We start from the raw sequence: 57,486 nt of genomic DNA, 5'->3' as shown, positions 1-57,486 counted from the left end.
AGTAAAGTTCGATGTAGGTGTGGATGGCGCCAATTTCCAGCTGACCATCTTCCAGTAGCTGCGAAATACGCAGGCTTTGGGTACCGGAGAAAGAGAAGTCCAGCTTGCGAGCGATACCTTTTTCGAAGATATCCAGATGCTCGCTGCGTCCGACGCTGGGCATAATCATGTGCAGGTCGTGCACTTTTTGCGGGTTAACTTCAGCCAGCATGCGAGATAAGAAATCTGCCTGCTTTTGGTTATTCCCTTCTAATACCACGCGGTCACCCGGCGCGATAAGTAATTCCAGCATCGCGGTCAGGTCTGCGGTCGGCAGAACCTTGCCCTGCACCGGAACGGAAGCCAGACGCCGCTGTTTTTCTGTGCGGCGGGTGTTCCAGACTCGAGCTGGCGTTTGCCCAGATAACATTATTAACCTCCTGATTCAGCGAATCATTTTTGATTGCTTAACACTGGAAAGAGTGTGCGCTCTGGTGAGAAAGTCATCAATTAAGCGTAGGCGTGAATCATTAGCTTGAGAGTAATAATTGAAGTAACGATTTGTGATGAGGATCAATTTAAGCGGGGTAAGTAAAGCGGGTATCGCTACCCGCTTGCAGGAAATTATTTTTGCGCCGCCAGGCGCTGGCGGATATCGTCGAAATGTTGACGGTGATAAAGCTTACCGTCGAGGAAGCGGGTTTTCAGCTCGCCTTCCTGCTCCTGTTGCCAACGTTGTTCATCATGCAGTCGTAACTCGCCCTGCTCATCACGTGCAACGCGCAGCAGCCCGCGGGCAGAGCGTTTCAGACCATTGTCGGTTTTCGGCTCCTTAAAGATGGTCCGGCCTTTACCGTTCACTTCTCCCCAGGTCGCTTTCATCGCAAAGCCAAAGGTATCTCGCGTGTTGTACTGATAGGTAAACGATCCCACCCCGAACACCACGTTTGAGCTGGCAAAGCCTTTAGCCTCGAGGCGACGCAAGATTTCATTCGCCCGCTCCAGCGTAATGGAGTCGCCATAACTCAGCCCTACATGCGGGTCGAGCACCTTATACCCTTTGGCGTTTACCGTACCGCCAAAAATCTCCCACAGCACCTCCACGGAACCTTTTTCCTCTGGCGTACGTTCGGCACGGTTATCGTCATCTAACCCAGTGCCACACAGAATATCGACCGGGTTACCGCTGTCCGGGCGGAACACCACCCGCCCCTCACGCGCCAGAATGATGTGCTTCAGTTCCCGGGTATACTCCGTCAGCACCTGCCAGTAGTCCCAGGTATCGGAAACTATCGACACAAATCCCTGCGGGTACAGATCGGCAATCAGACGACGGAAGGTTTCGATCTCGTGTTCACGCTCGCCCATGCACATCACGCTGTGCTCGGTGGCTGGAATGCTGGCGCCGATGAAATACGCCTCGCCGTCGGTGTAGTAATCACGGGCGTACAGCAGCGACGGAATACTGTCGGTGCCTTTAAAGCTCAGCAGATGCCCGCCGCCCGCCTGCATGGTGTCCTGCAATCCTGACATACCGCGAAACGAAAAGTCATGGCACTGGAAGTCAAGGTGCGTCATATCGCTACAGGTTTTTTCTGCCCAATGCGCACAGATTTTGCGGTAGTGGTGTGCGATGGTGGCATTGGTTGACGCTTTCCACAGCTCCGCCGACAGTACCGTCTCGAGGTAATTCACCAGCCAGAAAAACTCAGGTTGAGTATTGATGATGGTTAATACCGGCACAGCCATCGGGACTTTGCTGCCTTCATCCAGTGCTTTAATGTGCAACGGCAGATAGCCCAGCTGATGCAGCGCACGAATGTGATCAACCGCCACGGCATCTTTTCCCAGATACCCGTCCATCACCTGCTTGTATTCACTGACCACCTCTTCCTGCGGTCGGGCAAAGAACGCCTCGTTAAACAAATCAACCAAAAACCACTGCAAAAAACCCTGCAGACCGAAGAACACCAGCTTGCCATCCGGCAACGGCGACGAGAAAAAGCGATCGCTGCGCGGGGTAAAGTTGGAATAGACCCGGCTGGTGCCCTGCGGATACTGCACGCGGTGAGACACTTTGTAGCCATCAATAGCCAAGATTGGATTCATTTTCATAACAGGTGTCTCCCTCAGGCGCGGTAAATCGCGTCAATGTCGATAAGTTCAAGCTGCGGATGGGCCAGCGTAGAGGACGCTAACGATGTGGTGGTGTAAACGGCGTCAATGCCGTTGGCAAACAGGTGCTCAACGCCCTTAGAAAAGATCCCGTGGGTGACGTACAGGCTGACGCTGCGCGCGCCGGCATCACGTAAAACCTGGGCAGAGCCAATGAAGGTGCCGCCAGCGTCGCACAGGTCGTCGACAATCAGCACATCCCGGCCTTTAACATCCCCGGCAACCAACGCGAAACCCGTCAGGTTGCCGCTGGCGACATCGCGTTTTTTGCTCAAAATGGCGTACTCAGCAGTCCCTGCGGCTCTGGCGACAGCATCAATTTTCTTTAATGCTCCGGCATCAGGAGCCACCAGCATCAGCGCATTTTGCTGGAACTGGCGCTGCAAGGTCGCGCTTTGCAGCAGACAGACCTCCTGGGGAAGAGTGATGAAATTATCGATAGCCGCTGCCGCCGCGTCGCTGTGTGGATCAAGTACCTTCACCTTGTCGAACTGCAACGTATTGAGCTGACGGGCAAAAACCTTCAGCGCAAAGCTGTCGCCCGCAACCATATGTCGGTCCTGGCGCGCCCACGGCAGCCAGGGAAGTTCAAGATGGCTGACCCGTACATCGGTCTGATGGCGCACCGCGTCGACCAACTGCGCCAATAGCATAAAGTCGTTCATATCGCGCATCGCCGTGGCACGAATGCGCATCTGGTGAGCGAAGGATGGCAACGCGTCGGTGACTTTCAACCAGACGGCCCCATCAGGAAAAATACCGCTGGCAATAGCGTAAGCCTGGTCATCCAGCGTTAAGGTTAATTTTACTCTCATCTCGCTTCCCCTTTAAATTGTGTCCCTTCGACACAATTAATAATGTCCCTAAGACAATTATTAAGCAAGCATAAAATAAAGTATTTTTGAACGTGCGCTAATCAACTGATAATCAATGGAAAAAAAACGTACCTTGCCCACCGATACCGGGCTGGTACACTTGGCAGCGTTGCACATCATCGTGAGTACCTTATGACCACCGAAGCCGACTACCTGAATCAGTACGATGCCCGCCGCTTTCCCTCCCCGCTGGTAACGGTGGATAGCGTGTTGTTTACCGTGCATCAACAGGCGCTGTGCGTGCTGCTGGTCGAACGGGCAAACCAGCCGCAGAAAGGACGTTGGGGATTACCCGGCGGCTTTATTGATATGGCACACGATGATTCCACTCGCGCCACAGCGCTGCGTAAACTCACTGAAAAAACAGGCGTTTCGCCTTCGTGGCTGGAACAGCTGGACACATTTTCCGGGCCAGATCGTGACCCGCGTGGCTGGAGCCTGACGGTCACCTGGTTTGCGCTGATCGCCTGGGTGGACTGCGAACCGCATATTGCCAGCGTCAGCGATGCCCGCTGGGTCCCGGTTGATAAGCTTGCCGACTATCCGCTGGCCTTCGACCACCAGGCGATCATTGATGCCGCCCTGAACCGGCTGCGGCAAAAAACGAAGTATTCTTTACTGCCCGTTTATTGTTTGCCGGATACCTTTACCCATGGTCAGCTACAGGAAGCCACAGAGGTTATCCTCGGCCAGCCGATTCAGCGCAAAAGCCTGATCCGCCGCTTTGAGGCCTCAGATATGTTTGAAGATACCGGTGAAAGCATGGCCACCGGCACGCGGAAAGCCCGCCTGTGGCGACGTAAACCGGGTGTGGATTTTCATCTTTTCTCACGTAACCTGCTGGCTGAATAAGTACAAAATCACATATTGGCTAATCCGCAGGCTCTGTGCGCGGTATAGTTGCTGTTTTCGATGATTAATTGCTCTGGTGTTATGGTTGAAATCACTCCAACAGAAATGAATCTCCCTGCCGATGATTCGCGAGAATTCCGCCCGATGCGCGGGATCAGTAATCGCCATCTGCAAACCATGTTGCCGCGTTTAATTCGCCGTAAGGTGAAGTTCGACGCCCACTGGCAGCGTCTGGAATTACCCGACGGCGACTTTGTCGATCTGGCATGGAGTGAAGATCCGCATCAGGCGAAGCACAAACCGCGTCTGGTGGTTTTTCACGGTCTGGAAGGTAGCCTGAACAGTCCGTACGCCCACGGTCTGATTGAGGCGGCGCAAAAGCGCGGCTGGTTAGGCGTGGTGATGCATTTTCGCGGCTGCAGCGGCGAGCCGAATCGCCTGAACCGCATTTATCACTCCGGCGAGACCGAGGACGGTACCTGGTTTTTACGCTGGCTGGAGCGCGAGTTCGGCCGCGTGCCAACCGCAGCGGTCGGCTACTCGCTCGGTGGCAACATGCTGGCCTGCCTGTTGGCCAAAGAAGGGAACGCTATCCCGATTGATGCCGCGGTTATTGTCTCCGCCCCCTTTGTGCTGGAGGCCTGTAGCTATCATATGGAAAAAGGGTTCTCCCGCGTTTACCAGCGCTATCTGCTTAATCTGTTAAAAGCCAATGCCTCGCGTAAGCTCGAAGCTTATCCTGGCTCGCTGCCGGTAAGCCTGGCACAGCTGAAGTCCCTGCGCCGCATTCGTGACTTTGACGATCTGATCACCGCCAAAATCCACGGTTTTGCCGATGCGATAGACTATTATCGTCAGTGTAGCGCCATGCCACTACTCAACCTGATCGCCAAACCGACGCTGATTATTCACGCCAAGGACGATCCTTTTATGGATCACCACGTGATCCCCAAACCGGAAAATCTGCCCTCACAGGTGGAATATCAGTTAACCGAGCACGGTGGACACGTCGGGTTTATTAGCGGCACGCTGCGCCATCCTGAGATGTGGCTGGAATCCCGTATCCCCGACTGGCTGACAACGTATCTGGAGGCATGATCATGCAGATCCCCTGGCAGGACTTATCCCCTGAAGCGCTGGACAATCTGATTGAAAGCTTTGTCTTGCGCGAAGGCACCGATTATGGTGAACATGAACGTTCGCTCGAACAAAAAGTCGCCGACGTCCGACGCCAGTTACAATCTGGCGAAGCTGTACTGGTATGGTCAGAACTGCATGAAACGGTCAACATTATGCCGCGAAAACAGTTTCGCGAATAACCCGCAGCCGGCGGCTGACTATAATAAAAACTAACCTATCCATGGAGTTATTATGTCTGCCAAACATCCGGTGATTGCGGTAACAGGATCCAGCGGCGCGGGGACCACCACCACCAGCCTCGCGTTTCGTAAAATTTTCGCCCAGTTAAATCTGCGCGCCGCCGAGGTGGAAGGCGACAGTTTTCACCGCTATACCCGTCCGGAGATGGACATGGCGATCCGCAAAGCGCGCGACGCCGGGCGACACATCAGTTACTTCGGCCCCGAAGCCAACGACTTCGGCCTGCTGGAACAAACCTTCAGCGAGTACGGCCAGACCGGCAAAGGCCAGTCACGAAAATATCTGCACACCTACGATGAGGCCGTACCGTGGAATCAGGTTCCGGGAACGTTTACCCCGTGGCAGCCGCTGCCTGAACCCACAGACGTCTTATTCTATGAAGGCCTGCACGGTGGCGTGGTGACGCCGCAGCAAAACGTGGCGCGGCATGTTGATCTGCTGGTCGGCGTGGTACCGATCGTCAATCTGGAGTGGATCCAGAAGCTGACCCGCGACACCAGCGAGCGCGGTCACTCCCGCGAGGCGGTAATGGATTCGGTGGTACGTTCAATGGACGACTACATTAATTACATCACCCCGCAGTTTTCCCGTACGCATATTAACTTCCAGCGTGTACCGACCGTCGACACCTCCAATCCTTTTGCCGCCAAAAGCATTCCGTCACTGGATGAAAGCTTTGTAGTGATTCATTTTCGTAATCTGGAAGGCATCGACTTCCCGTGGCTGCTGGCGATGCTGCAGGGCTCATTCATTTCCCATATCAATACATTAGTGGTGCCGGGCGGCAAGATGGGGCTGGCGATGGAATTGATTATGCTGCCGCTGGTCCAGCGACTGATGGAAGGCAAAAAAATCGAGTGAAGCGTGGGAAGTGCCCGATGGCGTTACGCTTATCGGGCCTACAAATCAACATCATCCATCCGGCATCAGGGATTACGCGGCAATCACTTCATAGGAATGGGTAATATTCACCGCTTTTTCCAGCATCAGCGCCACGGAGCAGTATTTTTCCGCGGAGAGATCGACGGCGCGAGACACCGAAGCGTCTTTCAGATCGTTGCCGGTAACGATGAAATGCAGATTAATATGGGTAAACAGACGCGGCGCTTCTTCACGACGCTCGGAAGTGAGCTTCACTTCGCAGTTGGTCACATCCTGACGACCCTTTTGCAGGATCGACACCACATCAATGGCGCTACAGCCACCCGCAGCCATGAGTACCATTTCCATCGGGCTCGGCGCTTTATCACCGGAGTTACCGTCCATCAAGATTTGGTGGCCTGAGGCGGACTCACCGAGGAAGGTTAACCCCTCAACCCACTTTACACGCGCTTGCATATTTCGTAACTCCAATGTTTCAATTTTCCTGACAGATTACGCGTACATAACAATTCTCGCAACGGAAGGCGACCTGAGTCATGCTGAAGCGAGACACCAGGAGACACACGGCGAAAGCTATGCTAAAACAGTCAGGATGCTACAGTAATACATTGACGTACTGCATGTATGCAGAGGACATCACATTACAGGCTGCAGTTCACTTTTTAGCAGCCCCTTTCCCAGGTAGCGGGAAGCATATTTTTGCAACCCCAGAGGCAGCGTCGTGTTCTGACTCTGGAGACAGCTTATAACAGAGGATAACCGCGCATGGTGCTTGGCAAACCGCAAACAGACCCGACTCTCGAATGGTTCTTGTCTCATTGCCATATTCATAAGTACCCATCGAAGAGCACGCTGATTCACCAGGGTGAAAAAGCGGAAACGTTGTATTACATCGTTAAAGGCTCAGTGGCAGTGCTGATCAAAGATGAAGAAGGGAAAGAAATGATCCTCTCTTATCTGAATCAGGGCGATTTCATTGGTGAATTAGGCCTGTTTGAAGAAGGCCAGGAACGTAGCGCCTGGGTACGTGCCAAAACCGCATGTGAAGTTGCTGAAATTTCATACAAAAAATTTCGTCAATTAATCCAGGTTAACCCGGATATTCTGATGCGCCTGTCTTCTCAGATGGCTCGTCGCCTGCAGGTAACGTCCGAAAAAGTGGGCAACCTGGCCTTCCTGGATGTCACCGGTCGTATCGCCCAGACCCTGTTGAACCTGGCGAAACAACCTGACGCGATGACCCACCCGGACGGCATGCAGATCAAAATCACCCGTCAGGAAATTGGCCAGATCGTTGGCTGCTCCCGTGAAACCGTTGGTCGTATCCTGAAAATGCTGGAAGATCAGAACCTGATCTCCGCGCACGGTAAGACCATCGTCGTCTACGGCACGCGTTAACCTCGTCGAAATGGCGCGTTACCTGGTAATGCGCCATTTTTGTTTGCACCGATGTGGCGAAGACTGATTTATCACCCCGAGATCAACTACGCACTACGACAAACGCTGGTGCTGTGTTTACCCGTGGCTGTCGGTCTTATCATCGGTCAGCTTCATCTGGGGCTGCTGTTCTCCCTCGTCCCCGCCTGCTGCAATATTGCCGGTCTTGATACCCCGCATAAGCGATTTTTTAAACGCTTAGTTATTGGCGCGTCACTGTTTGCCGGATGCAGCCTGATCATGCAGCTATTGCTGGCAGAAAGCATTGCGCTCCCGCTGATCCTTACCGGCCTGACGCTGATTCTCGGCGTGACCGCCGAGTTAAGCCCGCTGCATGCACGACTGCTGCCCGCCTCACTGATTGCGGCAATTTTCACGCTAAGCCTGGCTGGCAACATGCCGGTCTGGGAACCGCTGCTGATCTATGCGCTGGGAACTTTGTGGTACGGCGCGTTCAACTGGTTCTGGTTCTGGCTGTGGCGTGAGCAGCCGCTGCGCGAATCGCTCAGCCTGTTATATCGCGAACTGGCCGATTACTGTGAAGCGAAATACAGCCTGCTAACCCAGCACGTCGATCCCGAAAAAGCGCTGCCCCCGCTGCTGGTTCGCCAGCAAAAAGCGGTGGATCTGATCACCCAGTGCTATCAGCAAATGCATATGCTGTCGGCGCATCACAACAACGAGTACAAACGCCTGCTACGGGCCTTTCAGGAGGCGCTGGATTTGCAGGAGCATATTTCCGTCAGCCTGCATCAACCAGAAGAGGTGCAGAAGCTGGTCGAACGCAGTCATGCAGAACAGGTGATTCGCTGGAATGCGCGCACCGTCGCCGACCGGTTACGCGTACTGGCAGATGACATTCTGTATCACCGCTTACCAACACGCTTTTCGATGGAAAAACAGATTGGCACGCTGGAGAAAATTGCCAACCAGCACCCGGAAAACCCGGTCGGGCAGTTTTGCTACTGGCACTTTAGCCGCATTGCCCGCGTGCTGCGCACCCAGCGTCCGCTGTATGCCCGAGATTTAATGGCCGACAAACAGCGCCGCCTGCCGTTACTCCCGGCCCTGAAAAACTATCTGTCGCTGAAATCTCCCGCGTTGCGTAATGCCGGGCGTATCAGCGTCATGCTGAGCATCGCCAGCCTGATGGGCAGCGCCTTACACCTGCCCAAACCTTATTGGATCCTGATGACGGTCCTGTTCGTCACGCAAAATGGCTACGGCGCCACGCGGGTACGCATTCTGCATCGTTCGCTGGGTACGCTTGTCGGGCTGGTGATTGCCGGCGTCACGCTGCACTTTCATATTCCGGAAGGGTTTACGCTGGCTGCCATGCTGGTCATCACCCTCGTCAGCTATCTGATCATGCGCAAAAACTACGGCTGGGCCACCGTCGGGTTTACGGTTACGGCGGTGTATACCCTGCAGTTGCTGACGCTGAACGGAGAACAGTTTATTGTGCCGCGTTTTGTCGATACGGTGCTGGGCTGTTTGATTGCCTTTGGCGGCACGCTCTGGCTGTGGCCACAGTGGCAAAGCGGCCTGCTGCGCAAAAACGCCCACGATGCGCTGGAAGCCGACCAGGAAGCTATTCGCCTGATCCTCAGCAACGATCCACAGGCCACACCGCTGGCGTATCAGCGTATGCGGGTCAACCAGGCGCATAACACGCTGTTTAACTCACTGAACCAGGCAATGCAGGAGCCGGGATTCAACTCGCACTATCTGGCCGATATGAAACTGTGGGTCACACACAGCCAGTTCATCGTCGAACACATTAACGCGATGACCACGCTGGCCCGGGAACACACTATGTTGACGCCGGATTTGGCGCAGCGGTATCTGCAGTCCTGTGAAATTGCGATTCAGCGTTGTCAGCAGCGGCTGGAATATGACGGGCCGGGGAGCTCCGGTGATGTGAACATTCTCGAGTCGTCGGAGATGCTGTCCCACGGTCCATTAAGTACCCTGGAGCAACATCTGCAACGTATACTGGGGCATCTGAATACCATGCACACCATTTCGTCGGTGGCATGGCGTCAACGCCCGCACCACGGTATCTGGCTGAGCCGCCGGTTGCGGGATATGAAAGGTTAAGATCGACTGCCGGATGCGCTACGCTTATCCGGCCTACGAATCACACCTTACCCTGTAGGCCGGATAAGGCGTTTACGCCGCCATCCGGCAATCAACCAATCAGCCCACCACCTTCGCCACCGCTTGCGCAAAGCGCTGCATCCCTTCATCGATATCCGCCTCTTCCACCACCAGCGATGGCGCAAAACGCATGACGTCCGGCCCCGCGTTCAGCACCATAACGCCTTCATGAGCAGCGGCGTAGAGGAAATCACGCGCCCGACCTTTGAACTGCGGCTTCAGCTCCGCGCCAATCAGCAGCCCCATACCGCGAATATCGCTAAAAATGTCATACTGAGCATCTATTTTCTGTAAATGCGCAACAAATGCCTGACGTTTGACCTGAACACCGTCCAGCACGTCCGGCGTGTTGATAATATCGAACGCCGTCTCTGCAACCGCACAGGCCAGCGGGTTACCGCCGTAGGTTGAACCGTGCGAACCGACATGGAACGCAGAAGCGATTTCCTGAGTGGTCAACATCGCGCTCACCGGGAAACCGCCGCCGAGGGCTTTGGCGCTGGTCAGGATATCCGGCGTCACGCCGTAGTGCATATAGGCAAACAGGTCGCCGGTACGCCCCATACCACACTGCACTTCATCAAACACCAGCAATGCCTGATGCTGATCGCACAGTTCGCGCAGGCCCTGCAGGAATTCCGGCGTGGCGGCCATAACACCCCCTTCGCCCTGAATTGGCTCGACCACCACCGCGCAGGTGTGATCGTCCATCACCGCGTTTACCGCATGCAGGTCGTTAAACGGTACATGGATAATGTCCGCCGGTTTTGGCCCAAAGCCGTCAGAATATTTTGGCTGCCCACCGACGGAAACGGTAAACAGCGAGCGGCCATGAAACGCATTATGGAAGGCGATAATTTTGGTTTTGAACGGACTATGGCGGACGCAGGCATAGTGGCGTGCCAGCTTAAAGGCGGTTTCGTTGGCTTCAGTGCCAGAGTTCATGAACAGCACGCGTTCGGCAAAGGTCGCATCAATGATTTTGCGGCCTAAGCGCAGTGCAGGCTCATTGGTGAAAACGTTACTGGTGTGCCACAGGGTTTCGCCCTGCGTTTTTAACGTTTCGACCAGGGCCGGATGGCAATGCCCTAACGCGGTAACTGCAATACCACCCGCGAAATCAACATACTCTTTACCCTGTTGATCCCAGACTCGACTTCCTTTCCCTTTGACCGGAATAAACTCTGCCGGTGCATAAATCGGCAGAATCACTTCATCGAATGTCGCGCGCGTAATTGCAGTTTGTTCAGTTGCCATGTCATTACCACCCAGTTAAGCAGAAATGCTAGTGAAATTATAATCACAAAATATGAATAAAAAGTCACTGAATAGCAACTACAAATCACCGATTGAGGAAATTAGCCAACAGTTGATGCCCCTGCTCACTGAGGATACTCTCCGGGTGAAACTGCACGCCTTCCAAATCCCACTCGCGGTGGCGAATGCCCATAATCTCCTGCGTTTCACTCCAGGCCGTTACCTCAAAGCAGGCCGGCAGCGTCTCAGGTGCAACCACCAGAGAGTGGTAGCGCGTCACCGTTAGCGGGTTCGCCAGCCCCTGAAAAACGCCCTGCCCGGTATGCGTAATCGGGGAGGTCTTACCGTGCATGACTTTCGCCGCCCGCACGACGCTGGCACCAAACGCCTGCGCCATCGCCTGGTGGCCCAGACAGACGCCCAGCATCGGGGTTATTCCCGCATAGTGACGGATGACATCCAGCGAAATCCCGGCATCATCCGGCGTGCAGGGACCGGGGGAAATAACGATTTTTTGCGGACTTAACGCATCAATTTGCGCCAGCGTCAGCTCGTCGTTGCGCCTGACAAGGACCTCTGCGCCCAGTTCGCAGAAATATTGATACAGGTTCCAGGTAAAAGAATCGTAGTTATCGATAAGCAGGATCATGGCGGCTCCGGTACAGAAAAACCGCGCTATTCTACCCAGTTTCTCGGGCTTCGCTTACCACTTTACGAAATATCGCCCGCAGCGCCGACAGGTCGCCCATCGCACCACTCTGGTTGGCCTGATTCCACTCTTCGACCGGGATACCCTCCCAACTGAGCATATACCCGGCATGAACCGCTAACTGTTCGAAGAAAATACGCTGGGCCAGACCACTGCCAATACGAAATGGGTGTAGCACATTAATTTCGCAATAATAATGCGCAAGTCGGTCGATAAACTTATCCGCCGACAGCCCTACCAGCCAGGACTCGTCTTCCAGGTCCTGCATCAGCGCGTTGCCCTCTTTCTCGATATAAGCAAAGTGGCAGAAGCGGGTATCGCCCTGGTAAATATCGACCTCGCGTAGATGGCCCGCCCAGTCAAAAATATCCTGATAGAGCTGGCGATGAATAGCGCACAGATGCGGCAGACCGCGTTTTAGCGGGCCCAGCCCAATCGTCGCCGCCCGCAGCGCCGTCAATTCGTAGGCCGCCTGCGCCAGACGCTGGGCCTGATGGACCCCGAGACGATTACGCATCACGTTCAGGCCCGGATACAAATAGGGATCTCGCCCATCACCGAATTTATCGCTCATAGTGCCTCCTCAATTCTTCAAGGCGCGCCAGGGCATCTTCAGCGCTCAGCGTAACCCGTGGAATCTCCACGCCTTCCAGACGTCGGCTAGCCTGGAAATTGCCGTTTCGCAGTTGCTCCCAAAGACAGGACTTTTGTTTATCGGTGAGTTTTTTCACGTGACCTCCCTGAATGAGCCAGCACTTGCCACAAGTATAAGCAGCAATTTCGGGTTACGCAGAGAAGGGAGAGAACGCGGGCAGGAACCGCCCGCGCAAAAATACGATTACGGCAGGACTTTCGCAGACAGGATAACAATCGGTTTGGACGGAACGTTCTGGTAAGGGCCGACGTCGTGGGTCGGTACCTGAGCTATCTTATCCGCGACATCCATCCCCTTCACCACTTTACCAAAAACGGCATAGCCGAAGTCACGCTGGCCGTGATCGAGGAAAGCGTTGTCCGCAATGTTGATAAAGAACTGGCTGGTCGCGCTGTCTTTGTCTGCGGTCCGCGCCATGGCAATGGTGCCACGGGTATTGCGCAGCCCGTTATCGGCTTCATTTTTGATAGGCGGGTTAGGTTTCTTCTGCTGCATCTGCTCGGTAAAACCGCCGCCCTGTACCATAAACCCAGGGATCACACGGTGAAACGTGGTGTTGTTATAGAAACCACTATTTACATAATCGACAAAGTTTTGCACTGAAACCGGGGCCTTTTGGCTGTTCAGCTCCAGCTCAATGTTACCAGCAGAGGTCGTCAGCAGTACACGTGGGTCACCTTTCGCTGCCAGTGCTGCGGGAGAGAGGGCAGAAAGAGCGAGAACAGCTGCAACAGCCGCCAGAGTCGATTTGAGCATGAGAATTCCTTTACAAGAGCAGAAATGAAGCAAGTGAATTGATTCTAAAGAGCCTTCCATGACAAGGCCATCCCTTTACTTAATTTTACGAACCTGAAACAAATGTAAATGCTTTGCAACGCGCATCAATGTGATCATGATCACATTGAAATATGTAATAGAAACAGCAGTTGCTAAAAAATATTTAAATACATCAACAAAACGCCTAAAATCCGCCCGCTCACGGCGCCTTCAATGCGCCTTACACTTCTATACAGGCCAGTCATGACTAACAGCAATCGTATCAAGCTCACATGGATCAGCTTTCTCTCCTACGCCCTGACAGGCGCGTTGGTTATTGTCACCGGGATGGTGATGGGAAACATCGCAGACTATTTCCATTTGCCCGTTTCCAGTATGAGTAACACCTTCACCTTTCTGAATGCCGGTATTCTGATCTCTATTTTTCTGAATGCGTGGTTGATGGAAATTGTCCCGTTGAAAACGCAACTACGTTTTGGCTTTATTCTGATGCTGCTGGCTGTCGCCGGACTGATGCTCACGCATAGCCTGGCGCTGTTCTCCGCCGCCATGTTTGTTCTGGGGGTCGTCAGCGGGATCACCATGTCGATTGGTACTTTCCTGGTCACCCAGATGTATGAAGGTCGCCAGCGTGGATCTCGCCTGCTGTTTACAGATTCCTTCTTCAGCATGGCGGGCATGATTTTCCCGATGGTTGCCGCGTACCTGCTGGCACGTAGCATCGAATGGTACTGGGTCTACGCCTGTATCGGCCTGGTGTACGTCGCCATTTTCCTGCTGACCTTTGGCTGTGAGTTCCCGGCGCTGGGTAAACACGCGCAGCAACCGGAAACACCGGTGGCGAAAGAGAAGTGGGGCATTGGTGTGCTGTTTTTGTCTATCGCCGCGCTGTGCTACATCCTCGGTCAGTTGGGTTTTATCTCCTGGGTACCGGAATACGCCAAAAGCCTCGGCATGAGCCTGAACGATGCAGGTAAACTGGTCAGCGATTTCTGGATGTCCTACATGGTGGGTATGTGGGCGTTTAGCTTTATCCTGCGCTTCTTTGATTTGCAGCGTATCCTGACCGTGCTGGCAGGACTGGCAACCGTATTGATGTATCTCTTCATCACCGGTACGCCAGAGCACATGCCGTGGTTCATCCTGACGCTGGGCTTCTTCTCCAGCGCCATCTATACCACCATTATCACCCTCGGCTCCCAGCAGACTAAAGTGGCCTCACCGAAGCTGGTTAACTTCGTCCTGACCTGCGGCACCATTGGGACCATGTTAACCTTCGTGGTGACGGGTCCGATCGTTGCCCACAGCGGTCCTCTGGCCGCACTACAAACCGCGAATGGCCTGTATGCCGTGGTATTCGTGATGTGCTTTATCCTTGGGTTTGTCACGCGTCATCGCCAGCATAACGCACCGGCTGTGCAGTAAACCTGAATGCCGGATAGCGGCTCTGATTATCCGGCATTTATCACTCCCCTTTCTAACCCTTAGGATCCTGACCTATATCACACTAAAACCCCTTAATTTGTACGCTAATCATACAAACATGAAAAGCCTGTCAATTCCGTGACTTATAAAAACGCTGACAAATCAGTTATATACCTCTTAAGGAGTATATAAGGGCGAAATTGATTTGTATCAATAAGCGGGGTTGCTGAATCGTTAAGGTAGGCAGTAATAGAAAAGAAATCGAGGCAAAAATGAGCAAAGTCAGACTCGCTATTATCGGTAATGGTATGGTCGGCCATCGCTTTATTGAGGATCTTCTTGATAAATCCGATGCGGACAAGTTTGATATTACCGTCTTCTGTGAAGAACCCCGCAAAGCATACGACCGCGTACACCTGTCTTCTTACTTCTCTCACCACACTGCTGAAGAGCTGTCTCTGGTGCGTGAAGGCTTCTACGAGAAGCACGGCGTGAAGGTATTAGTCGGCGAACGCGCGATTACCATCAACCGCCAGGAGAAGGTGATCCACTCCAGCGCTGGTCGTACGGTTTATTACGATAAACTGATCATGGCAACCGGCTCCTACCCGTGGATCCCGCCAATTAAAGGTTCGGAAACGCAGGACTGTTTCGTTTACCGTACCATTGAAGACCTCAACGCCATTGAGTCTTGCGCTCGTCGCAGTAAACGCGGCGCCGTTGTCGGTGGTGGCCTGCTGGGTCTGGAAGCCGCAGGTGCCCTGAAAAGCTTAGGCGTTGAAACCCACGTGATTGAATTTGCCCCGATGCTGATGGCTGAACAGCTGGATCAGATGGGTGGCGAGCAGTTACGTCGCAAAATTGAAAGCATGGGCGTGCGTGTGCACACCAGCAAAAATACCAAAGAGATCGTCCAGCAAGGCACTGAAGCGCGTAAAACCATGCGCTTTGCCGACGGCAGCGAACTGGAAGTCGACTTCATTGTCTTCTCCACCGGTATTCGCCCGCGCGACAAACTGGCAACCCAGTGCGGCCTTGATGTGGCACAGCGTGGCGGTATCGTGATCAACGACGCCTGCCAGACCTCTGACCCGGATATCTACGCTATCGGCGAATGCGCCAGCTGGAACGACCGCGTTTATGGCCTGGTCGCACCGGGGTACAAAATGGCGCAGGTCGCCGTTGACCATATTCTCGGTAGCAAAAACGCGTTCGAAGGCGCAGACCTGAGCGCCAAGCTGAAACTGCTGGGCGTAGATGTCGGCGGTATCGGCGACGCACATGCGCGTACACCGGGCGCCCGTAGCTACGTTTACCTCGACGAAAGTAAAGAAGTCTACAAACGCCTGATCGTCAGCGAAGATAACAAAACGCTGCTGGGCGCGGTTCTGGTGGGTGACACCAGCGATTACGGCAACCTGCTGCAGCTGGTGCTGAACGCCATCGAACTGCCGGAAAACCCGGACTCACTGATCCTGCCAGCACACTCAGGCAGCGGTAAGCCGTCCATCGGCGTGGATAAACTGCCGGACAGCGCGCAGATTTGTTCCTGCTTCGACGTCACCAAAGGCATGCTGGTTGCCGCCATTAACAAAGGCTGCCACACCGTTGCAGCGCTGAAAGCCGAAACCAAAGCCGGTACTGGCTGCGGTGGTTGTATTCCGCTGGTTACCCAGGTGCTGAATGCCGAACTGGCGAAACAGGGCATCGAAGTCAACAACAACCTGTGCGATCACTTCCCGTACTCACGTCAGGAACTGTTCCATCTCATCCGCGTGGAAGGCATTAAAACCTTCGAGGAATTGCTGGCGAAACACGGTAAAGGTTACGGCTGCGAAGTATGTAAACCAACCGTCGGTTCCCTGCTGGCCTCCTGCTGGAATGAATACATCCTCAAGCCGCAGCACACGCCGCTGCAGGATACCAACGACAACTTCCTGGCCAACATCCAGAAAGACGGTACCTACTCCGTTATCCCACGCTCTGCCGGTGGCGAAATTACCCCGGAAGGTCTGGTTGCAGTGGGCCGTATCGCTCGTGAGTTCAATCTGTACACCAAGATCACCGGTTCTCAGCGTATTGGTCTGTTCGGCGCGCAAAAAGATGACCTGCCGGAAATCTGGCGTCAGTTGATTGAAGCGGGCTTCGAAACCGGTCATGCGTATGCTAAAGCGCTGCGTATGGCGAAAACCTGCGTGGGTAGCACCTGGTGCCGTTATGGTGTCGGCGATAGCGTAGGCTTCGGCGTTGAGCTTGAAAACCGCTACAAGGGCATTCGTACCCCGCACAAAATGAAGTTTGGCGTCTCTGGCTGTACCCGTGAGTGCGCAGAAGCCCAAGGTAAAGACGTGGGTATCATCGCCACTGAAAAAGGCTGGAACCTGTACGTCTGTGGTAACGGCGGGATGAAACCACGCCATGCGGATCTACTGGCAGCGGATCTCGACCGTGAAACGCTGATGAAATACCTTGACCGCTTTATGATGTTCTACATCCGTACTGCGGACAAACTGACCCGTACCGCACCGTGGTTAGATAACCTGGAAGGCGGCATCGAGTATCTGAAGTCTGTCATCATTGACGACAAACTGGGCCTGAACGAGCATCTGGAAGAAGAGATGGCGCGTCTGCGTGAAGCCGTCGTATGCGAGTGGACAGAAACCGTCAACACGCCGTCCGCGCAGGTTCGCTTCAAGCACTTTATTAACAGCGATAAACGCGATCCGAATGTCCAGGTTGTGCCTGAACGTGAACAACATCGCCCGGCCACGCCGTATGAGCGTATCCCGGTCACTCTGGTGGAGGAAAACGCATGAGCCAGTGGAAAAACATCTGCAAAATCGATGACATTCTGCCTGCAACAGGCGTCTGCGCCCTGTTAGGTAAAGAGCAAGTCGCGATTTTCCGTCCTTATCACAGCGACCAGGTGTTTGCGATCAGCAACATCGACCCGTTCTTCCAGTCCAGCGTACTTTCACGCGGGATTATTGCTGAGCACCAGGGCGAGCTATGGGTTGCCAGCCCGCTGAAAAAACAGCGCTTCCGCCTCAGCGACGGTCTGTGCATGGAGGACGAAAGTCATTCCGTGGCGCACTACGAAGCCCGGGTGAAAGACGGCATGGTGCAGTTGCGCGGTTAGTAAATTATTGGGAGGCGCAATGCCTCCCTTTTTAGACGTATTGGTAGGCCTTTTTAGTAGGCCTGATAAGCGTAGCGCCATCAGGCACATTGCCGGATGGCGGCATAACTGCCTTATCCGGCCTACGGTTACGATTTTATTTTACTTTTTGTTCTTCAAGGATAATCAAACACATGTTTACAGACACTATCAATAAGTGTGCGGCTAACGCTGCGCGCATTGCACGCCTGTCGGCCAACAACCCAATCGGTTTCTGGGTCAGTTCCGCCATGGCGGGCGCTTATGTCGGTCTCGGCATCATTCTTATTTTCACTCTCGGCAATCTGCTAGATCCATCCGTACGCCCTCTGGTGATGGGTGCAACCTTTGGTATTGCCTTAACGCTGGTGATTATTGCCGGTTCAGAGTTGTTTACCGGGCACACCATGTTCCTGACGCTTGGCGTCAAAGCGGGCACCATCAGCCACGGTCAGATGTGGGCCATTCTGCCGCAAACCTGGCTGGGAAATCTGCTCGGTTCCGTGTTCGTCGCCCTGCTGTACAGCTGGGGTGGCGGTAGCCTGCTGCCGGTCGATACCAGCATCGTACATAGCGTTGCCCTGGCGAAAACTACAGCCCCTGCCAGCGTACTGTTCTTTAAAGGTGCGTTGTGTAACTGGTTGGTTTGCCTGGCAATCTGGATGGCGATCCGTACTGAAGGTGCGGCGAAGTTCCTCGCCATCTGGTGGTGCCTGCTGGCGTTTATCGCTTCCGGCTATGAACACTCCGTTGCCAACATGACGCTATTTGCGCTCTCCTGGTTCGGTCATCACAGCGATGCCTATACCTTGTCCGGAATTGGCCATAACCTGCTGTGGGTGACACTCGGTAATACTTTGTCCGGTGTCGTATTCATGGGGTTGGGTTATTGGTATGCTACGCCAAAATCGGAGCGTCCCGTTCCGGCAAAAATCAACCAAACTGAGGCTGCTGCCAATAATTAAGGGGTAATGTCGTGGATCATTTGCCTATATTTTGTCAACTACGTGACCGCGACTGCTTGATCGTCGGCGGTGGTGATGTCGCAGAACGCAAAGCGCGGTTACTGCTGGAAGCAGGCGCCCGTTTAACGGTTAATGCGCTAGCGTTTATTCCACAGTTCACCGTATGGGCAAATGAAGGCATGCTGACGCTGGTTGAGGGGCCGTTTGACGAAGCCCTACTCGACTCCTGCTGGCTGGCGATCGCCGCCACCGATGACGATGCCGTCAACCTTCGCGTCAGCAACGCCGCTGAATCACGTCGCATCTTCTGTAACGTGGTCGACGCCCCAAAAGCGGCCAGTTTCATCATGCCCTCCATTATTGACCGTTCACCACTGATGGTGGCGGTCTCCTCTGGCGGTACCTCTCCTGTTCTGGCGCGACTGCTGCGTGAAAGGCTCGAATCCGTGTTGCCACAGCATCTGGGCCAGGTCGCGCAGTATGCAGGACAGCTGCGTTCCCGGGTGAAAAAGCAGTTCGCCAGTATGGGTGAACGTCGCCGCTTCTGGGAAAAGCTGTTTGTTAACGACAGGCTGGCGCAGTCTCTGGCAAACGACGATCGGCAGGCAATAGAAGAAACGACCGAGCAGATGCTCAGCGAACCGCTGGACCATCGTGGCGAAGTAGTGCTGGTTGGTGCCGGCCCAGGCGATGCCGGACTGCTGACGCTGAAAGGACTACAACAGATCCAGCAGGCCGATGTCGTGGTGTATGACCGCCTGGTTTCCGATGACATCATGAACCTTGTTCGTCGCGATGCCGATCGTATTTTCGTCGGCAAGCGTGCGGGTTATCACTGCGTACCGCAGGAAGAGATCAACCAGATCCTGCTGAACCAGGCGAAACAGGGCAAACGCGTAGTGCGCCTGAAAGGCGGCGACCCGTTCATCTTTGGTCGCGGTGGCGAAGAGCTGGAAACCCTGTGCCACGAAGGTATCCCGTTCTCTGTTGTTCCCGGTATTACCGCGGCGTCCGGCTGTTCTGCCTATTCCGGCATTCCGCTGACGCATCGTGATTACGCCCAGAGCGTACGCCTGGTCACCGGACACCTGAAGACCGGCGGCGAGCTGGACTGGGAAAACCTGGCAGCAGAAAAACAGACGCTGGTGTTCTATATGGGGCTGAATCAGGCGGCCACTATCCAGGAAAAATTGATCGCGTTTGGGATGCCAGCAGACATGCCGGTTGCGCTGGTCGAAAACGGGACCTCCGTGAAACAGCGCGTTGTCAATGGTGTACTGACGCAACTCGGTGAACTGGCGCAACAGGTGGAAAGCCCGGCGCTGATCATTGTTGGTCGCGTGGTTGGCCTGCGCGATAAGCTGAACTGGTTCTCAAACCATTAATATTCAGGCGCTATGTTTTCTGCATAGCGCCGTCTTTTGATTACTCTTCCAGTCATTATCCTTCATCTTTACTCATCATCAATTATTATTATTTAAAAATTCTTAAACCTACTATTAAGTTAAAAGAACAAGTAATAACTTCCTGGTCACGTTATATATAGCAAGCTTAATTCACTACGTGTTTTTCGAAGCATATGGAATTGGCATACTGATATTTTATTGATTGATAGGGATTATTAAATGAAAAACATGCTTAAAGCTGCTGCAGTACTGCTGGCTCTCTCCACATTGACTGCCTGCACCGGTAGCGTTCAGAATAAAAACAAGACCTGTGATTACGATTATTTTCTGCACCCAGCCATTTCTATTTCTAAAATCATTGGCGGCTGCGGTGACACTGCGCTGTAATTATTTATATTCCGTATAAATATATAAAGCCGGGTTATCTCCCATGCCGTTATAATATTAAACAGTATAGGAGATAATCCGGCTTTTATTTTAGCCGCACGTTATATTACGGCTTCGCAACAAATCCAATTGCTTCATACACCGCTTTCAGTGTTTCTGCTGCGCGCGCACTGGCTTTTTCTGCACCATCTTTCATCACTTGCTGCAAGAAGGCTTCATCGTTACGGAAACGGTGGTAACGTTCCTGAAGCTCAGTCAACATACCGGAAACGGCATCGGCAACTTCACCCTTCAGGTGGCCATACATCTTGCCTTCAAAGTGCTGCTCCAGTTCCGGGATGCTCTTACCCGTTACGGCAGAGAGAATATCCAGCAAGTTGGCAACACCCGCTTTATTCTGCACATCGTAACGAACAACAGGCGGCTCATCGGAATCCGTCATGGCGCGTTTGATTTTCTTCACCACAGATTTCGGATCTTCCAACAGGCCGATCACGTTGTTGCGGTTGTCATCCGACTTAGACATTTTCTTCGTCGGCTCCAGCAGGGACATCACACGCGCACCAGATTTCGGAATAAACGGCTCAGGCACTTTGAAGATGTCACCATACAGTGCGTTAAAACGCTGGGCGATGTCACGGCTCAGTTCCAGGTGCTGTTTCTGATCTTCCCCTACCGGTACCAGATTGGTCTGGTACAGCAGAATATCGGCTGCCATCAGTACCGGGTAGTCGAACAGACCGGCATTGATGTTTTCAGCGTAACGGGAAGATTTATCTTTGAACTGGGTCATGCGGCTCAGTTCACCAAAATAGGTGTAGCAGTTCAGCGCCCAGCCTAACTGTGCATGTTCCGGCACGTGGGACTGAACGAAAATGGTGCTTTTCTCAGGATCGATACCACACGCCAGATACAGCGCCAGCGTATTCAGCGTAGCATTACGCAGCTTCTGCGCGTCCTGGCGGACGGTGATAGCATGCTGGTCCACGATACAGTAGATGCAGTGGTAATCATCCTGCATGTTTACCCATTGACGCAGCGCACCCATATAGTTGCCAATGGTCAATTCACCTGAGGGCTGTGCGCCACTAAAAACGATGGGCTTAGTCATTTTTCAATTCCTGATTTTCGCTATGCGGAAGCCCGAGTGCGGGCAGAAGGTCATTAATGCTGTCATATATTACATCCGGCTGGCTGAGGTCGATCCCTTCACCGTAGTTATACCCATACGTAAGACCAACCGAAGGACAGCCAGCGGCTTTTGCCGCCTGAATATCATTGCGCGAATCACCCACAAAGAGCAATTTTTCAGGCGCAATCCCCATACGTGAGGCCACTAGCAGCAGCGGATCGGGATGCGGTTTTTTATTTTTCACGTCGTCACCGCCGATGACCACACTAAAATACTTGGCGATATCCAGTGCGTTAAGCAGCGGTGCCACAAACGGTGTCGGCTTGTTGGTTACCAGACCTAACGGCAGGCCTTTCGCATGCAGCGCGCCCAGCGTATCGGCAACGTGGGGAAATAAGAACGTCCCTTCTTCGGCAACATCACCGTAATAGCGGTCAAACAGCTTACGTAAAATACGCACCTGCTCAACGGCAGGAATGTCGTCATCGATGGGCGGTTTGCCCGTCGTTTTACGCAGCGTAGCGCGCTCAAGGCGAGCCCAGGTGAGTGCACGCTCCATCAATACATCTGCGCCATTACCAATCCAGGTAATCACACGTTCTTCGCCTGCAGTGGGTAATTCCAGCGCGTACAGCGCCATATCCACTGCGGCGGCTAATCCCGGCGCGCTATCAACCAGCGTACCGTCGAGGTCAAAAGCTACGCCCCGAATATCCTGAAATTTATCCATGACTTACCTTCGCCAGTTCATGGCGCATTTCATCAATGACTTTTTTGTAGTCAGGTTGGTCGAAAATCGCGGAACCTGCGACAAACATATCCGCACCCGCTGCGGCGATTTCGCCGATATTGTTCACCTTAACGCCGCCATCAACTTCCAGGCGAATGTCATAGCCAGACTCATCAATACGACGGCGGACTTCACGCAGTTTTTCCAGCGTTTGCGGAATGAAAGATTGGCCGCCAAAACCGGGGTTAACGGACATCAGCAGGATCACATCCAGCTTATCCATAACGTAGTCCAGGTAGCTCAGCGGCGTGGCCGGGTTGAACACCAGGCCCGCTTTACAGCCATTCTCTTTGATCAGCTGTAAGGTGCGATCGACGTGTTCGGAGGCTTCCGGGTGAAAAGTAATGATGCTGGCGCCAGCGGCAGCGAAGTCCGGGATAATACGGTCAACCGGCTTCACCATCAGATGCACATCAATAGGGGCGGTAATCCCATATTTGCGTAGCGATTTCAGTACCATCGGCCCGATAGTCAGGTTCGGTACATAATGGTTGTCCATGACGTCGAAGTGCACGACATCGGCACCGGCGGCCAGAACGCTCGCGGTGTCCTCACCCAGGCGGGCAAAATCAGCCGACAGAATTGAGGGGGCAATCAAATACTGTTTCATCCGCTTCTCCTTGAGAATTATTTTTTCGCAGGCGTTACGACTCCTGGTTTGTACAGAGCCAGCAGTTCATTCACCTTTTTACGTGTGCCGCCGTTGCTGCTTATACTGCGCCGCACTTTTACCTGAAAATGCTTCGCCGCTCGGTACCACTCGCGCGTATCGGGCGTGTCATGGTTCGAAATTAACACCGGGATCTGCTTACTGACCAGCTTTTCTGCCATTTCGGCCAGATGCGCCTGCTCTTTCGGGCTAAAGCTATTGGTGTGATACGCGGTGAAATTCGCCGTCGCCGACAACGGCGCATAAGGCGGGTCGCAATAAACCACAGAGTTGATATCAGCACGCTCCATGCACTCTTCATAGGAGAGGCAATGAAACTCTGCATTCTGCGCTTTTTCGGCAAAATGATACAACTCTGCTTCCGGGAAGTAGGGTTTTTTATAACGGCCAAACGGCACGTTAAATTCGCCACGCAGGTTGTACCGACACAGGCCGTTGTAACCAAAACGGTTGAGGTATAAGAACAGTACCGCACGTCGGAATGGATCCTGGCTGGCGTTAAATTCTGTCCGGAACTGATAGTACACCTCAGACTGATTGGTCTCAGGGACAAACAGCTCGCGCGAAGCCTGCACATACTCATCGGTACGCGACTTCACGATGTTATAGAGACTGATGAGGTCGCTGTTGATATCGGCAAGAATATAACGAGAAAAGTCGGTGTTGAGGAACACCGACCCTGCACCCACGAAGGGTTCGACAAGACATTCGCCCTGAGGCAAATGCCGTTTGATATCATCAAGCAGGGGGTATTTCCCCCCTGCCCACTTCAGAAAAGCGCGATTTTTTTTCATGCTGACTAACTAATTACACCTTCTCCGGCTGTGGAGAAAGCTCCGACAGCATCCTGCGCTTTAGTCTTTGTCCCGCAATTGGGCGAAACATCAAACCATTGCAGAACATATCCTATCTTACTTCAGATCGGCCTGAACCTGATGCAGCGGTTTCGCCCACGGGTTTTTCGCCTGAATGTCGGCTGGCAACGTAGACACCGCACGTTTTGCATCGTCTTTAGATGCATATACACCCGTCACCAGAACATACCACGGTTGACCGTTACGCGTCGTCTGATACACCACGTAGTTCTTCAGGTTCTCTTTCTTCGCCCAACCGTTCAGGTTGTCGTAGTTAGAAGAACTGCTGAGCTGCAGAGTGTAATGACTGGATGGCGCTGATTTTAACGCCCCAACATTACCCGCCGTTTTTGCTCCGCCCGCTACAGGCGTTGCCGTAGTTGGCGCAGGAGTAGCAGTCTGCGCTGGTGTGGTGGTACTGACGGTTGCTTTAGGCTCAGCTGTCGCTTTTGGCGCAGTCGTTGCCGCAGGTGCTTTGGTCGTAGTAACCGGTGCAGTCACTGGCGCAGTCGGTTCAGTGCGCTTCGCCTGGGCAACAGGTTTTGGCTCTGTCGGCGTTGCTTTCACGGTCGTCTGCGGTTTGCTCTTCGGCTCAATAACGGCCTGTTTGCGTTCCGGACGCGCAGTCGCGTGACGCTCAGCAGGCTCCGTTGTTGCAGGACGCGCCGTAGTACCATTACGAACAGGTGCAACGGTAGCAGGTTCGGTTGGCAGCGTGGAGTTCACAACCACGTTGTTCACCTGTTCCTGACCTTGCGGTTGCGTCAGGGCATTATTCAGATCGCCCTGAACTTCAACACGCTGTTGACCTTCAGCGGCAACAGGTGCTTGCCCCTGAGTTGGCGTAGAAGAAATTGGCGGCAGAGAAACATCCTGCTGCGCATTGCCAGCCGGTTGCTCAGCAGTCGTTGCAGGCTGAGTGGTACTCGCCTGATCGGTCGCGCTATTGCCAGAAAGATCGATACTCTTCTCGCCAGACGCCGTCTGATCGCTGGAAGAGGGAGATGAGGGGGCTTTCAACGCTGAACCGATGCCGACTATCAACAGCAGCAGCACCAGAACCCCCACACCCATCATCATATATTGACGAGAGGCAGGTTTGCTGGCGGCCTTCTTACGCTTACGCGGACGGCGTTCTACACGCTCTTCATCCACGGTATCGTCATCAGATTCATAGTCTTCTTCAATGTCTTGCTCTTCGTCACGTTCTTTACGCGCGCGCGCTGGACGACGATCGTCAGTATCCAGATCAACATCATCAAAATTGATTTGCGGCTCATTATCGCGTTCAGACGATTGACGAGAACGACCAGTACGACGATCGCTGGGATCGGGTTTCAGCTCGTCTTCTGGTTTGAATTCATCCATTTAACACCCCACTCAAAGGTTAATGCTTACGACGTTGCACATAACCTGAAGCTAAAAGACTTACGCCTTACAACGCAAGCCGGACCTTTCTTGTTGTTACGCCTGCTGGCAATCAGCAATAGCGTTAAGAACCACCTCGTGCGACACTCCGCCGCGCACTTCACTCTTCCCTATTGCCAACGGAAGCACTAAACGCATCTCCCCCGCCAACACTTTTTTATCTCGCAGCATGTGCGGTAAATAGGCCTGAGTGGACATCTCACGTGGTCCATCAACCGGTAAGCCTGCCCGCTTCAGCAGCGTAATGATGCGCTGCGTGTCCGCGGAGCAAAACTGACCCAGACGTTCTGACGTACGAGCAGCCATTACCATACCTGCGGCCACCGCTTCACCATGTAACCAATTGCCATAACCCATTTCAGCTTCGATTGCATGGCCAAACGTATGTCCCAGATTCAGTAAAGCACGTAAGCCCATTTCGCGCTCGTCTGCTGCGACAACTTCTGCCTTCAGCTCACAACAACGGCGGATACAGTACGCCATTGCCGGACCGTCCAGATGCAGTAATGCGTCCAGATTGTCTTCCAGCCAGCTGAAAAATTCACCGTCAAGGATGATGCCGTATTTGATCACTTCCGCCAGACCCGACGCCAGTTCACGCGCAGGAAGCGTTTTCAGACAGTCGAGGTCCACCACCACGGAAGCGGGTTGGTAAAAAGCACCAATCATGTTCTTGCCGAGGGGATGGTTTACGGCGGTTTTGCCGCCAACGGAGGAATCAACCTGCGACAACAGCGTTGTCGGAACTTGAATAAAACGTACGCCGCGCTGATAGCTGGCGGCTGCAAAACCGGTAAGATCGCCAATCACGCCGCCGCCAAGAGCAACCAACGTGGTATCGCGACCGTGCGGTTTTTGCAGTAATGCTGTGAATACCGTATCCAGCACCGTCAGGCTTTTATACTGCTCGCCGTCGGGAAGGATGACGCTATCAACATTAACACCCGCCTGTTCAAGTACGCCGCGAATCTTATCGAGATAAAGGGGAGCCAGGGTTTCGTTGGTCACCAACATAACCTGATCGCCCGATTTCAGCGGTAAGAATGAAGCCGGCTCATTAAACAAACCAGCCGCGATAGTGATAGGGTAACTACGTTCCCCGAGAGTGACTGTAATCCTCTCCATGACGCGACATCCACCTTAGTTACTTGTACCCGCAGACGAGTGTATTAAGCCAGAATCAGTTGCTTTCCAACATATGAATAATCTGGTTTGCCACGACTTTAGCGCTCTGATCATCGGTGCGAATGGTCACGTCAGCAATCTCTTCATACAGAGGATTGCGTTCGTCAGCCAACGCTTCCAGAACTTCGCGAGGCGGTGATTCTACCTGCAGCAGTGGGCGTTTCTTGTCGCGTTGAGTTCGCGCAAGTTGTTTTTCAATTGTCGTTTCAAGATAGACCACGACGCCACGCGCGGAAAGACGGTTACGTGTTTCACGTGATTTAACAGAGCCACCGCCAGTTGCCAGCACAATACCCTGTTTTTCCGTCAACTCGTTGATGACTTTTTCTTCGCGATCGCGGAAGCCGTCTTCACCTTCTACATCGAAGACCCAGCCCACATCAGCTCCGGTTCGTTTCTCAATCTCTTGATCAGAATCGTAAAATTCCATATTGAGTTGTTGAGCTAACTGGCGCCCAATAGTGCTTTTTCCGGCACCCATAGGCCCAACCAGAAAGATATTGCGTTTCTCTGCCATTTTTTCGGTACTACTAAGACTATTCGTTAATGGTAAACCCGCTTCGCAGACACTCAGCGCAGCAGGACATGAACTGAAACCTCATAAGATATTGCGAGAGTCAGACTGAAAATTATCTCAATACTCAAGCGGGTTTGGCAACTGAATAAATCACCAAACCTTTCGCATTTCTGGTCGTGGCAGGCGTATTGCCCTGCAAACATCAGGCCTGGCAACGAATCGCACGGCCAAATGACGCCAAATCAACCCATGACACACCACCAGAAAGGCAAAGCGTATTACCGGTGCACAAGTAAAGAAAACGACCGACGCTCAAATCGGTACTCCTTGTATGCTAAATACACCCGCACGTCAAATTTCTGAAACATGTCCAGTGCAAAAACAACGGCTTTTCATGCATAAATTAATCGCTCGAGACCAGTCTGGGCGTGATAAAAACCACTAACTCGCGCCGCTCATCCTCTTTACCGTCATGGCGAAATAAATATCCAAGCCAGGGGATATCGCCTAACAACGGCACGCTGTCCGCCGCAGATTTATTTTTATGCGAAAAAATCCCACCCAGCGCGATTGTCTCTCCGCTTTTTACCTCGACCTGCGTTTCAATTTCCTGCTTATCGATAGCCAGTACTTCGCCATCCGCCTGCTGTAACACCTGCCCGGGGACATTCTGGCTGATATGCAACTTTAGTCTAATTCGCCCTTTTTGCAGCACGGTTGGCGTCACCTCCATTCCCAGTACGGCTTCTTTGAACTCAACGGACGTGGCTCCGCTTTCCCCGCTGGAGACCTGATAAGGGATCTCGCTGCCCTGCTTAATACTGGCAGGTTGCAGGTGAGAAGCCAGTAATCGTGGGCTGGCGATGATATCAAGCTGCTGTTTTTGCTCCAGTGCAGACAGCTCCAGTTCCAGTAGACGACCATTGATACGACCAATGTTAAACCCCACACGCGACGTCGCTGCGGACACAGAGAGATCGCTGGTCATTGTAGTGACGTTGCCCACCGTCCCCGCTTGCGTGGCGTCGGCCAGCGACCATTTCACGCCCAACTCGTGTAGGCTTTTTTCGTTAATCGTCACAATGTGTGCCGCCAGTTCGACCTGTTCAACCGGCAAGTCCATCTGCGACACCCACGTTTCCAGCGCCATCAGCGCAGGTTTGTTATCGCGAAGCAGCAGTCGATTCGTGCGTTTATCTACCGTCATACTGCCTTTGGCGCTCAGCAGTTTCTCACCCGCTTTTGCCAGATCGGCGGCGTCAGCGTACTGCAAAACAATGCTGCGATGTTCCAGCGGGAGACTGGCCTGCCGCCGCGCCTGCTCGCTCTCCAGGCGTGCCACATTTTCATTCTGCCAGCCTACCGAATGCACATGCAGGATGCTCCCCTCCTGGCGCAACACCAGTCCGGCGCTTTTCACCACCGTCTGGAATGCCTGCTTCCACGGGACATCCGTCAGATGCAACGACATCACGCCGCTGACATCGGGCGAAATCACCAGATTTTTTCCTTCCTGCTCAGCCATCGCCTGCAATACCTGAACCACGGGAACATCATCCACCACCAGCGTCACGTTTGGCGCTTTTCCCGCCAGCACGCTGGGGATGACGACCATCAGCACCACGGCTATCCATCGCTTCATACCCTTCTCCTTGTCGTTGCCACTGCCAGCGTGACGGCTCACAGTCTTTACCCATCTCAATAGTTATGCTTTGTGCCGAGATATGAGAAACCGTCCATCCCCCCTTCAGCGCCTCATGCAGTTCGATCCGCCGCCATGTATTTTTACCATCCTGAACCAGGCCAATCAGGCGCCCTCCCCGGCTTACCGCACCTTGATAACGCCACGTCGACAGCTCAGTGGTATGGCAACGATCCTCCGGCGGCAGGAAAGGATCGCGCATCCCGGTCAGTATCAGCAGGCTAATCCCTACCAACAGTCCACGCTTAACCGTCATTCAGGCGCTCCAGCTGCAGTGTAAGCATCAGCTCGGCATCCTCCAGGCGAAGAGAAAAACTGTTGACCTGCATCCCCCGTTCCGCCAGCCGGACAAACAATGCTGGAACAGCATCCCAGGCGGGCTTCAGCGTCATCTCCCCGCCCTGTGCAGAAGGCTGCCAGTGAGTCAGGCGTGAAAGCGGAGTCTGAAAATCCAGAGCAGAAAAAGGCATCGTATTCTCGTCATTGGCCCAAACTGTGGGGTCAGCCGGTGTAACCAGTTGGTACAGGTTCCGCCATTGCGCCTGGTTCGCCGCATGTTGCTGCCGCAGTTCCTCCCGTTGTACGTTCCATTCTTGCCGTAGCGGATAAAGCAGGCACAACATGACCATCAGCGCCATGGTGACACTCCAGCCGCCCCAGCAGACGATTCGACAACGCGGCGACAAGGCCAGCCAACGATCACAGAGTACGTTCATGCATTACGCTCCGCGTCAGACGATAGTGAAATTGCCAACGTCCCAACGCATCCTTCTGAGTTTCGCCGGGGTCGCCTAAGCGAAAAAAGGACTGTTTGCGTAATTGCGTTTCCAGCGTATTGAGGGCGCTAAAGTTCTGCGCCATTCCGCTCAGTTCCAGCACTTCATGTTGCCAGGTCAGGGTTGTCAGCCACACCTGTTCGGGCAGTAAATTTGCCAGTCCTTCGAGCATCGGTTGCCAGCTTCGCGTCTGATCTCGCTGCGTTTTACGCAGCTGTCGCTGTTGCCATTGTTGCTGGCGCAGGAGTAAATGCGGTTTTTGGGCCACAAGCGTCTCGCCCCGCATTTTCTCAGCAGCTATCTTCACCGTTTTTGCCCGGTTGTCTTCGATGACGACAGCGTAATAGCTCAGTGCACAGCCAACGATCAACAGCAGCGATCCGCTAAATAAAACAGCCCAAAACCGCAGGCAGGCGCGCCGCTGTGACTGACGCCAGGGGAGAAGGTTGATGGTCGCTATCATCAGTCTGTTCCCCCCATTGCCAGCCCAAGCGCAATAGTAAAGATATGACTTTCAGGCGGAATGGGCGGCTGACGAACAGACACCACGCTTAAGGGGTCAAAACGGCCTGGCCCGCACAACGCAATCTCTTCCGGGGAAAGCGATAATGTTGCAGCAAGATCGTCGATAGCGTGACTGTCGCCCACCGGTTTACGCCCCCATGCATAACGAGTCGCCCACAACCACTGCGCGTCATCGCGCCAGGCCAGACACTGCTGATGCGCCGATAAGTACGGTATAAAGCGCTGTAACGCGCTGGCATCCGGCGTAATGGCGGTTATCTGTACTTTCAGCGTTTGCATCAGCGTCAGGAGGGTCGACACCTCTTTGCTTTGCGCGGCGGTCACGTTAAAGGCCGGACTTAAGGTGTCTTCGCTATAATCGAATTGCAGCGCATCTGGGTCCATATCCAGCTCACGCGCCATCGACCCAGACAACCATGCCGTTTGTTCTGGCTCACGCAGCGTCATGACTGGGCGGGGGATCTTTTTTTGTAACGTCCTGTGGGCGGGAAAGGACAGATGAATGTGGTGTCTGCGAGGGAGTTCACGACTCCACGGCAATAACACCTTGCTGAGCTGTTCAGGTGCGCGAATGTGCCCGTCGACAATCGTCTGGTTCGCCAGCGGCAACCGCCACCAGCGCTGTAGAAACCAACCGGAGGCGTCGCGAACGACGGCCACAGCCAGCACGTCATGTTGCTGAATATGCAGACCAATTTGCCAGATATTGAAAGCCATTGCTGATGATCTCCTTATCACCCGTTGCTTTAACGGGTATATCAATGCGTCTGGCTTGCCTTTATACTACCGCGCGTTTGTTTATAAACTGCCCAAATGCCACTAAATGGGAAATCTCCAGTGAAGTTCGTAAAGTATTTATTAATCCTTGCAGTATGTTGCATCCTGCTGGGAGCAGGCTCGATTTATGGCCTCTATCGCTATATTGAGCCGCAATTACCTGACGTCGCGACGTTAAAAGATGTGCGTTTGCAGATCCCGATGCAGGTTTACAGCGCTGACGGCGAACTGATCGCGCAATATGGCGAGAAACGTCGTATTCCGGTCACGCTGGATCAGATGCCGCCGGAAATGGTCAAAGCCTTTATCGCCACCGAAGACAGCCGCTTTTATGAGCACCACGGCGTTGACCCGGTGGGGATCTTCCGTGCGGCCAGCGTTGCGCTGTTCTCCGGGCACGCGTCGCAAGGGGCGAGTACCATCACCCAACAGTTGGCGAGAAACTTCTTCCTCAGCCCGGAACGCACGCTGATGCGTAAGATCAAAGAGGTCTTCCTCGCGATTCGCATCGAGCAACTGCTGAGTAAAGATGAGATCCTCGAGCTTTATCTGAATAAGATCTACCTGGGGTATCGCGCCTATGGCGTTGGTGCCGCAGCACAAGTCTATTTCGGTAAGACGGTCGACCAGCTCAGCTTAAGCGAGATGGCAGTCATCGCCGGTCTGCCAAAAGCACCGTCAACCTTCAACCCGCTCTATTCAATGGACCGGGCTACCTCGCGACGTAACGTTGTGCTGTCGCGTATGTTGAGCGAAAACTACATCACGCAGGCCCAGTACGATCAGGCACGCAGCGAAGCTATTGACGCCAACTATCACGCGCCGGAAATTGCCTTCTCTGCGCCGTATCTGTCTGAAATGGTGCGCCAGGAAATGTATAGCCGTTATGGTGAAAAAGCCTATGAAGACGGGTATCGCATCACCACCACCATTACGCGTAAAGTCCAACAGGCGGCCCAGCAGGCGGTCCGTAATAACGTCATGGATTACGACATGCGCCACGGCTACCGTGGCCCGTCAAACGTGCTATGGAAAGTGGGCGAAAGCGCCTGGGACACCAAAAAAATCACCGACTCACTAAAAGCGCTGCCGACCTACGGACCGCTGCTGCCGGCGGTGGTCACCAACGCAAATCCACAGGAAGCGACCGCCACGCTGGCGGACGGCACATCGGTGGCGCTGCGTATGGAAGGCATGCGCTGGGCGCGTCCTTACCGCTCCGATACCCAACAGGGCCCGACGCCGCGAAAAGTGACCGATGTTGTCCAGACGGGTCAGCAAATCTGGGTCCGCCAGGTCGGTGACGCCTGGTGGCTGGCGCAGGTTCCTGACGTCAACTCCGCGCTGGTCTCCATCAATCCGCAAAACGGCGCGGTAATGGCGCTGGTTGGTGGCTTTGATTTCAACCAGAGCAAGTTTAACCGTGCTACCCAGGCGTTACGTCAGGTCGGTTCGAATATCAAACCGTTCCTCTACACCGCGGCAATGGATAAAGGCCTGACGCTGGCCAGTATGCTGAATGACGTCCCGATTTCCCGTTGGGATGCGGGTGCAGGTTCTGACTGGCAGCCGAAAAACTCACCGCCGCAATATGCCGGCCCTATCCGCTTACGTCAGGGGCTGGGTCAGTCGAAGAACGTGGTGATGGTCCGCGCCATGCGCGCGATGGGCGTAGATTACGCAGCAGAGTATCTGCAACGTTTTGGCTTCCCGGCGCAAAATATTGTTCATACCGAGTCGCTGGCGCTGGGTTCCGCCTCGTTCACCCCGCTGCAGGTTGCCCGCGGCTACGCGGTGATGGCCAACGGTGGTTTCCTGGTTGATCCGTACTTCATCAGCAAGATTGAAACCGATCAGGGCGGTGTTATCTTCGAAGCGAAGCCCAAAATTGCCTGTCCGGAGTGTGATATTCCGGTGATTTATGGCGACACCCAGAAATCTAACGTGCTGGAAAACAGTAACGTTGAAGACGTTGCCATTTCTCAGGAACAGCAGAATGCCGCGGTGCCAATGCCGCAACTTGAGCAGGCGAATCAGGCGCTGGTCGCGCAAAGCGGGACCCAGGAATACGCCCCGCATGTGATCAACACGCCGCTGGCGTTCCTGATTAAAAGCGCGCTGAACACCAATATCTTTGGTGAGCCAGGCTGGATGGGTACCGGCTGGCGTGCAGGTCGTGATTTACAGCGTCGAGATATCGGCGGTAAAACCGGGACCACCAACAGCTCGAAAGATGCCTGGTTCTCCGGCTACGGCCCAGGGGTCGTGACCTCGGTATGGATTGGTTTTGATGACCATCGCCGTAACCTTGGACACTCTACGGCCTCGGGTGCGATCAAAGATCAGATCTCCGGCTATGAAGGGGGGGCGAAGAGTGCCCAGCCAGCGTGGGATGCCTATATGAAGAGTGTGTTAGAGGGCGTACCAGAGCAGCCGCTGACGCCACCGCCAGGTATCGTAACGGTCAATATCGATCGCAGCACCGGTCAACTGGCGAGCGGCGGCAACAGTCGCGAAGAGTATTTTATTGAAGGGACTCAGCCCACACAGCAGGCGGTACATGAAGTGGGGACCACCATTATTGATAATGGTGAGGCTCACGAACTGTTCTGATCTATTGCCGGATGGCGCTTCGCTTATCCGGCCTACTTAACGCAACATGGTAGGCCGGATAAGACGCCTCTGGCGTCACCTTCCGGCGCTATACGCTACAGTCGTCCCTGCCCTTTCAGCCATTCACGCACCAGAAACAGCGCGCTTACATTACGCGCTTCGTGAAAGTCCGGGTCTTCTAACAAATCCATCAAATGTGCCAGCGGCCAGCGCACCTGCGGCAACGGCTCGGGTTCATCACCTTCCAGCGATTCAGGATACAGGTCCTCGGCCACGACGATGTTCATCTTGCTGGAGAAATAGGACGGTGCCATGCTGAGTTTTTTCAAAAACGTCAGGTCATTTGCCCCATACCCGACCTCTTCTTTCAGCTCCCGATTCGCCGCTTCAAACACGCTTTCACCGGGATCGATTAACCCTTTGGAAAAACCAAGCTCATAAGATTCGGTCCCGACCGCGTATTCGCGGATGAGAATCAGATGGTCATCAACAATCGGCACAATCATTACCGCTTCGCGCGTGGACGGACGCATACGTTCGTAGACGCGGCGTACGCCGTTGCTGAACTCAAGGTCAACACTTTCGACTTTAAACAGCCGGGATTGTGCGACGGTTTCCACTTTCAGAATCGTGGGTTTTTGTAATGATTTGCTCATCGTGAGAGTCTTTGCCGTGAAATCTGGGGTCATTGTGCGATATACCGCACGGTTTCGGCAATGTGAATTGCCGTTTATTTACATTTATGTAACGTACTAAAAGTTAATTCCCATTTCAAATTAAAAGTCAATAGGTTGAAATAACTCCAGGAATTTGCTGATATGCCGTTTTTGGTGATTTTGCTATGATTCGCATTTACTGGGCTGTACTTTAAAGATGCTCAAGTTCAACTCCACGCTTGCCGATAGCCAACGACAGAATCACGATTATTTTCCAGGGTGCGACTGACCACGCCTGACAGACTAAGTAAGATGGGGAAAGCATGAGCACCATTCTGATTTTTTTAGCTGCTTTGCTGGCCTGCTCGTTACTTGCAGGGTGGCGACTCAGATCAAAATCCAGGCGGCAAAAACTGCCCTGGAGTAACGTTTTCTCAGACGCCAATAAGCGTAAACTGACGCCCGAAGAGCGCAGCGCAGTCGAAAACTACCTGGAAAACCTGAGTCAAAATCAGCAGATACCTGGCCCAACAGGCGCCAGCGCCGCCCCTGTATCGCTCACACTGAATGCCCAAAGTAATAGCGTCATCGTGCTGACCCATTCGATTACGCGCTACGGTATCACCACGGACGATCCCAATAAGTGGCGTTATTATCTGGATTCCGTCGAAGTGCATTTGCCTCCCTTCTGGGAACAATACATCAATGACGAAAATAGCGTTGAGCTGATCCACACAAATACTCTACCGCTGGTGATCTCGTTAAACGGTCATACACTGCAAGAGTACATGCAGGAAGCGCGTGGCTATGCGCTACAGCATACTGCATCGACGCAGGCCTCTATTCGTGGTGAAGAAAGCGAGCAAATTGAGCTGCTAAATATTCGCCAGGAAACACATGAAGAGTATGCGCTGAGCCGCCCGGCAGGACTCCGCGAGGCGTTGCTGATTGCCGCATCTTTCCTGTTGTTCTTCTTTTGCCTAATCGTGCCGGATGGCTTTGTACCGTGGCTGGCCGGTGGTGCCGTATTGCTGCTGGCTGCGGGCCTGTGGGGACTGTTCGCCCCGCCGTCTAAAACTGCCCTGCGGGAGATCCATTGCCTGCGCGGAACCCCGCGTCGTTGGGGGCTGTTTGGCGAAAACGACCAGGAACATATTAATAATATCTCACTGGGTATTATCGATCTGATTTATCCGCCTCACTGGCAGCCCTACATTGCGCAAGATCTCGGGCAACAAACGGATATCGATATTTATCTCGATCGCCATGTTGTCCGCCAGGGGCGTTTTTTATCCTTGCATGACGAAGTGAAAAACTTCCCCTTGCAGCACTGGCTACGCAGCGCTGTTATCGCTGGGGGATCGTTGCTGGTCCTGCTGATGCTGCTGTTCTGGATCCCGCTGGATATGCCGATAAAATTCACGCTGTCCTGGATGAAAGGCGCGCAAACTATCGAGGCCACCAGCGTTAAGCAACTCGAAAACGCCGGGGTTCGCGTCGGCGATACCCTGCATCTGAGCGGTACGGGAATGTGCAACATTCACACATCCGGAAGCTGGAACGCACAGCCCACCACGCCTTTTCTACCTTTCGATTGCTCACAGATTATCTGGAATGATGCACGAGCGCTGCCGCTGCCCGAGTCCGATTTGGTGAATAAAGCGACGGCACTCACGCAGGCCGTCAGCCGCCAACTACACCCCAAACCCGATGATGATTCCCGTGTCAGCGCATCGTTACGATCGGCCATTCAGAAATCCGGTATGGTATTACTGGATGACTTTGGTGAGATTGTCCTGAAGACTGCCGACCTGTGCGCCGCCGAAGATGAATGTGTGCGCCTGAAAAATGCGCTGGTCAATCTGGGTAACAGTAAAGACTGGACCGCGCTGGTGAAGCGGGCCAACGCAGGTAAGCTGGATGGTGTAAACGTGTTGCTGCGCCCGGTCAGCGCCGAGTCGCTGGATAACCTGGTCAATACCTCCACTGCGCCGTTTATTGCACGTGAGACCGCCCGCGCCGCTCAGGCACTGAACAGCCCTGCGCCTGGCGGCTTCCTGATTATCAGTGACGAAGGCAGCGATCTGGTCGATCAGCCCTGGCCTGCCACATCGTTGTATGACTATCCGCCTCAGGAGCAGTGGAACGCCTTCCAGCGTCTGGCGCAGATGCTCATGCAGACACCATTCCGCGCGGAAGGGATCGTCACCAATGTCACGACCGATGCCAATGGAACCCAGCACATCGGGCTGCACCGTATCCCGGATCGTTCAGGCCTGTGGCGTTACCTCGGCACCACCTTGCTGATGTTTTCCATGCTGGGTTGTGCGCTCTATAACGGCATTCAGGCGTTCAGACGCTACCAGCGCCACCGCTCACGCATCGCAGAAATTCAGGGATACTACGAAAGTTGCCTGAATCCCACGCTGATTGACGATCCGGAAAGCCTCATTCGATAACACGCCCGCGCGACAGGATATGCTACCCTGTCGCGCATCTGTTTTCCTTTGGGAGTTCCTATGCATATTGATATCGCCTGGCAGGACGTCGACACCGTGCTGCTGGATATGGACGGCACACTGCTCGATCTGGCGTTCGATAATTATTTCTGGCAAAAACTGGTGCCGGAAACGTATGGCGCGCAGCAGGGGATCTCTCCCGAGGAAGCCCAGAACTATATTCGCCAGCAATATCACGCCGTGCAACATACGCTAAACTGGTACTGCCTGGATTACTGGAGCGAACGCCTGGGTCTGGATATTTGTGCCATGACGACAGCCCAAGGGCCACGCGCCGTGCTGCGCGAAGATACTGTCCCCTTTCTTGATGCCTTAAAGGCCTGCGGCAAGCGCCGTATTTTGCTGACCAACGCGCATCCACATAACCTGGCGGTGAAGCTGGAGCATACCGGTCTGGCCTCACACCTTGATTTATTACTTTCCACCCATACATTTGGTTATCCCAAAGAGGATCAGCGGTTATGGCACGCTGTAGCTGAAGAAACGGGAATGCGTGCTGAGAAAACGCTGTTTATTGACGACAGCGAAGCCATTCTCGACGCCGCTGCTCAATTCGGCATTCGTTACTGCCTCGGCGTGACCAATCCCGATTCAGGTATTGCGGAAAAACAGTATGCACGCCATCCGTCACTGAATGACTACCGCCGACTGATCCCCTCACTGATGTGAAGGAGATGCCATGAAAGAGAAGCCCCCTGTTGACGTCAGGCTGGATAAATGGCTGTGGGCTGCGCGTTTTTATAAAACTCGTGCGATAGCTCGCGAAATGGTTGAAGGCGGTAAGGTGCATTACAACGGGCAGCGCAGTAAGCCGAGCAAGATTGTCGAGCTGAATGCCACCCTCACCTTGCGCCAGGGAAATGACGAGCGGACGGTGATTATTAAGGCCATTACCGAACAGCGTCGCCCGGCAACGGAAGCCGTTACGCTGTACGAAGAAACCGCGCAAAGCGTGGAAAAGCGCGAAAAAATAGCGCTGGCGCGTAAACTTAACGCGTTGACCATGCCGCACCCGGACAGGCGACCGGACAAAAAAGAGCGCCGCGACCTGTTACGATTTAAACACGGCGACAGTGAATGACTGTCACCCGCAAGAGAGATGATTATGCCGCAACATGACCAATTACATCGTTATCTGTTTGAAAACTTTGCCGTGCGCGGCGAGCTGGTAACCGTTTCACAAACCCTGCAACAGATCCTCGAAAACCATACTTACCCACAGCCGGTTAAAACCGTACTGGCCGAGCTGCTGGTCGCCACCAGCCTGCTGACCGCTACGCTAAAGTTTGCCGGTGATATCACCGTACAGCTCCAGGGCGATGGCCCGCTGAGCCTGGCGGTGATTAACGGTAACAACAAGCAGCAGATGCGCGGTGTCGCGCGCATTCAGGGCGATATCCCTGAAGATGCAGATCTGAAAACGCTGGTCGGTAACGGCTATCTGGTGATCACCATTACACCGGAAGAAGGTGAACGCTATCAGGGCGTGGTTGGTCTGGAAGGTGACACGCTGGCCGCCTGTCTGGAAGATTACTTCCTGCGTTCAGAACAGCTGCCAACGCGTCTGTTTATCCGCACTGGCGACGTCGATGGCAAGCCAGCAGCAGGCGGTATGCTGTTGCAGGTGATGCCAGCACAAGACGCGCAGGCCGATGATTTTACCCACCTCGCCACGCTGACGGAAACCATTAAAGCCGAAGAGCTGCTGACGCTGCCAGCGAATGATGTGCTGTGGCGTTTGTATCACGAAGAAGAGGTGACTCTGTACGATCCGCAGGACGTGGTGTTCAAATGCACCTGTTCACGTGAGCGTTGTGCAGATGCGCTAAGAACCCTGCCGGACGAAGAAGTGGACAGCATTCTGGCTGAAGAAGGCGAGATCGATATGAATTGCGATTACTGCGCGAGCCATTATCTGTTTAACGCAATGGATATTGCTGAGATCCGCAACAACGCATCCCCTGCTGACCCACAAGTGCATTAAGTTCATAGCCCGGCAGACAATCCATTCTGCCGGGCTACTTGTTCCAGCGTTTACTCAGCGTAGTAGTTAATCTCTAACCGTTTCCCATCGAGAGTGATATCCCGCCAGATTCTGGAGGCTGTAGTCAGCCTGTGATTTTCCACCGCCTGCAAAAGCTGCGCTTTCGTGAACCCTTCAGGTAACTGGGCTGCGCCGAGCAAAGACCATTGCTTTTCCTTCATGCCAAAGATCAGACTTTCTCCCTCGCCAAAAGCATAGAGCACCTGCTCCGGCTGACCATCTGCGTTAAGATCCTGATTCACTAACACGCATGCATCCTGCTCAACACAGGAGCTAATACGGTAGCTTTGCTGTTTTACAAACCGCCAGAATGCGTCATCGGGTTTTTTGCTACCCGGCGCAATCATCACCATCGGTGCCAGTTGCGTTGTGGTCAGTTCCCGCATGGGATCGAGGTTCCCGCGTAGAATGGCGTTTAAATCACGTCTGCGCTTACTGTCCTTAGTGAAAGCGTCATCCTTTTGTAACGCCTCCAACGCAGCACGCCCCGGTTTTCCGCTATTACGCAACATGTACAGGCTGACCTGATCCGGTGAAATTTGGCCACTATGATAACGGGCCATATGGCTGTTGACGCTAATACGCCAGACATCAATGACCGGCGATGTCAGCAGAATCAACAGTCCCAGAGACAGTAACGAAACACTGAGGATGACTTTGCTCTGAATTTCCAGTGGATTGTGCCCACGGCGCATAATGCTCGCCATGTAGCCGAATGACCAAACCAGCAGCACTGCGATGATCAGCGCACCATGCAGACGCTCAGGCGTCCAGCCATACTGATTGACGCGGACCCAGAGCGCCCAGCTGGCTATCAACATATAAACCGGGGCGACGAGAAGTGAGGTGTTAATCAGATAACATAATGCCCCTGGATAGGGTAAGTCGCGTTTTTGCGGCTCGCGCACAACGACCATCAATAGCAGGAGCAGCAACGTCAGCGTCGACATCAGCCCCGCCGCAGACACCCGTTGCGAAATCGCCTCCAGACCGGTAAAGGGTAATGTCAGCATAAACATCAGCGCTAACAACGCGACCAGAGGCAGCAGACCCGTGGCGATCAACGTCAGAAGCTTTTGTACCGCCGTCACCAGGCGTGACTGCGTACGTGCCAGAATCACCGCCAGCGCGGTAATAAGGCCAAACGTTACATAACCAAACCAGTCGGTCTCAAAGAATAGCGTGTTAAAAAAGGGAATACCGACCAGCTTAAACATCTCGCTCCACAGCAAGAGGACCATCCAGAACAGGCCGTTGGCGACAAAGACGATCAGCAATGTCAGAACATTCAGCCATATCTGGCTGTAAAACTGCGGATAGCGCGCCTGGTCGGTACGCGTATGGAGTTGGTACTGGATCCAGGGTAACGCCAGCATAGCCATGAGAAAGAGGCGCCAACCGTAGACAAAGAAAATCTCATTCTCATTCCACCGGTTCCCTCCTGCAACGTGCCCCTTCAACCAGATGCTCATCGCCAGTACGACGCAGAAGATCACCGCCATCCAGCACCACAGCGCGCGCTGTTTAAACGAGACCACAGAAAGCAGAATCGCCGACGTCAGCGCTATCGTTACAGGCATTCCATAGAACAGCCAGCTACTGTTATGGGGGATGAGGTAAGTCATCAGCAGGTAACACACTACGCCTTGCAGCAGACCAATAAACATCATGCCCCAGCGGGTCGTACGTGAAAGCTCAACACTGTCCATGTCGTAATCCAGAATGAAGGGAAAAGATCATTATCGCATCAACATCACAATTATTGGCACTTACCGGTGTCTTTCAGCCCCTCACAACGCGACGTGAATCGATATTTCATATGTTTGAGTTACGTTATTTTCCTACATGAATGCGATTACACTCACAAGATTCCCGCCAAATATACTCTCCATTAACGTTTTAGGAACATTTTCCACAACAAAAAAGGGTTTCCTGCCATAATATCCGCCTATTTGCGACAGGAGTCGCAGCGTATTCAGTTATCTGTGATTTTGCCGGATGCGTAAATCTATGAGCCTTGTCGCGGTTAACAATCCCTAAAAAACCTTACTATTCCAGGTAATACATATTGGCTAAGGAGCAGTGAAATGCGTGTGAACAACAGTTTAACCCCGCAAGATCTCGAGGCTTATGGTATCAATGACGTTCAGGATATCGTTTACAATCCCAGCTACGACCTGCTGTACCAGGAAGAGCTTGATCCAAATCTGGAAGGCTACGAGCGCGGAGTGTTAACTAATCTGGGCGCCGTTGCTGTTGATACCGGTATCTTTACCGGGCGTTCACCAAAGGATAAGTACATTGTCCGTGACGACACCACGCGAGATACGCTCTGGTGGTCCGACAAGGGTAAAGGTAAGAACGACAACAAACCGCTTTCCCAGGAAACCTGGCAGCACCTGAAAGGATTAGTCACCCAGCAACTCTCAGGCAAACGCCTGTTTATCGTTGATGCATTCTGCGGCGCAAACGCCGATACCCGCCTTTCAGTGCGCTTTATTACCGAAGTCGCCTGGCAGGCACATTTCGTTAAAAACATGTTTATCCGCCCAAGCGATGAAGAACTGCTTGATTTCAAACCTGATTTTATCGTGATGAACGGTGCGAAATGCACCAACCCGCAGTGGAAAGAACAGGGGCTCAACTCTGAGAACTTCGTGGCTTTCAACCTGACTGAACGTATTCAGTTAATTGGCGGGACCTGGTACGGCGGAGAGATGAAAAAAGGCATGTTCTCCGTGATGAATTACCTGCTGCCGCTGAAGGGCATTGCCTCCATGCACTGCTCGGCAAACGTCGGTGAAAAAGGTGATGTGGCGGTGTTCTTTGGCCTGTCCGGTACCGGTAAAACCACGCTGTCTACCGACCCGAAACGTCGCCTGATTGGCGATGATGAGCACGGCTGGGACGACGACGGTGTGTTCAACTTCGAGGGCGGCTGCTACGCGAAGACCATCAAGCTGTCTAAAGATGCAGAGCCAGAAATCTACAATGCGATTCGCCGCGATGCGCTGCTGGAAAACGTCACCGTACGTGAAGATGGCTCTATCGACTTCGATGACGGTTCTAAAACCGAGAATACCCGCGTTTCCTACCCGATTTATCACATCGATAATATCGTTAAACCAGTGTCAAAAGCGGGCCATGCCACCAAGGTTATCTTCCTGACCGCCGATGCGTTTGGCGTTCTGCCACCGGTATCCCGTCTGACCGCAGATCAAACCCAGTACCACTTCCTGTCTGGCTTCACCGCCAAACTGGCTGGAACCGAGCGCGGCGTGACTGAACCGACCCCAACATTCTCTGCCTGTTTCGGTGCGGCCTTCCTGTCACTGCACCCGACGCAGTACGCAGAAGTGCTGGTGAAACGCATGCAGGCTGCTGGCGCACAGGCCTATCTGGTTAACACCGGCTGGAACGGTACCGGCAAACGTATCTCGATTAAAGATACCCGCGCCATTATCGATGCCATCCTGAACGGTTCTCTGGATGACGCAGAAACGTTCCGTCTGCCGATGTTTGACCTGGCGATCCCAACCGAACTGCCGGGCGTAGACACACGTATTCTCGATCCGCGTAATACCTACGCGTCACCAGAACAGTGGCAGGAAAAAGCCAATGCGCTGGCGAAACTGTTTATCGAAAACTTCGAGAAGTATACCGATACCCCAGCGGGCGCCGCGTTAGTCAGCGCCGGTCCGAAGCTGTAATTTTTGATTCGTTATATAGCCCCTTATCTGAAAGGATAAGGGGCTTTTTATTGTATTTACTCTTTTAAAATGTACTCTGTACACCTATAATTTGTACTATTAGCCCCATGCGCAAGAAGCGCCATGTTCACATTTATTGAGCTACAGGGATTTAGTAAACGCCGTCCGTTACTTTTACCTGACGATGAGTTTCGTGCCTTTCAAGAGGCGCTTATTGAAAACCCTGAGGCAGGGGATACTATCGCTGGTACGGGGGGATTCAGAAAAATTCGCTGGAGTCGCTCTGGTATGGGTAAGCGCAGCGGTATTCGGGTTATCTATTACAACGTGACGCGTAAAGGTCGAATCTATCTGGCTTTGCTCTATCCTAAGAATGAACAGGATGATTTAACCGAAGAGCAAAAAAGAGTTTTAATGCACTTATCCGATATGCTGATTTAATTATGAGAATTTTAATCATCAGGACACCGCGATCCGGTGTGGTGAGGCCAAAATGAAAGACGAATTATTTGCCGATTTGCTGGCCAGTGCAGAAGAAATGGTACGTATAGAGAAAGGTGAAGAAACACCTAAACCTGAACATGTGCATACTTTTAGCGAAATTGATGTTAAAGCCATCCGCGAAGCAACAGGGTTACGCCAACAGGATTTTGCCATAGCGGTTGGTGTGAGTTATGACCTGGTTAAAAGCTGGGAAACGAAACGACGCCAACCCACTGGAGCACCAAGAAAACTGCTTTTATTAATTCAAAAAAACCCATTTATAATTAATCAATTAAAAGCAATTTAAGCCAGAGGTTTTACTGTTTACCCCATAAACAGAGGGAGGCTTTCGCCTCCCTTTTTTACGCGTCTTTGGTTGTTCCCGGCACACGGGAGACAGGAACAGGAAGCCAGGCGCGAATCGACAGCCCACCGCGTTCGCTGGTGCCGATTTCCAGCATGCCGTTATGGTTATCGATGATGCGCTGCACGATCGCCAGGCCCAGACCGGTACCGCTGGTACTGCGGGCACTGTCGCCGCGTACAAACGGCTGGAACAGATGCTTACGCTGCTCCGGCTTGATGCCCGGACCATCATCCTCGACCTGGAACCAGGCGCGATGTGGCTCTGTGCCACTGCTAACCTTAATCCAGCCATTACCATAGCGGGCAGCATTGACCACCATATTGGCGACCGCGCGTTTGATCGACAGCGGATGCATCTTCACCTGAATGAGGCCAGGCTGCAGCGCGGTATCAATCTCACGTTCATAACCGCTTTCTGCCGCAACGACTTCTCCTAACACCGCGTTCAGATCCGCCATCTCCATCGGCATCTCCTGCCCGGTGCGCAGATAGTCGATAAACTGTTCGATAATGGCGTTACACTCTTCGATGTCCTTATTGATGGACTCCGCAAGGTAGCCGTCTTCTTCCCCCATCATCTCGGTCGCCAGGCGGATACGCGTCAGCGGCGTACGTAAATCATGGCTCACCCCGGCCATCAGCAGCGTTCGGTCATCGGCCAGCTGCTTCACGCCCGCCGCCATATGGTTGAAGGCTCGGGTCACCGAGCGCACCTCAGAGGCACCATATTCGCGCAGTGGCGGCGGAATAATGCCTTTACCCACCTGCAACGCCGCATGTTCCAGATCCACCAACGGCCGGTTCTGGATACGAATAAACAGCCATGCACCACCGATTGCCAGCAGCATGATCGCCAGCGTATAGCGGAACAGCGGCGAGAAATCGCCCTGATGAATTTCAGTGAGAGGAACGCGAACCCAGATATTCGGAGACAGCCAGGTTTTCAGCCACACGACCGGCGAGCTTTTGTTGACCTCAACGCGAACTTCCGTTGGGCCGCCCAGCTGCTGCGCCATCTGATGACTTAAGAATTCATAGTGCTGCGCCCAACGCAACCCCGCCTCTTCAGCGGCTTCGTTGGAATAGAGGGAAATCCCCAGCTCACGGTAAATTTCCCGGCGGAATGCGGGAGGCACGACCAGTTGCGTGCCGTCCTCCAGCTGCAGTTTATCGGTCATCAGCATACGGACTTCGTAAGCCAGGACCTTATTAAACTGCTGGAGGCTCGGCAGGATCGCGAAGTTCAGCACCACCAGATAAGTCGTCACCAGGCTGGCGAACAGCAAGGTGACGATGAGCAATAACGTGCGAGCAAACGAACTTCGTGGCGAGAAGCGCATTCGCCTCATGCTTTAGAACCGTCCGGGACAAAGACGTAGCCCAGACCCCATACGGTCTGAATATAACGTGGATGTGCCGGATCTTCTTCCACCATACGACGCAGACGGGAAATCTGCACGTCAATAGAACGTTCCATCGCGGAGTACTCGCGACCACGGGCCAGGTTCATCAGCTTATCGCGGGACAACGGCTCACGCGGGTGACTGACCAACGCTTTCAGCACGGCAAATTCACCGCTGGTCAGCGGCATAGGTTCATCTTCACGGAACATCTCACGGGTGCCGAGGTTCAGTTTGAACTTACCAAAAGCGATAACCGCTTCTTCCTGAGACGGCGCGCCCGGCAGTTCATTTGCCTGACGACGCAGTACGGCACGAATACGCGCCAACAGTTCGCGCGGGTTAAACGGTTTCGGGATATAGTCGTCAGCGCCGATTTCCAGCCCAACGATACGGTCAACCTCTTCCCCCTTCGCCGTCACCATAATGATCGGCATTGGGTTGCTCTGGCTACGCAGGCGGCGGCAAATCGACAGACCATCTTCACCTGGCAGCATCAAATCCAGTACCATAAGGTGGAAGGATTCACGGGTCAGCAGACGATCCATCTGCTCAGCGTTTGCGACGCTTCGAACCTGGAAGCCCTGCTCGGTCAGATAACGTTCCAGTAGCGCGCGCAGGCGCATGTCGTCATCGACCACCAGAATCTTATAGTTCTCTTGCATTGTTATTACTCCCAAAGGTTCGCAACAATTGTAAGTGTGTATTCTTAAGAAAGCTCACCTGAGTAACCAGCAAATTCTGGTATGAATTCCAGGCTAAATTGTTACAAAGCATATTAAACAGCAGCTTAAGTATACAATGTTTCTCGTAATACATTATTTATTCTGTTGATATGCTCACGTAATACCAATTGTGCGCATCATCACAGAATCAAGGTAAAACAATAAGATGAAAACGCCCCTGATAACCCGTGAAGGGTATGAAAAACTCAAACAAGAGCTGAATTACCTCTGGCGTGAAGAGCGCCCGGAAGTCACCAAGAAAGTGACCTGGGCCGCCAGTCTGGGTGACCGCAGCGAAAACGCTGACTACCAGTATAATAAAAAGCGCCTGCGCGAGATCGACAGACGCGTCCGTTATTTGACCAAGTGCATGGAGAATCTAAAAATTGTCGATTACTCCCCTCAGCAGGAAGGAAAAGTGTTCTTTGGCGCATGGGTTGAGATTGAAAATGATGACGGCGACATCCGCAAATTTCGCATTGTCGGCTACGATGAAATCTTTGGGCGTAAGGATTACATCTCTATCGACTCACCGATGGCGCGCGCTCTTCTCAAAAAAGAGGTCGGCGATCTCGCGGTAGTGAACACCCCTGGCGGAGAAGCAAGCTGGTACGTGAATGAGATTGAGTACGTTAAATAAGACGGAACAATCCGAAGCCCCTGCTGATGGCTGGCATTTTTGCCAGTCAATCCGTATAACTATCCCCTGATTTTTATCCTAAAGACGAAGCTATCCATGATGAATGATTCTTTCTGCCGCATTATCGCAGGTGAAATTCAGGCTCGTGCTGAACAGGTAGAAGCTGCCGTTCGCCTGCTTGATGAAGGGAACACCGTGCCGTTTATCGCACGTTATCGTAAGGAAATCACCGGCGGTCTGGATGACACGCAGCTGCGTAATCTGGAGACCCGTCTGGGATATCTGCGGGAACTGGAAGACCGCCGTCAGGCGATCCTCAAATCTATCGGCGAGCAAGGCAAACTGACCGACGATCTGGCGAAAGCGATCAACGGCACGTTAAGTAAGACCGAACTCGAAGACCTCTACCTGCCGTACAAACCTAAACGCCGCACCCGTGGGCAAATCGCCATTGAAGCGGGTCTTGAGCCGCTGGCCGACCTGCTGTGGAACGATCCCTCTCACGACCCAGAAACCGAAGCAGCCAAATACCTCAATGCCGAAAACGGTGTGGCGGATACCAAAGCGGCTCTCGACGGCGCGCGCTACATTCTGATGGAGCGTTTTGCCGAAGACGCCGCGCTGCTGGCAAAAGTCCGTGATTACCTGTGGAAGAACGCCCATCTGGTTTCCATCGTAGTGAGCGGGAAAGAAGAGGAAGGTGCCAAATTCCGCGACTACTTCGATCACCACGAACCTATTTCCACCGTTCCTTCTCACCGAGCACTGGCGATGTTCCGCGGGCGTAACGAAGGCGTGCTGCAGCTTTCTCTGAATGCTGACCCGCAGTTCGATGAGCCGCCAAAAGAGAGCCACGGCGAGCAGATTATCCGCGATCATCTGGGTCTGCGCCTGAACAACGCGCCGGCGGACAGCTGGCGTAAAGGCGTTGTCAGTTGGACATGGCGCATCAAAGTGCTGATGCACCTCGAAACCGAACTGATGGGCACCGTGCGCGAACGTGCGGAAGATGAGGCCATTAACGTCTTTGCCCGCAACCTGCACGACCTGCTGATGGCCGCTCCGGCCGGGTTGCGTGCCACTATGGGTCTCGATCCTGGTCTGCGTACCGGTGTGAAGGTCGCGGTTGTTGACGGGACCGGCAAGCTGGTGGCGACCGACACCATTTATCCGCATACCGGACAGGCAGCCAAAGCCGCCGTTGCGGTGGCCGCGCTGTGCGAAAAATACAACGTTGAGCTGGTGGCGATTGGCAACGGTACCGCATCGCGTGAGACCGAACGCTTCTTCCTCGACGTGCAGAAACAGTTCCCGAAAGTGACCGCGCAAAAAGTGATCGTCAGCGAAGCCGGGGCCTCGGTGTACTCTGCTTCTGAACTGGCGGCGCTGGAGTTCCCGGATCTCGACGTTTCCCTGCGCGGTGCGGTGTCTATTGCCCGCCGTCTGCAGGATCCGCTGGCCGAGCTGGTGAAAATCGACCCGAAATCGATCGGTGTCGGCCAGTACCAGCACGACGTTAGCCAGACCCAGCTTGCCCGTAAATTGGATGCGGTAGTCGAGGACTGCGTAAACGCCGTCGGCGTTGATCTGAATACCGCCTCCGTGCCGCTGTTGACTCGCGTAGCCGGTTTAACCCGCATGATGGCGCAGAACATTGTTGCCTGGCGTGATGAGAACGGTCAGTTCCAGAACCGTCAACAGTTGCTAAAAGTCAGCCGTCTGGGGCCTAAAGCCTTTGAGCAGTGCGCGGGCTTCCTGCGCATTAACCACGGCGATAACCCGCTGGATGCCTCAACCGTTCACCCGGAAGCCTATCCGATAGTGGAACGCATTCTGGCCGCCACCGAGCAGTCGCTGCGCGACCTGATGGGCAACAGCACCGAATTGCGTAACCTGAAAGCAGCCGACTTTACCGACGAGCGCTTCGGGGTGCCGACCGTAACCGACATCATCAAAGAGCTGGAAAAACCGGGTCGTGACCCGCGTCCTGAGTTCAAAACCGCACAGTTTGCTGACGGCATAGAAACCATGAACGATCTGCTGCCGGGCATGATTCTGGAAGGCGCAGTCACCAACGTCACCAACTTTGGTGCGTTTGTCGATATCGGCGTTCATCAGGACGGTCTGGTGCATATCTCCTCGTTATCGAACAAATTCGTTGAAGACCCGCACACCGTGGTAAAAGCCGGCGACATTGTGAAGGTGAAAGTGCTGGAGGTTGATCTACCGCGTAAGCGTATCGCCCTGACCATGCGTCTGGACGAACAGCCGGGTGAAACCAATGCCCGTCGCGGCGGCGGTGGCAACAACGAGCGCACACAGGGTAACCGCCCGGCGCCTAAAGCCGCAAAACCCCGTGGTCGTGAGGCGCAGTCAGCCGGTAACAGTGCGATGATGGATGCACTGGCGGCGGCAATGGGTAAAAAGCGCTAGTGTGACGCGTGTGCCGGATGGCGGTGTAAACACCTTAGCCGGCCAACTTGTCGTAATTAATTTGTAGGCCGGATAAGACGCGCGAGCGTTGCCATCCGGCCTATTTAATATATTTATCGCTTTCCGTCACAATATATTTATCACTTTATTAACAGCTGAAACCTTAATTAAACATTAATAAATTCCAATAGTTTCTCCCTCGAATCATTCGTGTCAGACCTGAATAAATGTTGAGCCATATCAAAATTGACTCAAATTATTCGCCAATCCAACATTCCGTCACATTTATTCTATTGATGATAGAAACCATTCTCATTATCATTGTTTTGTTGATTATTTACTCTTTCCTTCGTTGGCTAATCATCTGGTCTCATGCCGCCTTTCGCCCCATGAGGTAATCATCCAGTTAGCGAGATATAAGTAGGTCCCTATGCAATTCACTCCAGACACTGCTTGGAAAATTACCGGTTTTTCTCGTGATATCAGCCCGGCGTACCGGCAGAAGCTCTTGTCGCTCGGCATGCTGCCAGGCTCATCGTTCAATGTGGTTCGCGTCGCCCCATTAGGCGATCCTATCCATATTGAAACACGCCGAGTCAGCCTGGTGTTGCGGAAAAAAGATCTGGCGTTATTAGAAGTGGAAGCGGTTTCCTGTTAATACAGTGAGTCTATAAAAATGAAAAAACTAACCATTGGTTTAATTGGTAATCCTAATTCCGGCAAGACAACATTATTCAATCAGCTTACCGGCGCGCGTCAGCGTGTGGGTAACTGGGCTGGCGTTACCGTTGAGCGCAAAGAAGGTCATTTCTCGACAACTGACCATCAGGTTACGCTGGTGGATTTACCCGGCACCTATTCTTTGACGACCATCTCATCGCAGACCTCCCTCGATGAGCAAATTGCCTGTCACTATATCTTAAGCGGCGACGCCGACCTGCTGATCAACGTGGTTGATGCCTCAAACCTCGAGCGTAACCTCTACCTGACGCTGCAACTGCTTGAACTGGGTATCCCCTGCATCGTCGCGCTGAACATGCTGGACATTGCTGAGAAGCAGCAAATCCGGATTGATATCGACGCCCTTTCCGCCCGTCTGGGCTGCCCGGTGGTGCCGCTGGTCTCAACCCGTGGTCGCGGGATTGAAGCACTGAAGCTGGCTATCGATCGCTACAAAGAAAACGACACCGTCGAGCTGGTACATTATGCCCAACCGCTGCTGCGTGAAGCCGAGTCTCTGGCTGACGCGATGGCCAAAGAGATGCCGCAGCAACAACGTCGCTGGCTCGGCCTGCAGATGCTGGAAGGCGATATCTACAGCCGCGCCTACGCGGGTGATGCGGCACAAAATCTGGATGCCGCGCTGACTCGCCTGAGTGAAACAATGGACGATCCGGCGCTGCATATTGCTGATGCACGTTACCAGTGCATTGCCGCCATCTGCGATACCGTCAGCAACACCCTGACCGCAGAGCCAAGCCGCTTCACCACCGCGGTCGATAAGGTCGTACTTAACCGCTTCCTCGGCCTGCCAGTATTTCTGTTCGTGATGTACCTGATGTTCCTGCTCGCCATTAACATCGGTGGCGCGCTGCAGCCGCTGTTTGACGTCGGTTCCGTGGCACTCTTTATCCATGGTATTCAGTGGATTGGCTACACCCTGCACTTCCCGGACTGGTTAACCATCTTCCTGGCGCAGGGTCTTGGCGGCGGGATTAACACCGTGCTACCGCTGGTGCCGCAAATCGGCATGATGTACCTGTTCCTCTCATTCCTCGAAGACTCCGGCTATATGGCGCGTGCTGCGTTTGTGATGGATCGTTTGATGCAGGCTCTGGGATTACCGGGTAAATCGTTTGTCCCGCTAATTGTCGGCTTCGGCTGTAACGTCCCTTCCGTGATGGGCGCACGCACGCTGGATGCACCGCGTGAACGTCTGATGACCATCATGATGGCGCCGTTTATGTCCTGCGGTGCGCGTCTGGCGATTTTCGCCGTGTTTGCTGCGGCGTTCTTTGGCCAGAACGGCGCGCTGGCCGTCTTCTCACTGTACGTACTGGGTATCGTCATGGCGGTACTGACCGGCCTGATGCTCAAGCACACCATTATGCGTGGCGAAGCCACACCGTTCGTGATGGAGCTGCCGGTTTACCATGTACCGCACGTTAAAAGCCTGGTCATTCAGACCTGGCAGCGCCTGAAAGGCTTTGTCCTGCGCGCCGGTAAAGTCATCATCATCGTCAGTATTTTCCTCAGCGCGTTTAACAGTTTCTCCCTGAGCGGAAAAATCGTCGATAACATCAACGACTCGGCGCTGGCGTCCGTCAGTCGCGTAATCACCCCTATCTTCAAACCGATTGGCGTACACGAAGATAACTGGCAGGCCACCGTGGGTCTGTTCACCGGAGCCATGGCAAAAGAAGTGGTTGTCGGTACGCTGAATACGCTCTATACCGCAGAAAATATTCAGGAAGAAGAGTTCAACCCGGCCGAGTTCAACCTCGGTGACGAGTTAGCAGGTGCGCTGGGTGAAACCTGGCAAAGTCTGAAAGACACCTTCAGCCTGAGCGTGCTGGCTAACCCTATCGAAGCCAGCAAAGGCGACGGTGAGATGGCAACCGGCGCAATGGGCGTGATGGGTGCGAAGTTCGGCAGCGCCGCCGCCGCGTACAGTTACCTGATTTTCGTGCTGCTGTATGTCCCGTGCATTTCGGTAATGGGCGCTATTGCTCGTGAATCCAGCCGTGGCTGGATGGGCTTCTCCATTCTGTGGGGACTGAACATCGCCTACTCTCTGTCGACGCTGTTTTACCAGACGGTCAGCTACAAAGAGCATCCGACCTACAGTCTGGTGTGCATTTTAACCGTCATTCTGTTTAACATCGTGCTGCTGGGAATGCTGCGCCGCGCACGCAGTCGGGTAGATATCGAACTGCTGGCGACCAATAAGACGCCAGGTTCCTGCTGTGCCAGCACCACCGGCGATTGCCACTAGGCGGTGAATGATGGCATCGCTTATTCAGGTACGTGATTTACTGGCTCTGCGGGGGCGTATGGAGGCAACACAAATCAGCCATACGCTGCACACCCCGCAGCCGATGATTGACGCCATGCTGAATCAGTTAGAACAGATGGGTAAAGCAGTACGTATTCAGGAAGATGCCGACGGGTGTCTTTCTGGAAGCTGCAAGAGTTGCCCTGAAGGGAAAGCCTGTCTGCGCGAGTGGTGGGCATTGCGCTAACCTGTTGCAATAGGCCGGATGGCGCTACGCTTATCCGGCCTACAAATAGCCCCAATCCCCGAGCGGGATACAGCGCTAGATCTGCTGCTTCAACGCCACCAGCGCGGCACAGAACTCAGCAGGATGCGAAATAAACGGCGCATGTGCCGCTTTGGCGAATATCAACGACTCACTCTTCGGCCACAGTGCATCCAGCATCGGCACGACTTTACGCGGCACCAGACCATCGAGATAGCCGTACAAACGCAGGAACGGCATGTCCAGGGCGCAGAGCGGCTCACGCAGGTCGACCGTTTTCAGGATCTCCAGCCCACCATTCAGCACCGCCACATCCGGCATCGGTAACGCCAGCACCGTTTTCTTCAGCGCTCGCGCATCCTGACGCGCCGTCTCCGTCCCCATCGTTTGCAGTGCCAGGAAACGCTCCACCGTCCGCTGGAAGTCTTCGCTAAGCTGCTGCTGGAAGCCCGCCAGCACTTCGGGCTTAATACCAGGCCACTCATCGCGTGCGCTAAAGCATGGCGAAGAGGCGACGGTAACCAGCGCCTGCGCGCGCTCAGGATGGGTCAACGCCACCTGACTCGCCACCAATCCGCCCAGACTCCAGCCCAGCCAGATGGCTTTCTCCGGAGCCTGTTGCAAAACGCACTCCGCCATTTCTTCCAGCGGCATCGCACCAAAACCCTGACTGCGCCCAAATCCCGGTAAATCAACCAGGTGCAGCGTAAAATGCGAGCTTAATTCCTCACTTATGCAATGCCAGACTTCCGCATTCAGTCCCCATCCGTGCAGCAGCACAAGATGGCAATTTCCCGAACCCCGGGTCTGCCACCAGATGTCATTCATCAGTTACTGTTCTCTTTTGACCAACAAGGATGAACCTATGCTAACAGTACCAGGATTGTGCTGGCTATGCCGAATGCCGTTAATGCTCGGGCACTGGGGAATGTGTTCCGTTTGCACGCGTGCGACGTGTCAACATGTCTGCCTGTGCCCACAGTGCGGGCTGCCCGCCGCCCACCCCGATATTCCCTGCGGACGCTGCCTGCAAAAGCCGCCGCCGTGGCAGCGACTGATCGCGGTCAGTGACTACGTGCCGCCGCTGAGCGGGCTTATCCACCAGCTGAAGTTTTCCCGGCGTAGTGACATCGCCCCCGCACTGTCGCGCTTGATGTTGCTGGAGGTATTGCAGGCTCGCCGTACCCGTGGCCTTCCCCTGCCGGATCGGCTGATTAGCGTTCCACTCTGGCAACGCCGCCATTGGCGCAGGGGATTTAATCAAAGTGACTTACTGTGTCGCTCACTGGCACGCTGGCTGGGCTGCGACTGGGACGGTCAGGCCATCACACGAACTCGCCCCACCGCCACACAGCACCATCTCAGCGCCCGATTACGCAAACGCAACCTGAAAAATGCGTTTCGCCTTGAATTGCCGGTGCAGGGACTCCATATGGTTGTTGTGGATGATGTCGTCACTACCGGAAGTACCGTCGCGGAGATCGCGCAGCTGCTTTTACGCAACGGCGCGGCGACTGTCCAGGTATGGTGCCTGTGTCGAACCTTGTAGAGCCTCGATGATGGGCGTATTATAACCAAGTAAAATAGTCAACTATTAGGCCATTACTATGATCCATATTTCCGATGCTGCACAAGCGCACTTTGCCAAACTGTTGGCAAATCAGGAAGAAGGGACACAAATTCGCGTATTTGTGATTAATCCCGGCACGCCTAACGCTGAATGCGGCGTTTCTTATTGCCCGCCGGACGCCGTGGAAGCAACCGACACCGCCATTAAATTTGACCTGCTGACCGCTTACGTTGATGAACTGAGCGCACCGTACCTGGAAGAGGCAGAAATTGATTTTGTTACCGACCAGTTAGGCTCCCAGCTGACCCTGAAAGCACCTAATGCGAAAATGCGTAAAGTGTCTGATGACGCACCGCTGATGGAACGCGTGGAGTACATGCTGCAGTCACAGATTAACCCACAGCTGGCTGGCCACGGTGGCCGTGTCTCCTTGATGGAAATCACCGACGAAGGCTACGCAATTCTGCAATTCGGTGGCGGCTGTAACGGCTGTTCAATGGTCGATGTCACACTGAAAGAAGGCATCGAGAAGCAGCTGCTGGCTGAATTCCCGGAGCTGAAAGGCGTTCGCGATTTGACCGAACACCAGCGCGGCGAGCACTCTTACTACTAGTATCCGTAGGCCCGATAAGACGCATCAGCGTCGTCATCGGGCATTGGTGCCGGATGGCAGCGTAAACGCGTTATCCGGCCTACACCCCTGCATTTCTCCGCATATGTCCTGCAACAACCCCCCTATAATTTGACCTGCCTCTCATAATTTAAATTTTGCCTGCCCAGGTGATTTTCAATCACTACATGTTACCCGTATCATTATCGCACGCACCTGGAACACTCATAACAGCCAGCTAAACTACGTAGTTTTGAAGGCAATCAGCATTGGTGCCGTAATAACTTTGTTCCCGGTCGGGACAATCAGAATTTGTCATCTAAACACTGACGTTACCCATAACAAAGTAAAGGCCAGGTAAATCATGCCATTAGTCATCGTTGCTATCGGTGTAATCTTGTTACTCCTCCTGATGATCCGTTTCAAAATGAACGGCTTCATCGCTCTCGTCCTGGTGGCGCTTGCTGTCGGATTGATGCAAGGGATGCCACTGGATAAAGTCATCGGTTCAATTAAAGCCGGCGTCGGCGGAACCCTTGGTAGCCTCGCCCTGATTATGGGTTTTGGCGCCATGTTGGGCAAAATGCTGGCAGACTGCGGCGGTGCGCAACGTATTGCCACCACGCTGATTGCTAAATTCGGCAAAAAGCACATCCAGTGGGCCGTGGTATTAACCGGCTTCACCGTGGGCTTTGCGCTGTTCTACGAAGTGGGCTTCGTGCTGATGCTACCGCTGGTATTCACCATCGCTGCCGCCGCGAACATCCCGCTGCTGTATGTCGGTGTGCCAATGGCCGCTGCGCTGTCTGTGACCCACGGCTTCTTGCCGCCACACCCGGGTCCGACCGCAATTGCCACCATTTTCCACGCCGATATGGGTAAAACCCTGCTGTTTGGTACGATTCTGGCGATCCCGACCGTTATTCTGGCGGGTCCGGTGTATGCGCGTTTCCTGAAGGGCATTGATAAGCCAATCCCGGAAGGTCTGTACAGTGCAAAAACCTTCACTGAAGAAGAAATGCCAGGCTTTGGCGTCAGCGTCTGGACCTCTCTGGTTCCGGTCGTGCTGATGGCGATGCGTGCTATCGCGGAGATGATCCTGCCGAAAGGCCATGCCTTCCTGCCGGTTGCAGAGTTCCTCGGTGACCCGGTCATGGCAACGCTGATTGCCGTTCTGATTGCGATGTTCACCTTTGGTCTGAACCGTGGACGTTCGATGGATCAGATTAACGACACGCTGGTGTCCTCCATCAAGATCATCGCAATGATGCTGCTGATTATCGGTGGTGGCGGTGCATTCAAACAGGTACTGGTGGACAGTGGCGTCGACAAATACATCGCCTCTATGATGCATGAAACCAACGTCTCTCCGCTGCTGATGGCATGGTCAATTGCCGCTGTACTGCGTATCGCACTGGGTTCTGCTACCGTGGCAGCCATCACCGCAGGTGGGATTGTGGCACCGCTGATTGCAACGACCGGCGTGAGCCCTGAGCTGATGGTTATTGCAGTAGGCTCCGGCTCCGTCATCTTCTCCCACGTGAACGATCCGGGCTTCTGGCTGTTCAAGGAATACTTCAACCTGACCATCGGCGAGACCATCAAGTCATGGTCAATGCTGGAAACCATTATTTCGGTATGCGGTCTGGTAGGATGCCTGCTGCTAAATATGGCTATCTGATGTAAAAAAGCCGGGATTTTCCCGGCTTTTTTTTACTTCTTCTTCGCGGCAGCTTTTCGCCGTTTGTCCAAATCCTTAATCAGCTTGTTCACCCCACCATCGGCAAACATCGCCTCTAGCGTCGTCGTCAGCTTACGCCGCCAGTTTTTGTACTGGTCGCTGGTCCCCGGAATATTGACCGGCTCCGCCATATCCAGCCAGTCCTCCGGCTGCAGGCCCAGTAGGGCGCTGTTGCTGTCGGCGATATAGCGCTGCATACCCCGGTTGAGGATCGGCGTCATCGACATCAACGACGCCTTGTGTCCGGCGCGTTTTGGCAGACAGCCGTATTTGTGCAGCGCATCCAACAGGCCCTGCTTCGCCAGTTCACGGTCCTGATACAACCCGCGCAGCACAACTTCATCCGGGTACAGCCCCAGCGTTTTACCGAGCGTCAGATCACCGCTGTCCCAATAGCCTTTAAGCGTAGGAAGGTCATGCGTCGCCGCGACTGCCATTGATTGTTCCGGGTACGCCTGCGGCGCGCGGAAGTTCTTCTCATGGTCATTCTCAAAATAGAGCACTTTGTAGGAATACACGCCGCTGTCACGCAGCTTGCTGACAATTTCTACCGGTACAGTACCCAGGTCTTCACCAATCACCATACAGTGATGACGTTGACTTTCCAGCGCCAGAATAGAAAGCAGGTCGTCGACCGGATAATGCACGTAGGCGCCGTGATCGGCGGTTTCGCCGTAGGGGATCCACCACAAACGCAGCATCGACATTACATGGTCAATACGCAGCGCCCCGCAGTTCTGCATATTGGCACGCAGCAGCTCGATAAACGGCTCATAGGCGCGCGCGGTGATGATATGCGGATCCATCGGCGGCAGGCCCCAGTTCTGACCGAGCGGACCAAGAATATCCGGCGGTGCACCAACGGACGCTTTCAGGCAGTACAGCTCACGGTCACACCAGGTTTCCGCCCCACCTTCTGCTACGCCGACCGCCAGATCGCGGTACAACCCGATAGGCATTGCAAAGCCCTGACTGGTTTCCCAACAGGCAGCAAACTGGGTATACGCCAGCCACTGTAGCCAGAGGTAGAAATCCACTTCATCGCGGTGCTCTGCGCAGAACTGTTTCACCGCCGGTGAGTCCACCGTCCGGAAGTCTTCCGGCCACGCAGGCCAACCCCAGCGCGACTCATCTTCTTTCACCTGATATGCATGCAGCGCGTCGAACGCCGCCTGCCAGTAAAGACTTTCACCTTCCTGAGCCACAAAACGACGGAATGCCGCCATCTGCTCATCATCACGCACAGAGAACCCTTTCCATGCCAGACGTAGCGCGGTCATCTTCAGCGTGGTCACGGTGGTGTAATCCACCCACTCGGCATCGCGGGCCTGTTGCAGAGCTTGCTGCGTGGCAGGCTTCTGCCACCAGCTCTGCGCCGCTTTGCTCAGACGGAAGTCCTCTACCGCATTCACATCAATGTAGATCACGTTCAGCCAACGGCGCGAAGACGGGCTATACGGGCTGGCGCTCTCCGGGTTCGCCGGATACAGCGCGTGGATCGGGTTGAGGCCAATAAACGCCCCGCCGCGTTTAGCCACTTCCGGCAGCATCGCCTTCAGATCGCCAAAATCACCAATCCCCCAATTATTCTCTGAACGCAGGGTATAAAGCTGGACGCAGGCACCCCACAGCTTTTGCCCGGCCAGCAGCGCCTGCGGCTCATAGCAACGTTTTGGCGCGACGATGATGCGGCAATGGCTGCGCGCTTCGTCCTGAGTCAGGGTGAGCGTGTGATACCCCTCCGGCAACTTCGCCGGAAGGTGAAAAGATTTACCGCCAGTGACATGCCCTTTGTGCTGCACACCGTCTTCGGTGGTCAGCAGCCAGCTAAATTCACCACTCCCTTCAACCGCCAGCGGCATTTTTTTGCCGACGGTATACA

General features: G+C 53.8%; 55 protein-coding genes (1 of these 55 only partly in view). 28 read left to right on the top strand and 27 right to left on the bottom strand.

The features are described from left to right. The 3 genes from mdcA to prs all read right to left on the bottom strand — a co-directional run. On the bottom strand, positions 1-409 hold the 5' portion of the coding sequence (gene mdcA / locus FDX01_RS12985) for a malonate decarboxylase subunit alpha (RefSeq protein WP_062775702.1). It extends 1,247 nt beyond the left edge of the window; only the first 409 of its 1,656 coding nucleotides appear in the window; it begins with the start codon at positions 407-409; the stop codon falls past the left edge of the window. A 194-nt stretch (positions 410-603) separates the two neighbouring features. After that, on the bottom strand, positions 604-2,094 hold the full coding sequence (locus tag FDX01_RS12980) for a nicotinate phosphoribosyltransferase (protein WP_137399887.1): 1,491 nt from the start codon (positions 2,092-2,094) through the stop codon (positions 604-606). Between the two features lie 14 nt (positions 2,095-2,108). Continuing rightward, positions 2,109-2,969: a ribose-phosphate diphosphokinase gene (gene prs / locus FDX01_RS12975; RefSeq protein WP_137399886.1), complete on the bottom strand. Its 861-nt coding sequence runs from the start codon at positions 2,967-2,969 to the stop codon at positions 2,109-2,111. A gap of 192 nt (positions 2,970-3,161) precedes the next feature. Between prs and FDX01_RS12970 the strand changes: the two genes are divergently transcribed. The 4 genes from FDX01_RS12970 (at position 3,162) to FDX01_RS12955 (ending at position 6,122) form a co-directional block, all read left to right on the top strand. Next, positions 3,162-3,881: an NUDIX domain-containing protein gene (locus FDX01_RS12970; protein WP_117342452.1), complete on the top strand. Its 720-nt coding sequence runs from the start codon at positions 3,162-3,164 to the stop codon at positions 3,879-3,881. A gap of 81 nt (positions 3,882-3,962) precedes the next feature. Next, positions 3,963-4,979, top strand: coding sequence for a hydrolase (locus FDX01_RS12965; RefSeq protein ID WP_117342453.1), 1,017 nt, complete (start codon positions 3,963-3,965; stop codon positions 4,977-4,979). Between the two features lie 2 nt (positions 4,980-4,981). Continuing rightward, entirely contained in the window at positions 4,982-5,200 is a 219-nt protein-coding gene (locus FDX01_RS12960; RefSeq protein ID WP_096759303.1) for a YheU family protein, read from the top strand. Positions 5,201-5,252: 52 nt separating this feature from the next. Continuing rightward, entirely contained in the window at positions 5,253-6,122 is an 870-nt protein-coding gene (locus FDX01_RS12955; protein ID WP_096759302.1) for a phosphoribulokinase, read from the top strand. Positions 6,123-6,194: 72 nt separating this feature from the next. On the opposite strand, the gene FDX01_RS12950 is transcribed toward FDX01_RS12955, so the two are convergent. Further along, positions 6,195-6,599: an OsmC family protein gene (locus FDX01_RS12950; protein ID WP_096759301.1), complete on the bottom strand. Its 405-nt coding sequence runs from the start codon at positions 6,597-6,599 to the stop codon at positions 6,195-6,197. Between the two features lie 309 nt (positions 6,600-6,908). Between FDX01_RS12950 and crp the strand changes: the two genes are divergently transcribed. Both crp and FDX01_RS12940 read left to right on the top strand, forming a co-directional pair. Continuing rightward, positions 6,909-7,541 carry a cAMP-activated global transcriptional regulator CRP gene (gene crp, locus FDX01_RS12945; protein WP_000242758.1) on the top strand — a complete coding sequence of 211 codons (633 nt, stop codon included), beginning with the start codon at positions 6,909-6,911 and terminating at the stop codon, positions 7,539-7,541. Between the two features lie 51 nt (positions 7,542-7,592). Then, a complete protein-coding gene (locus tag FDX01_RS12940; RefSeq protein ID WP_115257320.1) occupies positions 7,593-9,680 on the top strand; it encodes a YccS/YhfK family putative transporter in 2,088 nt (695 codons plus the stop codon). Positions 9,681-9,779: 99 nt separating this feature from the next. Here FDX01_RS12940 and FDX01_RS12935 read toward each other — a convergent pair whose 3' ends face one another. The 5 genes from FDX01_RS12935 to ppiA all read right to left on the bottom strand — a co-directional run bounded on the left by FDX01_RS12935 (position 9,780) and on the right by ppiA (position 13,117). Next, positions 9,780-10,997: an aspartate aminotransferase family protein gene (locus tag FDX01_RS12935; protein ID WP_137399885.1), complete on the bottom strand. Its 1,218-nt coding sequence runs from the start codon at positions 10,995-10,997 to the stop codon at positions 9,780-9,782. Positions 10,998-11,082: 85 nt separating this feature from the next. Then, positions 11,083-11,646 (bottom strand): aminodeoxychorismate synthase component 2, encoded by a 564-nt coding sequence (gene pabA / locus FDX01_RS12930; protein ID WP_137399884.1) that lies wholly within the window; start codon positions 11,644-11,646, stop codon positions 11,083-11,085. Positions 11,647-11,677: 31 nt separating this feature from the next. Beyond that, a complete protein-coding gene (locus tag FDX01_RS12925) occupies positions 11,678-12,280 on the bottom strand; it encodes a putative adenosine monophosphate-protein transferase Fic (RefSeq protein WP_117342456.1) in 603 nt (200 codons plus the stop codon). Next, positions 12,270-12,437 (bottom strand): YhfG family protein, encoded by a 168-nt coding sequence (locus FDX01_RS12920; protein ID WP_115257317.1) that lies wholly within the window; start codon positions 12,435-12,437, stop codon positions 12,270-12,272. The genes FDX01_RS12925 and FDX01_RS12920 overlap by 11 nt, the downstream gene beginning before the upstream one ends. Before the next feature lie 107 nt (positions 12,438-12,544). Further along, a complete protein-coding gene (gene ppiA, locus FDX01_RS12915; RefSeq protein WP_096759295.1) occupies positions 12,545-13,117 on the bottom strand; it encodes a peptidylprolyl isomerase A in 573 nt (190 codons plus the stop codon). A gap of 264 nt (positions 13,118-13,381) precedes the next feature. Between ppiA and tsgA the strand changes: the two genes are divergently transcribed. The 6 genes from tsgA (at position 13,382) to FDX01_RS12885 (ending at position 20,478) form a co-directional block, all read left to right on the top strand. After that, the gene (gene tsgA / locus FDX01_RS12910; RefSeq protein WP_115257316.1) at positions 13,382-14,563 is read left to right on the top strand and encodes an MFS transporter TsgA; all 1,182 of its coding nucleotides are present in this window, start codon (positions 13,382-13,384) and stop codon (positions 14,561-14,563) included. 272 nt (positions 14,564-14,835) lie between these two features. Then, complete coding sequence (gene nirB / locus FDX01_RS12905) at positions 14,836-17,379, top strand: NADPH-nitrite reductase large subunit (RefSeq protein ID WP_096759293.1); 2,544 nt, start codon at positions 14,836-14,838, stop codon at positions 17,377-17,379. Next, on the top strand, positions 17,376-17,702 hold the full coding sequence (gene nirD, locus FDX01_RS12900) for a nitrite reductase small subunit NirD (RefSeq protein ID WP_115257314.1): 327 nt from the start codon (positions 17,376-17,378) through the stop codon (positions 17,700-17,702). Before nirB ends, nirD begins: the two co-directional genes overlap by 4 nt. 173 nt (positions 17,703-17,875) lie before the next feature. Further along, positions 17,876-18,685: a nitrite transporter NirC gene (nirC, locus tag FDX01_RS12895; RefSeq protein WP_115257313.1), complete on the top strand. Its 810-nt coding sequence runs from the start codon at positions 17,876-17,878 to the stop codon at positions 18,683-18,685. A gap of 11 nt (positions 18,686-18,696) precedes the next feature. Continuing rightward, a complete protein-coding gene (gene cysG / locus FDX01_RS12890; RefSeq protein ID WP_096759290.1) occupies positions 18,697-20,070 on the top strand; it encodes a siroheme synthase CysG in 1,374 nt (457 codons plus the stop codon). 240 nt (positions 20,071-20,310) lie between these two features. After that, positions 20,311-20,478: a DUF4223 family protein gene (locus FDX01_RS12885; protein WP_096759289.1), complete on the top strand. Its 168-nt coding sequence runs from the start codon at positions 20,311-20,313 to the stop codon at positions 20,476-20,478. Positions 20,479-20,584: 106 nt separating this feature from the next. Here the strand turns inward: FDX01_RS12885 and trpS are convergent, their stop codons facing one another. The 12 genes from trpS to FDX01_RS12825 all read right to left on the bottom strand — a co-directional run bounded on the left by trpS (position 20,585) and on the right by FDX01_RS12825 (position 30,774). Next, complete coding sequence (trpS, locus tag FDX01_RS12880) at positions 20,585-21,589, bottom strand: tryptophan--tRNA ligase (protein WP_137399883.1); 1,005 nt, start codon at positions 21,587-21,589, stop codon at positions 20,585-20,587. Continuing rightward, positions 21,582-22,340, bottom strand: a complete 759-nt coding sequence (gph, locus tag FDX01_RS12875) for a phosphoglycolate phosphatase (protein WP_096759287.1) — start codon at positions 22,338-22,340, stop codon at positions 21,582-21,584. The genes trpS and gph overlap by 8 nt, the downstream gene beginning before the upstream one ends. Beyond that, the gene (rpe, locus tag FDX01_RS12870; protein WP_096759286.1) at positions 22,333-23,010 is read right to left on the bottom strand and encodes a ribulose-phosphate 3-epimerase; all 678 of its coding nucleotides are present in this window, start codon (positions 23,008-23,010) and stop codon (positions 22,333-22,335) included. Before rpe ends, gph begins: the two co-directional genes overlap by 8 nt. Before the next feature lie 17 nt (positions 23,011-23,027). Beyond that, positions 23,028-23,864 carry an adenine-specific DNA-methyltransferase gene (gene dam / locus FDX01_RS12865; protein WP_115257312.1) on the bottom strand — a complete coding sequence of 279 codons (837 nt, stop codon included), beginning with the start codon at positions 23,862-23,864 and terminating at the stop codon, positions 23,028-23,030. Between the two features lie 117 nt (positions 23,865-23,981). Further along, positions 23,982-25,292: a cell division protein DamX gene (damX, locus tag FDX01_RS12860; protein ID WP_115257311.1), complete on the bottom strand. Its 1,311-nt coding sequence runs from the start codon at positions 25,290-25,292 to the stop codon at positions 23,982-23,984. Between the two features lie 96 nt (positions 25,293-25,388). Next, positions 25,389-26,477 (bottom strand): 3-dehydroquinate synthase, encoded by a 1,089-nt coding sequence (aroB, locus tag FDX01_RS12855; protein ID WP_115257310.1) that lies wholly within the window; start codon positions 26,475-26,477, stop codon positions 25,389-25,391. Positions 26,478-26,532: 55 nt separating this feature from the next. Beyond that, positions 26,533-27,054 (bottom strand): shikimate kinase AroK, encoded by a 522-nt coding sequence (aroK, locus tag FDX01_RS12850; RefSeq protein WP_003023552.1) that lies wholly within the window; start codon positions 27,052-27,054, stop codon positions 26,533-26,535. A 403-nt stretch (positions 27,055-27,457) separates the two neighbouring features. Further along, positions 27,458-28,696: a DNA uptake porin HofQ gene (hofQ, locus tag FDX01_RS12845; RefSeq protein WP_137399882.1), complete on the bottom strand. Its 1,239-nt coding sequence runs from the start codon at positions 28,694-28,696 to the stop codon at positions 27,458-27,460. Further along, positions 28,608-29,012, bottom strand: coding sequence for a HofP DNA utilization family protein (locus FDX01_RS12840; RefSeq protein ID WP_137399881.1), 405 nt, complete (start codon positions 29,010-29,012; stop codon positions 28,608-28,610). The genes hofQ and FDX01_RS12840 overlap by 89 nt, the downstream gene beginning before the upstream one ends. Continuing rightward, on the bottom strand, positions 29,002-29,472 hold the full coding sequence (locus FDX01_RS12835) for a hypothetical protein (RefSeq protein ID WP_137399880.1): 471 nt from the start codon (positions 29,470-29,472) through the stop codon (positions 29,002-29,004). The genes FDX01_RS12840 and FDX01_RS12835 overlap by 11 nt, the downstream gene beginning before the upstream one ends. Beyond that, a complete protein-coding gene (locus FDX01_RS12830; protein WP_137399879.1) occupies positions 29,456-29,995 on the bottom strand; it encodes a PilN domain-containing protein in 540 nt (179 codons plus the stop codon). Before FDX01_RS12830 ends, FDX01_RS12835 begins: the two co-directional genes overlap by 17 nt. Beyond that, positions 29,995-30,774 (bottom strand): DNA utilization protein HofM, encoded by a 780-nt coding sequence (locus tag FDX01_RS12825; protein ID WP_135911290.1) that lies wholly within the window; start codon positions 30,772-30,774, stop codon positions 29,995-29,997. The genes FDX01_RS12830 and FDX01_RS12825 overlap by 1 nt, the downstream gene beginning before the upstream one ends. Before the next feature lie 120 nt (positions 30,775-30,894). Here FDX01_RS12825 and mrcA point away from each other — a divergent pair, with 120 nt between their 5' ends. Beyond that, positions 30,895-33,447 (top strand): peptidoglycan glycosyltransferase/peptidoglycan DD-transpeptidase MrcA, encoded by a 2,553-nt coding sequence (mrcA, locus tag FDX01_RS12820; protein WP_170974773.1) that lies wholly within the window; start codon positions 30,895-30,897, stop codon positions 33,445-33,447. A gap of 95 nt (positions 33,448-33,542) precedes the next feature. On the opposite strand, the gene nudE is transcribed toward mrcA, so the two are convergent. After that, the gene (gene nudE / locus FDX01_RS12815) at positions 33,543-34,103 is read right to left on the bottom strand and encodes an ADP compounds hydrolase NudE (protein WP_168246936.1); all 561 of its coding nucleotides are present in this window, start codon (positions 34,101-34,103) and stop codon (positions 33,543-33,545) included. A gap of 323 nt (positions 34,104-34,426) precedes the next feature. On the opposite strand from nudE, the gene igaA reads away from it, so the two are divergent. From igaA to hslO, 4 genes are read left to right on the top strand one after another with little or no spacing between them, the layout of a single operon-like run. Further along, positions 34,427-36,562, top strand: a complete 2,136-nt coding sequence (gene igaA, locus FDX01_RS12810) for an intracellular growth attenuator protein IgaA (RefSeq protein ID WP_117342462.1) — start codon at positions 34,427-34,429, stop codon at positions 36,560-36,562. A gap of 60 nt (positions 36,563-36,622) precedes the next feature. Continuing rightward, complete coding sequence (gene yrfG, locus FDX01_RS12805) at positions 36,623-37,291, top strand: GMP/IMP nucleotidase (RefSeq protein WP_096759274.1); 669 nt, start codon at positions 36,623-36,625, stop codon at positions 37,289-37,291. A 10-nt stretch (positions 37,292-37,301) separates the two neighbouring features. Next, complete coding sequence (gene hslR, locus FDX01_RS12800) at positions 37,302-37,703, top strand: ribosome-associated heat shock protein Hsp15 (protein WP_115257302.1); 402 nt, start codon at positions 37,302-37,304, stop codon at positions 37,701-37,703. A gap of 24 nt (positions 37,704-37,727) precedes the next feature. Further along, positions 37,728-38,606 carry an Hsp33 family molecular chaperone HslO gene (gene hslO / locus FDX01_RS12795; RefSeq protein ID WP_096759272.1) on the top strand — a complete coding sequence of 293 codons (879 nt, stop codon included), beginning with the start codon at positions 37,728-37,730 and terminating at the stop codon, positions 38,604-38,606. 50 nt (positions 38,607-38,656) lie between these two features. On the opposite strand, the gene FDX01_RS12790 is transcribed toward hslO, so the two are convergent. After that, entirely contained in the window at positions 38,657-40,375 is a 1,719-nt protein-coding gene (locus FDX01_RS12790) for a DUF4153 domain-containing protein (protein ID WP_137399877.1), read from the bottom strand. A gap of 378 nt (positions 40,376-40,753) precedes the next feature. Between FDX01_RS12790 and pckA the strand changes: the two genes are divergently transcribed. From pckA to nadS, 3 genes are all read left to right on the top strand, one after another. Next, positions 40,754-42,376, top strand: a complete 1,623-nt coding sequence (gene pckA / locus FDX01_RS12785) for a phosphoenolpyruvate carboxykinase (ATP) (protein WP_115257300.1) — start codon at positions 40,754-40,756, stop codon at positions 42,374-42,376. A gap of 123 nt (positions 42,377-42,499) precedes the next feature. Further along, on the top strand, positions 42,500-42,817 hold the full coding sequence (locus tag FDX01_RS12780) for a type II toxin-antitoxin system RelE/ParE family toxin (protein ID WP_117342464.1): 318 nt from the start codon (positions 42,500-42,502) through the stop codon (positions 42,815-42,817). A 52-nt stretch (positions 42,818-42,869) separates the two neighbouring features. Further along, positions 42,870-43,166, top strand: coding sequence for a NadS family protein (nadS, locus tag FDX01_RS12775; protein ID WP_003837894.1), 297 nt, complete (start codon positions 42,870-42,872; stop codon positions 43,164-43,166). A 55-nt stretch (positions 43,167-43,221) separates the two neighbouring features. Here nadS and envZ read toward each other — a convergent pair whose 3' ends face one another. Further along, positions 43,222-44,574, bottom strand: coding sequence for a two-component system sensor histidine kinase EnvZ (gene envZ / locus FDX01_RS12770; RefSeq protein WP_096759268.1), 1,353 nt, complete (start codon positions 44,572-44,574; stop codon positions 43,222-43,224). After that, a complete protein-coding gene (gene ompR, locus FDX01_RS12765) occupies positions 44,571-45,290 on the bottom strand; it encodes a two-component system response regulator OmpR (RefSeq protein ID WP_001157751.1) in 720 nt (239 codons plus the stop codon). The genes envZ and ompR overlap by 4 nt, the downstream gene beginning before the upstream one ends. Before the next feature lie 226 nt (positions 45,291-45,516). Between ompR and greB the strand changes: the two genes are divergently transcribed. The 5 genes from greB (at position 45,517) to feoC (ending at position 51,665) form a co-directional block, all read left to right on the top strand. Then, positions 45,517-45,990 (top strand): transcription elongation factor GreB, encoded by a 474-nt coding sequence (gene greB, locus FDX01_RS12760; protein ID WP_003023524.1) that lies wholly within the window; start codon positions 45,517-45,519, stop codon positions 45,988-45,990. A 96-nt stretch (positions 45,991-46,086) separates the two neighbouring features. Beyond that, on the top strand, positions 46,087-48,423 hold the full coding sequence (locus tag FDX01_RS12755; protein WP_137399876.1) for a Tex family protein: 2,337 nt from the start codon (positions 46,087-46,089) through the stop codon (positions 48,421-48,423). 430 nt (positions 48,424-48,853) lie between these two features. Beyond that, positions 48,854-49,081, top strand: coding sequence for a ferrous iron transporter A (feoA, locus tag FDX01_RS12750; RefSeq protein WP_115257296.1), 228 nt, complete (start codon positions 48,854-48,856; stop codon positions 49,079-49,081). 18 nt (positions 49,082-49,099) lie between these two features. Beyond that, a complete protein-coding gene (feoB, locus tag FDX01_RS12745) occupies positions 49,100-51,418 on the top strand; it encodes a Fe(2+) transporter permease subunit FeoB (protein WP_115257295.1) in 2,319 nt (772 codons plus the stop codon). Positions 51,419-51,428: 10 nt separating this feature from the next. Continuing rightward, complete coding sequence (gene feoC / locus FDX01_RS12740) at positions 51,429-51,665, top strand: [Fe-S]-dependent transcriptional repressor FeoC (RefSeq protein WP_096759504.1); 237 nt, start codon at positions 51,429-51,431, stop codon at positions 51,663-51,665. Positions 51,666-51,740: 75 nt separating this feature from the next. Here the strand turns inward: feoC and bioH are convergent, their stop codons facing one another. Beyond that, positions 51,741-52,511: a pimeloyl-ACP methyl ester esterase BioH gene (gene bioH / locus FDX01_RS12735; RefSeq protein ID WP_135911285.1), complete on the bottom strand. Its 771-nt coding sequence runs from the start codon at positions 52,509-52,511 to the stop codon at positions 51,741-51,743. 37 nt (positions 52,512-52,548) lie between these two features. On the opposite strand from bioH, the gene gntX reads away from it, so the two are divergent. From gntX to gntT, 3 genes are all read left to right on the top strand, one after another. Continuing rightward, positions 52,549-53,232, top strand: a complete 684-nt coding sequence (gntX, locus tag FDX01_RS12730) for a DNA utilization protein GntX (RefSeq protein WP_115257293.1) — start codon at positions 52,549-52,551, stop codon at positions 53,230-53,232. 58 nt (positions 53,233-53,290) lie between these two features. Beyond that, positions 53,291-53,866 carry a Fe-S biogenesis protein NfuA gene (gene nfuA / locus FDX01_RS12725; RefSeq protein WP_096759262.1) on the top strand — a complete coding sequence of 192 codons (576 nt, stop codon included), beginning with the start codon at positions 53,291-53,293 and terminating at the stop codon, positions 53,864-53,866. Between the two features lie 361 nt (positions 53,867-54,227). Further along, positions 54,228-55,544 (top strand): gluconate transporter, encoded by a 1,317-nt coding sequence (gntT, locus tag FDX01_RS12720; protein ID WP_045448464.1) that lies wholly within the window; start codon positions 54,228-54,230, stop codon positions 55,542-55,544. Between the two features lie 32 nt (positions 55,545-55,576). Here gntT and malQ read toward each other — a convergent pair. Continuing rightward, positions 55,577-57,486 (bottom strand): 4-alpha-glucanotransferase (gene malQ / locus FDX01_RS12715; RefSeq protein WP_249360966.1); only part of this gene is annotated, 1,910 nt, incomplete at its 5' end.

This window comes from Citrobacter sp. wls613 (genome assembly GCF_005281195.1).
Lineage (GTDB): Bacteria > Pseudomonadota > Gammaproteobacteria > Enterobacterales > Enterobacteriaceae > Citrobacter > Citrobacter gillenii.
This window is presented reverse-complemented; position numbering and strand designations above follow the sequence as displayed.

What these genes read in the sequence shown, in the direction of transcription:
- aroB (WP_115257310.1), bottom strand. Translation starts at nt 26,477, where the DNA reads ATGGAGAGGATTACAGTCACTCTCGGGGAACGTAGTTACCCTATCACT.
- FDX01_RS12825 (WP_135911290.1), bottom strand. Translation starts at nt 30,774, where the DNA reads ATGGCTTTCAATATCTGGCAAATTGGTCTGCATATTCAGCAACATGAC.
- ppiA (WP_096759295.1), bottom strand. Translation starts at nt 13,117, where the DNA reads ATGCTCAAATCGACTCTGGCGGCTGTTGCAGCTGTTCTCGCTCTTTCT.
- hofQ (WP_137399882.1), bottom strand. Translation starts at nt 28,696, where the DNA reads ATGAAGCGATGGATAGCCGTGGTGCTGATGGTCGTCATCCCCAGCGTG.
- nirC (WP_115257313.1), top strand. Translation starts at nt 17,876, where the DNA reads ATGTTTACAGACACTATCAATAAGTGTGCGGCTAACGCTGCGCGCATT.
- feoB (WP_115257295.1), top strand. Translation starts at nt 49,100, where the DNA reads ATGAAAAAACTAACCATTGGTTTAATTGGTAATCCTAATTCCGGCAAG.
- nirD (WP_115257314.1), top strand. Translation starts at nt 17,376, where the DNA reads ATGAGCCAGTGGAAAAACATCTGCAAAATCGATGACATTCTGCCTGCA.
- feoC (WP_096759504.1), top strand. Translation starts at nt 51,429, where the DNA reads ATGGCATCGCTTATTCAGGTACGTGATTTACTGGCTCTGCGGGGGCGT.
- FDX01_RS12885 (WP_096759289.1), top strand. Translation starts at nt 20,311, where the DNA reads ATGAAAAACATGCTTAAAGCTGCTGCAGTACTGCTGGCTCTCTCCACA.
- FDX01_RS12955 (WP_096759302.1), top strand. Translation starts at nt 5,253, where the DNA reads ATGTCTGCCAAACATCCGGTGATTGCGGTAACAGGATCCAGCGGCGCG.
- igaA (WP_117342462.1), top strand. Translation starts at nt 34,427, where the DNA reads ATGAGCACCATTCTGATTTTTTTAGCTGCTTTGCTGGCCTGCTCGTTA.
- gph (WP_096759287.1), bottom strand. Translation starts at nt 22,340, where the DNA reads ATGGATAAATTTCAGGATATTCGGGGCGTAGCTTTTGACCTCGACGGT.
- gntX (WP_115257293.1), top strand. Translation starts at nt 52,549, where the DNA reads ATGCTAACAGTACCAGGATTGTGCTGGCTATGCCGAATGCCGTTAATG.
- FDX01_RS12790 (WP_137399877.1), bottom strand. Translation starts at nt 40,375, where the DNA reads ATGGACAGTGTTGAGCTTTCACGTACGACCCGCTGGGGCATGATGTTT.
- crp (WP_000242758.1), top strand. Translation starts at nt 6,909, where the DNA reads ATGGTGCTTGGCAAACCGCAAACAGACCCGACTCTCGAATGGTTCTTG.
- pabA (WP_137399884.1), bottom strand. Translation starts at nt 11,646, where the DNA reads ATGATCCTGCTTATCGATAACTACGATTCTTTTACCTGGAACCTGTAT.
- nfuA (WP_096759262.1), top strand. Translation starts at nt 53,291, where the DNA reads ATGATCCATATTTCCGATGCTGCACAAGCGCACTTTGCCAAACTGTTG.
- trpS (WP_137399883.1), bottom strand. Translation starts at nt 21,589, where the DNA reads ATGACTAAGCCCATCGTTTTTAGTGGCGCACAGCCCTCAGGTGAATTG.
- hslO (WP_096759272.1), top strand. Translation starts at nt 37,728, where the DNA reads ATGCCGCAACATGACCAATTACATCGTTATCTGTTTGAAAACTTTGCC.
- FDX01_RS12840 (WP_137399881.1), bottom strand. Translation starts at nt 29,012, where the DNA reads ATGACGGTTAAGCGTGGACTGTTGGTAGGGATTAGCCTGCTGATACTG.
- FDX01_RS12925 (WP_117342456.1), bottom strand. Translation starts at nt 12,280, where the DNA reads ATGAGCGATAAATTCGGTGATGGGCGAGATCCCTATTTGTATCCGGGC.
- hslR (WP_115257302.1), top strand. Translation starts at nt 37,302, where the DNA reads ATGAAAGAGAAGCCCCCTGTTGACGTCAGGCTGGATAAATGGCTGTGG.
- envZ (WP_096759268.1), bottom strand. Translation starts at nt 44,574, where the DNA reads ATGAGGCGAATGCGCTTCTCGCCACGAAGTTCGTTTGCTCGCACGTTA.
- rpe (WP_096759286.1), bottom strand. Translation starts at nt 23,010, where the DNA reads ATGAAACAGTATTTGATTGCCCCCTCAATTCTGTCGGCTGATTTTGCC.
- FDX01_RS12970 (WP_117342452.1), top strand. Translation starts at nt 3,162, where the DNA reads ATGACCACCGAAGCCGACTACCTGAATCAGTACGATGCCCGCCGCTTT.
- tsgA (WP_115257316.1), top strand. Translation starts at nt 13,382, where the DNA reads ATGACTAACAGCAATCGTATCAAGCTCACATGGATCAGCTTTCTCTCC.
- bioH (WP_135911285.1), bottom strand. Translation starts at nt 52,511, where the DNA reads ATGAATGACATCTGGTGGCAGACCCGGGGTTCGGGAAATTGCCATCTT.
- nadS (WP_003837894.1), top strand. Translation starts at nt 42,870, where the DNA reads ATGAAAGACGAATTATTTGCCGATTTGCTGGCCAGTGCAGAAGAAATG.
- FDX01_RS12960 (WP_096759303.1), top strand. Translation starts at nt 4,982, where the DNA reads ATGCAGATCCCCTGGCAGGACTTATCCCCTGAAGCGCTGGACAATCTG.
- gntT (WP_045448464.1), top strand. Translation starts at nt 54,228, where the DNA reads ATGCCATTAGTCATCGTTGCTATCGGTGTAATCTTGTTACTCCTCCTG.
- FDX01_RS12935 (WP_137399885.1), bottom strand. Translation starts at nt 10,997, where the DNA reads ATGGCAACTGAACAAACTGCAATTACGCGCGCGACATTCGATGAAGTG.
- FDX01_RS12950 (WP_096759301.1), bottom strand. Translation starts at nt 6,599, where the DNA reads ATGCAAGCGCGTGTAAAGTGGGTTGAGGGGTTAACCTTCCTCGGTGAG.
- greB (WP_003023524.1), top strand. Translation starts at nt 45,517, where the DNA reads ATGAAAACGCCCCTGATAACCCGTGAAGGGTATGAAAAACTCAAACAA.
- prs (WP_137399886.1), bottom strand. Translation starts at nt 2,969, where the DNA reads ATGAGAGTAAAATTAACCTTAACGCTGGATGACCAGGCTTACGCTATT.
- nirB (WP_096759293.1), top strand. Translation starts at nt 14,836, where the DNA reads ATGAGCAAAGTCAGACTCGCTATTATCGGTAATGGTATGGTCGGCCAT.
- FDX01_RS12940 (WP_115257320.1), top strand. Translation starts at nt 7,593, where the DNA reads ATGTGGCGAAGACTGATTTATCACCCCGAGATCAACTACGCACTACGA.
- FDX01_RS12965 (WP_117342453.1), top strand. Translation starts at nt 3,963, where the DNA reads ATGGTTGAAATCACTCCAACAGAAATGAATCTCCCTGCCGATGATTCG.
- yrfG (WP_096759274.1), top strand. Translation starts at nt 36,623, where the DNA reads ATGCATATTGATATCGCCTGGCAGGACGTCGACACCGTGCTGCTGGAT.
- ompR (WP_001157751.1), bottom strand. Translation starts at nt 45,290, where the DNA reads ATGCAAGAGAACTATAAGATTCTGGTGGTCGATGACGACATGCGCCTG.
- FDX01_RS12755 (WP_137399876.1), top strand. Translation starts at nt 46,087, where the DNA reads ATGATGAATGATTCTTTCTGCCGCATTATCGCAGGTGAAATTCAGGCT.
- FDX01_RS12980 (WP_137399887.1), bottom strand. Translation starts at nt 2,094, where the DNA reads ATGAAAATGAATCCAATCTTGGCTATTGATGGCTACAAAGTGTCTCAC.
- FDX01_RS12780 (WP_117342464.1), top strand. Translation starts at nt 42,500, where the DNA reads ATGTTCACATTTATTGAGCTACAGGGATTTAGTAAACGCCGTCCGTTA.
- FDX01_RS12830 (WP_137399879.1), bottom strand. Translation starts at nt 29,995, where the DNA reads ATGATAGCGACCATCAACCTTCTCCCCTGGCGTCAGTCACAGCGGCGC.
- damX (WP_115257311.1), bottom strand. Translation starts at nt 25,292, where the DNA reads ATGGATGAATTCAAACCAGAAGACGAGCTGAAACCCGATCCCAGCGAT.
- nudE (WP_168246936.1), bottom strand. Translation starts at nt 34,103, where the DNA reads ATGAGCAAATCATTACAAAAACCCACGATTCTGAAAGTGGAAACCGTC.
- pckA (WP_115257300.1), top strand. Translation starts at nt 40,754, where the DNA reads ATGCGTGTGAACAACAGTTTAACCCCGCAAGATCTCGAGGCTTATGGT.
- dam (WP_115257312.1), bottom strand. Translation starts at nt 23,864, where the DNA reads ATGAAAAAAAATCGCGCTTTTCTGAAGTGGGCAGGGGGGAAATACCCC.
- FDX01_RS12835 (WP_137399880.1), bottom strand. Translation starts at nt 29,472, where the DNA reads ATGAACGTACTCTGTGATCGTTGGCTGGCCTTGTCGCCGCGTTGTCGA.
- feoA (WP_115257296.1), top strand. Translation starts at nt 48,854, where the DNA reads ATGCAATTCACTCCAGACACTGCTTGGAAAATTACCGGTTTTTCTCGT.
- aroK (WP_003023552.1), bottom strand. Translation starts at nt 27,054, where the DNA reads ATGGCAGAGAAACGCAATATCTTTCTGGTTGGGCCTATGGGTGCCGGA.